We start from the raw sequence: 56,915 nt of genomic DNA on the forward strand, positions 1-56,915 counted from the left end.
GCAGTGATGCGTAAATACCTGACCGGGTTATGGGCATGCATGCGTTCTGGAGAAGAATTTAATACGGCCAAGCTTTTTAGCGAAAAACATCTCGCGAAAGCTTGACCGTGAACAGAGTATCTACAGGTTTTGCGTCGATCACAAAAAACCCGGCACATTTGGCCGGGTTTGTTGTTTCTGCATACTGCGCTTACTTCGCGTTTGCCGCCTGCAACGCATGCTGAGCACTGCGCTTGTTCTTGATGCCGTAGCAAACCCACATGAACGCAACCCACACCGGAATCGCATACACCGAGATCTGGATGCCCGGGATCAACAGCATCACGCCGAGGATGAACACCACGAACGCCAGGCAGATGTAGTTCCCGTACGGGTACCACAGGGCCTTGAACAGCGGCGTCTGTTTGGTTTTGTCCATGTGCTGGCGGAACTTGAAGTGCGAGAAGCTGATCATCGCCCAGTTGATCACCAGGGTGGCAACCACCAGCGACATCAGCAGTTCCAGCGCGTTCTGCGGGATCAGGTAGTTCAGCAACACCGCAATCAACGTCACCGCCGCCGACGCGAGGATCGAGCGCACCGGCACGCCGCGCTTGTCGATCTTCGCCAGGGCTTTCGGCGCATCGCCCTGCTCGGCCATGCCCAGCAGCATACGGCTATTGCAGTAGGTACCGCTGTTGTACACCGACAGCGCCGCGGTCAGGACCACGAAGTTGAGGATGTGCGCGGCGGTGTTGCTGCCAAGCATCGAGAACACTTGCACGAACGGGCTGCCGCTGTAGGAATCACCCGACGCGTTAAGGGTCGCCAACAGGCTGTCCCACGGCGTCAGCGACAGCAGAATGACCAGTGCGCCGATGTAGAAAATCAGGATCCGGTAGATCACCTGGTTGATGGCTTTCGGGATCACGGTTTTCGGTTTGTCGGCTTCTGCTGCGGTGAAACCGAGCATTTCCAGGCCGCCGAAGGAGAACATGATGATGGCCATGGCCATTACCAGACCGCTGACGCCATTCGGGAAGAAGCCGCCGTGGGCCCACAGGTTGGTCACCGAGGCTTGCGGGCCGCCATGGCCGCTGACCAGCAGGTAGCTGCCGAGCGCGATCATGCCGACGATCGCCACGACCTTGATGATCGCGAACCAGAACTCCGCCTCGCCAAAGACTTTGACGTTGGCCAGGTTGATCAAATTGATCAGGACGAAGAACCCGGCGGCCGAGACCCAGGTCGGAATATCAGGCGCCCAGTAGTGGATGTATTTGCCGACCGCGGTCAGCTCCGACATGCCCACCAGGATGTACAGGATCCAGCAGTTCCAGCCCGACAGGAAGCCGGCGAAACCGCCCCAGTATTTGTGGGCGAAGTGGCTGAAGGAACCGGCAACCGGCTCTTCGACGATCATTTCGCCGAGCTGGCGCATGATCATGAACGCAATGAAGCCGCAGATGGCGTAGCCGAGGATCATCGACGGGCCGGCGGATTTCAGTACGCCGGCCGAGCCCAGGAACAGCCCGGTGCCAATCGCGCCACCGAGGGCGATCAGTTGAATATGGCGATTTTTCAGGCCGCGTTTCAGCTCGCCTGAATGCGAGTTTTGTCCACTCATGAAAAGGGTCTCACGCAAGGTTTGATGATGTTCGTTAGACGATGCTGCTCAGTTGCGATTTCAAGCAGCGCCGATCAAACCCCAGCGAAGGCAAAAGGAGTTCAGCGTTTTTACAACGGTCATGCGTCACCTGTTTGTTTTTATCTGTGACGAAATCGAACCCGACACGCTTGTGGCGCGGCGGAGTGAACAAGGCGGATAGCCTTGAGGTTTGCGCAGATGCGCAGGAGGTCACAGTTAAAACGCGGCGCATTGTACACCTGTAACCCCCTGCTGCCAGACACCGCTGGATCAGCGTGTCGTTTGCCGGGATTGCCTGTGTCCACCCCGAGGGTCTCGGGCGGCTGCAAAAATAGGGTCAGACCTTTGCGGGTCTTCGACGGGGACGACGGAAAAATCGCCTCTCGGGGAGAAGTGGAACTGGGTCACGGCGTTCATTGCGCCTCCTTCTTGTTATGCACCTGCACGACAGGCATGGACCGCATCTCACCCTTCCCGCGTCGCTGAAACAAGCGGGCCAGAGCGCCTGCAGGATTGGTGACTAGCGTGCTTTCGGCAGGTTTTCCTTACACCCCTTCCGCAAACGTCAACCCAAGGGCTTTGCGGGGCGATTCCGTCAGCTTTTCTTTACAAGCTGTAACGCATATTTTCCAAATCAGATCAATCTGTAGGACGACTGCAAATTGACGGTAGGAATCTTCCTACGGAAAAGGTCGACTTAGTTTTCTGTTTTTTCTCGATAAATCCTTCATCAAAAAACAGAATAAAAAGTTCAAATAAATCTAATTTGATTATTTTTTTGCAATTTAAAAACCTGTGGACTAGGTTTTCAGCGACTTGCCGAAACGCATCGACCGGCAAGTCGGCTCGTTATTCAATGACTGAAAAACGCGCCGCTGTACTTACCGAAAAAGTCTCTAGGAGATTCACAATGCAAGCACTTGAAAAAGACTTGGACACTGAACTGCAACTGGACGATTGGTTTGAAGCACCGACCCATGAAGCCGCCGTTAAAATGATGCAAGCCGATGCGGTCGTTCCGTTCGGCACGGCGATGTGGCCTTTGTAAGACACCCCGGCAGGCATGATCCGGCCGGTTGTGCCTGCCACTTTTTCTCGGTTTGTCAGGGAGGACTACATGGATAAGCAACGCGCCATTTCGCATTTCCTTTACTACCTCGAACACCACCCTGCCCTTGCCGGCATCAACCCGGCGAAGGTTTTGCTCGGCCACACCGCTGATTACGAGGCACTGACCGGCACCATCGCCGAACAGGCCGGTGACAGCCAGCCATTCCGATTCAGCGCCATGCGCCTGGACCTCGAACCTGCCGAAAGGCTGGCCCGGGCGATAGCCGACAGCGATCTGTACATTTTCTTTTACGACTCTTCCACCCTGCCCAATCCACGCCCCGATGGCCCGGAGTTTGTCCGTGCGCTGCAAGGCGTAATGGCTGAGAACTGGAAGAAGTCGCTGCTGTTCAAGGATTACGGCGATTACTTCTACGACACCTTCAGTGTCACGCCGCAGCGTATAGCGGGGCTCAACAGCCACTTGATCCAGCGCATGTCCCATGCCACGACGTTAAGTTTCAAAGATGATCACGGCTCGTGGTTCGAAGCGCCGATGCATAGCATCAAGAAGTGGACCGACATCAACGGTGTCGGCAACTTTGACCTGGCGCCCGGTGAAATTGCCACGCACAGCGAAGCGATAAACGGCCAGGTGAAGTTCATGGGGACTTTTCTCAGCACCATTCCGTTTGCCCGCAAGTACGGGGTGCTGGAGTCACCGCTGGAGTTGTGGATCGAGAACTCGACCATCCGCAAGATCGCCACCGATGTGCCGGGACTGGAACATGACTTCAACAAGTACCTGGAGGCCAATCCGTCGAATCGACGCATCGAAGAACTGGGGATTGGCACCAACGAAGGCGTGAAGGCGCTGTATGCGCGCAATGCCGGGTTTGAGGAGCGCCATTGCGGGCTGCACCTGGGGTTGGGTGGGGGAGCCAAAGGCAGCCATCATCTGGACCTGATCTTCTCCAGCGGCGTGTTGGCGCTGGATGATGAGCCGGTGTTTGATGGGCGGTTTGTCTTCTGACTGATCGTTCCCACGCTCCGCGTGGGAATGCAGCCCGGGACGCTCTGCGTCCCATTGGAACGCGGAGCGTCCCTAGAGGCATTCCCACGCAGAGCGTGGGAACGATCAGCCAGACCAAAAAAAACGCCAACCCGAAGGTTGGCGTTTTTTATGCGGCGCTTACCGATTACTCAGGCTTGCGACGACCAAAGCCCGGACGCTGGCCCGAACCGGCTGGCGCACCACGGCGCTTGCCCGACGGTGCATCCTTGTCGACCAGAACGATGCCTGGACGCTTCTTCGCCGGTGCCTTGGCCGGGCGCTTGGTGTCGGAAGGACGGTCTGCCACTGGCGTACCGCGGCTCGAATCACCACGAGACTCACCACGACCAGCTGGAGCACCGCGATCGCTACGACCACCGGACGGAGCACCACGGCCTTCGCCGCGCTCGGTGCGACCGTTGGCCGGACGTGGCGTGCGTGGACCGCGCTCGCCGTCAGCACGAGGTGCTGCTGGTTTGCGGGCTGGACGCTCGCCTTCGATATGCGGTTCACGAGTATTACGTGGAGTAGCAGCGGTCTGGTTGCCGATGGCTGGACGCAACGAACGCACGCGCTCGGTCTTGCCCATCGGACGCGACGATTTACGCTGCATGCGGTCAAGCTTGTCTTTGCTCTTGGCGTTCATCTGCGGCATGGCCACAGGCGTCAGGCCAACTTCAGCACTCAGAATGTCGACTTCGTACTGGCTCATTTCGCGCCAGCGGCCCATCGGCAGGTCGGAGTTGAGGAACACCGGACCGAAACGCACGCGCTTCAGACGGCTGACCACCAGGCCCTGGGATTCCCACAGACGACGAACTTCGCGGTTGCGACCTTCCATCACCACGCAGTGATACCAGTGGTTGAAACCTTCGCCACCCGGCGCTTGCTTGATGTCGGTGAACTTGGCCGGGCCGTCTTCGAGGACGACGCCTGCTTTCAGACGCTCGATCATTTCGTCATCGACTTCGCCACGCACACGTACCGCGTATTCACGATCCATTTCGTAGGAAGGGTGCATCAGGCGGTTGGCCAGCTCACCGTCGGTGGTGAACATCAGCAGGCCGGTGGTGTTGATGTCCAGACGACCGATGTTGATCCAGCGACCTTCTTTCGGGCGCGGCATCTTGTCGAAAACGGTCGGACGGCCTTCCGGATCAAGGCGGGTGCAGATTTCGCCGTCTGGCTTGTTGTACATGATCACGCGGCGTACCGACTCGGCGGCTTCTTCGCGCTTGATCACCTTGCCATCAATGGTGATGGCGTCGTGCATGTCGACGCGCTGCCCGAGGGTGGCGTCTTTGCCATTGACCTTGATGCGGCCGTGGCTGATCCAGGCTTCCACGTCACGGCGCGAGCCGACGCCGATACGGGCGAGGACTTTCTGCAGTTTCTCGCCTGCTGGGCCGATTTCCTGGTCGTCTTTCTGGTCGTTGATACTCATCTGGGCACCTCCCGGTGTGGTCTGTTCAGGCGGCCCTGAATTGAGCGCCCTGAAGCGATGTAAATCTGTTCACTTGGCGTAGGGATCGCCGAAGGGTCGCGAATCATACGCTCATGGGAGCGTTTGCGCATCAGAGACTAGCTGATGATTGCCTGCTTATTTGCTTTTTCGCCGAACGGCACCGCCGAGTTTGATCAACCGCAGCGAGGCTTCGGCCAGGACGGTGCGTTTGTCGGTCTTGTCGAGTTTCTTCCAGGACTTGATCTCGCGCTTGCTGCGACCGCAGCCGAGGCAGATGTCGTCGGTGAATTTGCAGATGCTGATGCAGGGGTCTTTGGTTGAGCTCATCAAATACTCCAGCCAATACCAATAACCTGTGGGAGCGGGCTTGCTCGCGAATGCGGTGGGTCAGTCGACATCTTTGTTGCCTGACCCACCGCATTCGCGAGCAAGCCCGCTCCCACAGGGATCTCTATTGTTCTCAGGGTTGGCGTCAATCGTCGAACTCGCGGCGTTCGGCCTCGATTGCTTCGGCCAGGGCCCGGGCTTCAGCTTCTTCGTCGCTCAATTCGGGCTCGGGTTTTGGCTGCTCTAGAGCGGCGACAGCAGCCAGGAGTTTCTCGCGCGCTTCGGCGACGCCAAGCACATCATCCTCAAGCTCTTCTTCCGGCTCTTCTAGCTCTTCTTCCAGCCCTTCTTCGACTGTCGCTTCGGGCTCGACCTGAAGTTCAACTTCGATTGCAGGCTCCGGCGTCTCCAGAACCTCTTCGGTCTCGGTCACCTCGCCATCACGCAATATGTCGTCGAAGTCGGTCTTGATCCCCTCCTCCATGGTGTCCAGTTCCAGCAACAGCGTATGGAAACTGGTTTCTTCCTTCGGCTCCTCCGGCTCGGCGCTGGCATCCGCCAGTTCTTGCAAACCGGCCGGCACCGGTGCGTCGTCGAAGTCGAGTAGCGGATCCGGCTCCATCTCTCGCAGCTCCGCCAGCGGCGGCAAATCGTCGAGATTCTTCAGGTTGAAGTGATCGAGAAACGCTTTGGTGGTGGCGAACATCGCCGGTTTGCCGGGCACATCGCGGTAACCGACGATGCGGATCCACTCGCGTTCCAGCAAGGTTTTGACGATGTGCGTGTTGACCGCCACGCCCCGCACGTCTTCGATCTCGCCCCGGGTGATCGGCTGGCGATAGGCGATCAAGGCCATGGTTTCGAGCATCGCGCGGGAGTAACGCTGCGGGCGTTCTTCCCACAAACGGCCAACCCACGGCGAGAACTTTTCGCGGATCTGCAGGCGATACCCGGAGGCCACTTCCTTCAGCTCGAAGGCGCGGCCGTCGCAGGACTTGGCGAGAATCGTCAGGGCTTTCTTGAAAACCGGCGGTTCCGGCCGCTCGCCCTCTTCGAAGAGTTCGAACAGGCGTTCAAGCGATTGCGGTTTTCCCGAGGCCAACAGAAAGGCTTCAAGCAGTGGCGCCAGCTCGCGGGGTTCAGTCAGGTTCATGATTCAACTCGTTATTCGGCTCGGGCTCGCACGTGGATCGCCGCGAACGGCTCATTCTGCACCAGCTCGACCAAAGATTCCTTGACCAGTTCGAGGATCGCCATAAAGGTCACCACCACCCCCAGACGTCCTTCTTCAGCGGTGAACAGCTCGACAAAGGGCACGAAACCGCCGCCCTTGAGCCGTTCCAGTACATCACTCATGCGTTCGCGGGTGGACAGCGCCTCGCGGCTGACCTGGTGGCTTTCGAACATGTCGCCACGGCGCAAGACCTCTGCCATGGACATCAGCAACTCTTCCAGGCTCACGTCCGGCAACAGCTTGCGCGCCCGGGCTTCCGGGGCGTCGAGCTTGGGCACCACCACATCGCGACCTACCCGGCTCAGGCCATCAATGCCTTCGGCGGCAGCCTTGAAGCGTTCGTACTCCTGCAAGCGGCGGATCAGCTCGGCGCGCGGGTCGTCTTCTTCGTCTTCGATGGTTTCGGCACGCGGCAACAGCATCCGCGATTTGATCTCGGCCAGCATCGCGGCCATCACCAGGTACTCGGCGGCCAGCTCCAGGCGCACCGACTGCATCAATTCGACATACCCCATGTACTGGCGGGTGATTTCCGCCACGGGGATGTCGAGGATGTTGATGTTCTGTTTACGGATCAGGTACAGCAGCAAGTCGAGGGGGCCTTCAAAGGCTTCGAGAAACACCTCGAGTGCATCCGGCGGGATGTACAGGTCCAGCGGCATTTCCATGACTGCCTGGCCATAGACCATGGCGAAGGGCAGCTCTTGCTGGGCGCCGGCCTGACTGTCGACAACGGGTTCTACTGCAGACATCTACGCCTCGGCCATGAACGGCGTAGGGTCGCCGCAACCGACACGGATCACTTCCGGTTCGCCGTCGGCGAGGTTGATCACGGTGGATGCCTTGATCCCGCCGAAACCGCCGTCGATGATCAGTTCGACCTGATGCTCAAGCAATTGACGCATTTCGTAAGGATCGGTCATCGGATCGGTGTCGCCAGGCATGATCAGCGTCACGCTCATCAGCGGTTCACCGAGTTCCTCCAGCAGCGCCAGGGCAATCGGATGGCTCGGCACCCGCAGGCCGATGGTGCGTTTTTTCGGGTGCAACAACAGCCGCGGGACTTCGCGGGTGGCGTTGAGAATGAAAGTGTAAGGCCCCGGCAGGTGAGCTTTAAGCAGGCGGAAGGTGCCGGTGTCGATTTTGGCGAACAGCCCCAGTTGCGAGAGGTCGCTGCAGATCAGGGCGAAGTTGTGCTTGTCATCCAGCCCGCGCAAACGGCGCACGCGATCCACGGCATTCTTGTCACCTATCTGGCAACCAATGGCGTAAGACGAGTCTGTGGGATAAATCACCACCCCGCCGTTGCGGATGATCTCGACAGCCTGTTTGATCAGGCGCACTTGCGGGTTTTCCGGATGAATCTGGAAAAATTGACTCACATTCTCTACCTGTTCAGACGGCGGCAATAATTGGGTCATGTTTGAATCGACACCACAGTGGTGGCAGATCCTCCGGTAGCGGGCGGTATTCCCCGATCTCGGACCAGCCTCCAGGGCCATGAAAATCACTGCCGGCGCTGACCAGCAGACCGAACTCGCGGGCGAGAATCGCCAGGCTGCCCACTTGCTCGGCGGGCTGATGGCCATTGACCACTTCAATTGCGTGGCCCCCGGCTTGAATATAGTCAGAAATCAGGCGACGACGCTTGCTGCGAGTGAAATCGTAGTGCCACGGATGCGCCAGGCTGACCCAGGCCTTCGCGGCTCGAAGGGTTTCGACCGTGTCTTCCAGGGTCGGCCAGTGCTGCTTGACGTCGCCCAGCTTGCCGGCGCCCAGCCATTTACGGAACGCTTCGGCGCGATCCTTTACGAAACCTTCACGCACCATCCAGTCGGCGAAGTGCGGACGGGCCGGCGCATTGCCGCTGTCACCCAGCTCCTGCTGAATCGCCCGGGCACCTTCCAGCGCGCCGGGCATGCCTTTCAACGCGAGCTTGCGACTTATTTCTTCGGACCGTAACCAGCGGCCATCGTGCAATTTGGCGATTGCCTCGACCAACGGTGCAGCATTTACATCAAATCCGTAGCCGAGCACATGAATGGTCGCGCCGCCCCAGGTGCAGGACAATTCGACGCCATTGACCAGTTGCATCCCCAGCGCCGTCGCCGTATTGCGGGCCTCATCGAGGCCCTCGAGGGTGTCGTGATCGGTCAAGGCCAGGACTCGCACGCCTTTCTCGAATGCACGCGCAACCAGAACTGCAGGCGCGAGAGCGCCATCGGAGGCGGTGCTATGGCAGTGCAAATCAACATTCACGGGGATGTGTTACCTCAAATCAGCTGGCGCTATCGCGCGCCCATATGTTTGTTATTATGCCGCCACATCCTGCTTCTGGCTGCCACTGTGAAACAATTCATCGATTTCATCCCGCTCCTGCTGTTTTTCATCGTTTTCAAAATTGATCCACGGGTCGTCGACATCGGCGGTCATCAACTGACTGTAGGCGGTATTTACAGCGCCACCGCGATGCTGATCGTCAGTTCCCTGGTGGTTTACGGCGCGCTGTTCATCAAGCAGCGCAAGCTGGAGAAGAGCCAGTGGCTGACCCTCATCGCCTGCCTGGTCTTCGGTAGCCTGACCCTGGCGTTCCACAGCGAGACCTTTCTGAAGTGGAAAGCGCCGGTGGTCAACTGGCTGTTCGCCCTCGCATTCATTGGCAGCCACTTCATCGGCGACCAACTGCTGATCAAGCGCATCATGGGCCACGCGCTGACCCTGCCGGACCAGGTCTGGACGCGCCTGAACATCGCCTGGATCGGCTTTTTCCTGTTTTGCGGTGCCGCCAACCTGTTTGTCGCGTTCACGTTCCAGAGCTACTGGGTCGACTTCAAAGTCTTCGGCAGCCTGGGCATGACGTTGCTGTTCCTGGTCGCCCAAGGCATTTACCTGTCCCGCCACCTGCATGACGCCGATACCACCACGCCAAAAACCGAGGACTGACATGCTTTACGCAATCATTGCCACAGACGTCGCCAACTCCCTGGAAGCCCGCCTGGCCGCACGGCCTGCCCACCTTGAGCGCCTGCAAGTGCTCAAGGGCGAAGGCCGTATCGTACTGGCCGGCCCGCACCCGGCGGTCGACAGTAATGATCCGGGCGCGGCGGGTTTCACCGGCAGCCTGATCGTCGCCGAGTTCGATTCCCTGAGCGCCGCCCAGGCCTGGGCCGATGCGGACCCGTACATCGCCGCCGGCGTCTACGCCAACGTTTCGGTCAAGCCGTTCAAGCAAGTCCTGCCGTAAATCTCCCCGGCGCGGTGAACCTTGTCGGTTCATCGCGCTCTCAACGCTCATTATTCTCGTTCAGCGGCCGACAACCTGCCCAATACTCGTATTGGAATCAGGAGTGGCGATGCGCAAAGGTCCGTTGTGTCTGATGTTGGTGACGTTGTCGATGGTGACCCCTGCCCACGGTGAAGAAAGCGCCGAGGGCGGCAGTTCGACGCCGCTGTCGCTGAGCGCCGGCAGCCAGATCACCGAGTTGCAGCAGCGCTTGAAGGCAAGTGAGCAGCAACGAGAAGAACTGAGCAAACAACTGCAAAATACCGATAGCGAACGCGAAAGCGCTCAGCTGAGCCGGTTGCGCCAAGAGAATCAGCGCCTCAAGCTGCAACTCAAGGAAGCCCAGGCCAGCAACCCGCTGCCACGCCTGCTGACTGATCAGCAGCAATGGTTCGTAATCGGTGGTGGAGTTGCGCTATTGGCCCTGCTCTGCGGTATCTTCGCCAGTGGTGCCACCAGAAAACGTCGGCAATGGCTAAATTGAGTGAGTGATGAGCGAGCTGTTATTAATTGATGATGACCAGGAGCTGTGCGAGCTCCTGAGCAGTTGGCTGAGCCAGGAAGGCTTTCAGGTCCGTGCCTGTCACGACGGCCAGAGTGCTCGCCGTGCGCTGGCCGAAACCTCCCCCGCCGCCGTGGTGCTGGACGTAATGCTGCCGGACGGCAGCGGTCTGGAACTGCTCAAGCAATTGCGCAGCGACCATCCCGACCTGCCGGTGCTGATGCTTTCTGCGCGTGGCGAGCCGCTGGACCGCATCCTCGGCCTGGAACTCGGCGCCGACGATTACCTGGCCAAGCCATGCGACCCACGGGAACTGACAGCCCGTCTGCGCGCCGTGTTGCGCCGCAGTCATCCGGCGGCGGTGTCCAGTCAGCTCGAACTGGGCGACCTGTGCTTCAGCCCGGTGCGCGGCGTGGTCAGCATCGATGAACAGGAATTTACCCTCACCGTCTCCGAAAGCCGTCTGCTTGAAGCCCTGCTCAAGCAACCCGGCGAGCCGCTGGACAAACAGGAACTGGCGCAAATCGCCCTCGGCCGCAAGCTGACCCTGTACGACCGCAGCCTGGACATGCACGTCAGCAACTTGCGCAAAAAGATCGGCCCGCACACCGACGGCCGCCCGCGCATCGTGGCCCTGCGCAGCCGTGGCTATTACTACAGCCTGTAAGTTTTGTCAGGTCAGCGAGAAATCGTCTTTACCCAAGCTTTACGCTCCGCTGACCGCCGCTGACCTTGATCTCCGTAATCTGCACACATCCGGAACGTACCGGGAACGAGACAAGGAGATTCACCATGCGCAAGACTCTTATCGCTCTGATGTTCGCTGCCGCCCTGCCGACCGTTGCCATGGCCATGCCTGAAGGTGCCGGCCCGATGGGTGGTCCGATGGATGGCTCGCGCCACGGCGGTCAGATGCACGGCATGCACGGTAAAGGCCCGTACAGCCAGCTGGACCTGAGCCGCGAACAGCGCGAGCAGATCCGCAAGATCATGGGCGAGCAGATGCATGAGCGTAAGCAAGTGGTCGAGAAGTACCTAGAGAAACTCTCGCCGGCTGACCAGAAAGCCATGAAAGACGAAATGGCCGCCAACCACAAAAAAGCTGAAGCCGATGTCCGTGGCCTGCTGAAACCGGATCAACAGAAGAAATTCGACGAGATCCAGAAGAAGAAGGCTGAGCGCCGCGCCGAATGGGCCGAGTTCAAGGCGTGGAAAGCGCAACAACCGCAAAAAGCGCAATAATGCGTTAATCACGGGCCCAGCGGTTAGCCACCGTTGGGCTGATGCCACTCAGCCTAATGTGGGAGCGGGCTTGCTCGCGAAGACGTCCCTTCAGACACGTTGATGCTGAATGTGCCGACGCTTTCGCGAGCAAGCCCGCTCCCACATGGGCTTTCTTTGTTTGAGGATTTTCCGTGCGCTCATTGTTCTGGCGTATCCTGGCCAGCTTCTGGCTGGCCATCGCTCTGGTTGCAGGGCTTTCCATTCTGCTGGGGCACATGCTCAACCAGGACGCGTGGATTCTCAGTCGCCACCCGGGCCTCAACACCCTGGCCGAACAATGGACGCAAACCTACGAAGCCCAGGGTGAGGAAGCAGCCCAGGACATTCTGGAACAGCGCAAGCGCCAGTATCACATCGACGTTCAGGTGCTCAACGAAAGCGGCGATCCGGTGGTACGCGGCACCTTCCCCCGGCGTGCGGCGGCCTTCGACGCGCGGCAGAACAACGACGATCGCCGCCTGCCGTGGCGTCGTCTGACCGATGAATACACCAGCGCAAATACCGGCGACACCTACCTGCTGATCTACCGCATTCGCCACCCGGAGCTGGACGCGTGGCACCGCGAAAGCCTGCTGTGGCCGTTGAGTGCGCTGGGTATCGCGCTGGTGGTGCTGACCTTGTTCAGTCTGTTCGTGACGTTGTCCATTACTCGCCCACTCAACCGTTTGCGCGGCGCGGTGCATGACCTCGGACAAACCACCTACCAACAAAACAGCCTGGTAAAACTGGCCAACCGACGCGATGAGTTTGGCGTGCTGGCCAACGACTTCAACCGCATGGGTGCGCGCCTGCAAAGTCTGATCGGCAGTCAGCGGCAGTTGCTGCGGGATGTGTCCCATGAACTGCGTTCACCGCTGGCCCGACTGCGCATTGCCTTGGCACTGGCCGAACGTGCCACCCCCGAAGAACGGGAAAAACTCGCGCCACGCTTGACCCGTGAGTGCGATCGACTCGAAGCGCTGATCAGCGAAATCCTGGTGCTGGCGCGGGTCGATGCCGACAACGCCAGCGCTGAAGACGTGGATCTGAACGCGTTGCTCAATACGCTGCAAAAGGATGCGCAATTGAGCTCACCGGAGCAGAACTTACGCCTCGACGCCGAACCGCAGCTGAACCTCAAGGGCTGGCCGACGATGATCGAGCGCGCCGTGGACAACTTGCTGCGCAATGCCCAGCGGTTCAACCCGCAAGGGCAATCAATTGAAATGCAGGCGGTGCGTCAGGGTGAGCGAATTGTGGTTAGCGTGCGTGACCATGGACCGGGTGTAGAGGCTGCACATTTGAGCCAGTTGGGGGAGCCGTTCTATCGGGCGCCAGGGCAAACGGCGGCCGGGCATGGTTTGGGATTGGCCATTGCGCGACGCGCGGCAGAGCGGCATGGCGGTAGTCTGGTGCTGGCCAATCACCCGCAGGGCGGGTTCATTGCCAGCCTTGAATTACCCCTGGTGCCGGGAGCTGTCGTCCAACCTTAAAAGCTTCGCGGGCAAGTCGGATCGCCGCATCGCTCGCTCTTACAGGTTTATGTGTCGTGCCACAGTATTGTGATCGGCATAAACCCTGTAGGAGCGAGCGATGCGGCGATCCGACTTGCCCGCGAAGCATTTGATCTTAAGGTTTAGAGGGCCAGGCGCTGACGAATTCGGCCAGGTCAACCTTCTCCGCCAAGCGTGGTTCTTTCTGCGGTGTGCCCAGATAAAGAAACGCAATCACCTCTTCCCCTTCCGCAAGCCCCAACCCTTGGGCCACATGCGCCGAATAGGCCAGTTCACCGGTACGCCACACCGCGCCTATGCCTTGCGCGTAAGCAGCCAGCAGAATCCCGTGAGCCGCGCATCCCGCCGCCAGCAGTTGCTCGGATTTCGGGTATTTGACGTGGTCCTGCAACCGCGCGATCACCACAACCACCAGGGGCGCGCGCAATGGACCGCTACGCGCCTTGTCCAGCGCCGCCTCGGACACCTCGCTGTCTTGCAGCTTCGCCGCTTCGGCCAGCAACTCGCCCATTTGCTCGCGCGCCGCACCTTCGACTGTCAGGAAGCGCCAAGGCTGCAAATGGCCGTGGTCCGGCGCACGCATCGCGGCAGAAAACAGCACTTCGCGCTGCGTTGCAGTGGGTGCCGGTTCGAGCAGTCGTGGAACGGAAACACGGTTGAGCAAAGCGTCGAGAGCCTGCATCGGCCACCTCCTGGAAAATATGTCCGGCTATTCTAGCTGCAAGTGCGTTGGAGGTGCCGGTTTACATGCCCTGCCCCGCAGGTAGAATGGCGCCCTTCCTACTTTCAACCCGAGCGGACTTCATGGCGTTGCCGACCTTACGTCTCATTGGTTTCATCATCGGCATCTTCCTGATCACGCTGGCCATCGCCATGGTCGTGCCCATGGCCACGCTGGTGATCTTCGATCGCACGAGCGATCTGCCGTCATTCCTCTGGGCGAGCATGATCACCTTTGTCGCCGGCCTCGCGCTGGTCATCCCCGGTCGCCCCGAACACGTACACCTGCGGCCCAGGGACATGTACCTGCTGACCGTCAGCAGTTGGGTGGTGGTGTGCATCTTCGCTGCGCTGCCGTTCCTGCTGACCCAGCGCATCAGCTACACCGACTCGTTCTTCGAAAGCATGTCCGGCATCACCGCCACCGGGGCCACTGTGCTCACCGGCCTGGACACCATGTCCCCCGGCATCCTGATGTGGCGTTCATTGCTGCACTGGATCGGCGGTATCGGCTTTATCGGCATGGCGGTAGCGATTCTGCCACTGCTGCGCATCGGTGGCATGCGGCTGTTTCAGACCGAGTCGTCGGACCGTTCCGAAAAAGTCATGCCCCGTTCGCACATGGTGGCGCGTTTGATCGTAGCAGCCTACGTCGGCATCACCATTTTCGGCAGCCTGGCATTCTGGTGGGCCGGGATGAGCCCGTTCGATGCGATCAACCACGCGATGTCGGCGATTTCCACCGGTGGTTTCTCAACGTCCGACCAGTCTTTGGCCAAGTGGCCGGAGCCTGCAGTGCATTGGGTCGCGATCGTCATCATGATTCTTGGTGCCCTGCCGTTCACCCTGTATGTAGCGACCTTGCGCGGTAACCGCAGGGCCCTTATCAAGGATCAGCAGGTTCAAGGTTTGCTTGGCATGCTACTGGTGACCTGGCTGGTGCTCGGCACCTGGTATTGGTGGACCACCCAGCTGCATTGGCTGGAAGCCCTGCGGCATGTGGCGCTGAACGTGACCTCGGTGGTCACGACTACAGGCTTCGCGTTGGGGGACTATAGCCTCTGGGGCAACTTCTCGCTGATGCTGTTCTTCTATCTGGGCTTTATCGGCGGCTGCTCAGGCTCAACCGCTGGCGGGATCAAGATTTTCCGCTTCCAGGTCGCGTACATCCTGCTCAAGGCCAACCTTAACCAGCTGATTCACCCGCGCGCGGTGATCAAGCAGAAGTACAACGGTCACCGCCTCGACGAAGAGATCGTGCGTTCGATTCTGACTTTTTCATTCTTCTTCGCCATCACTATCTGTGTGATCGCGCTGCTGTTGTCGCTGCTCGGCGTGGACTGGATGACCGCCCTTACCGGCGCGGCCGCCACGGTGTCCGGTGTCGGTCCGGGACTGGGCGAGACGATTGGCCCGGCGGGCAACTTTGCCACCCTGCCGGACGCCGCCAAGTGGATTCTGTCGGTCGGCATGCTGCTGGGCCGACTTGAGATCATCACGGTGTTTGTTCTGTGTATTCCGGCGTTCTGGCGTCACTGACAGGCGCCAGCGCTTCCATCAGCCGCATCCGGTACTCGCCGGGGGTGGCATCGAACCAGCGGCGGAAAGCACGGAAGAAGTTGCTCGGATCGGCGAACCCCAACAGGTAGGCAATTTCCAGCAAGGTCATGCTGGGCTGCGCCAGGTATTGTTCGGCCAGTTCACGTCGCGTGTCGTCCAGCAACGTTTGAAAACTCGTGCCTTCTTCCTGCAAGCGTCGCTGCAAGGTGCGCTGCGACAAATGCAGCGTCTGCGCCACCGTATCGCGCTTGGGTTCGCCCTGGGGCAGCAAACGGCACAGCACCTGCCGCGCCTTGTGGGTCACGCGGCTCTCGGAAAACCGCGCCAGGTATTCGCCAGCAAACCGGTCATGCAACAGCGCCATCGCCTCATTGGCGGTCGGCAGCGGTGCCTCCATGTCAGCGCGCTCAAAGATCAAGGCGTCATAAGGCGCGTTGAACACCAAAGGTGCATGAAAGGCTTGTTTATAGGGTTCGAGATCAACGGGCTGATCGCCCTGCACCAGCACTTTGCGCGGTTGCAGAGTGCGCCCGGTCAACCAGCCACACAGCGCCAGCGCACAGGCCAGCGACGCTTCGGCGCTCTGTCGGGTCGGCGGCAAGTGATCGCCATGCACCGTCAGAATCAGCGCGTAACCTTCATCCAGCAGTCGGAAACTGAGGTCAGCACTTTCGGCAATGATCCGCTGATAACGTACCAGTCGCTGAAAGCCTTCGGCCAGGGTCTGGCTGGACATCAGGGCGTAACCGGCCACATGGAAAGAGGCCGGTCGCACCACCTTGCCCATGTTCAGGCCGATCGCCGGGTTGCCGGACAGCTCGACCGCTCGCTGCCACAGTCGTGTCATGGAATCTTGCGGGAAGCGCGCATCCGGATCGTCCAGTGACGCGTAGTCGAGCCCCAGTTGCTTGAACAGAACCCGGCAATCCAGGCCGTCCATCTCCAGTGCTTTGACAATCCCCATCGCCCAGCTTGCAGAAGTCGTTCGTTCGCTCATGGCGTCTACTTACTACTTTGTGAGCCGTCTACCGCGGCAAATTTGCGAAGGATACTAAAGTGGCGCCTATTGTCACTGGCTGATGCCAATGATCACTCTAGACTCAAATAGGCTACCCGCCGAACAACTTGCAAACAGAACAACAATAACCACAGAGATCGCAGTCGTGGAAAACATCAGACGTTTCAACAGTTTCGCTGAGTTTTACCCGTATTACCTCAGCGAACACAGCAACAGTACGTGTCGACGATTGCATTTTGTCGGTACCAGCCTGGTCATCTTCATCTTGGCGCTGACCATCGGCAAAGGCGCCTGGTTGATGTTGCTGGCCTTGCCGCTCGCGGGTTACAGCTTCGCCTGGATCGGGCATTTCTTTTTCGAGAAGAACCGTCCCGCCACGTTCCAGCATCCTCTTTATAGCCTGCTTGGCGACTTTGTCATGTACCGCGACATGATTCTGGGTCGCGTGCCGTTCTAGGCTCCATTGGCCACAAAAGCGTCCTGCGCAGCCAGTGCGATGCTGGATCCAAGTTCTACACTCAAGACATCCCTTTCGATTAAAACAAGAGGATAGCTGATGAACGCCAATGCACGGTTCACCCACATGCAGGATGGCACGCAAGAAGATTGGGCGATCATCGCTGCCGACTTCAGTGCCTACGCCAGGCAGTTGCCGTCACGGATTGTGGCGCACCTAAAATTGCTGGAGGGTGATTTTGGCGGCTTCCCAGTGGATCGTCTGACCCATTCCTTACAAACCGCCAGCCGTGCCTGGCGCGATGGCCGTGATGAAGAATATGTGGTCTGCGCGCTACTTCATGACATCGGCGACACGCTGGGTTCCTACAACCATCCGGACATTGCCGCGGCGATTCTCAAGCCGTTCGTCAGCGCCGAGAATCTGTGGATGGTGGAGAAACACGGGATATTCCAGGGGTATTACTTCTTCCATCACTTGGGTATGGATCGGCATTTGCGGGAGCAATTCAGCGGGCATCCGCAGTATCAGGCGACTATCGAGTTCTGCGCCAAATATGACGCGGCGGCGTTTGATCCGGCTTACGAGACATTACCGCTGAGTTTCTTTGAGCCGATGATGGAGCGGTTGTTTGCGCATCCGAAGCATTCGATCTACATAGCGGCGATGGCAGAACATTCGCCAGCCTGACAGAACCGGAGTGTCTGGGCGGGCCTCTTCGCGGGCAAGCCTCGCTCCTACAGATTTCGCAGTGTTTAAAAGTTATGGGGTAATCCAGTAGGAGCGAGGCTTGCCCGCGAAGGCGTCGGACCTGCCTACGCCGGCTCTGCAATTTTAATGGCCTTCAACTCCCCCTCCCGCGCCTGGGCATCCGCCAACCGGTACAACTCGATCGACCCGTCCCAATGCTCGATCAACGCCGTGCACGACTCCACCCAATCCCCGCAATTGAGGTAGTCCACCCCCCCGACCTTGCGAATCTCGGCATGGTGAATGTGCCCGCACACCACCCCATGCAACTCGCGTTTGACGCACTCGTGGGCAATGGCTTCTTCAAAATCACTGATGAAGCTGACCGCCGTTTTCACCTTGTGCTTGAGGTAGGCCGACAACGACCAGTAGCCGTAGCCGTAACGGGCGCGCCAATGATTGAGCCAGCGGTTGAGGGTCAGGGTGAACTCGTAGGCCGAGTCGCCGAGAAAGGCCAGCCAGCGGTGATATCGGGTGATCACGTCGAATTGGTCGCCATGAATCACCAGCAGATGCCGGCCATCGGCGGTCACGTGCACCGCTTCGTCCACCAGCTGGATGTTGCCCAGAATCAGCTTCGAATAGCGACGCAGGAATTCGTCGTGATTACCGGTGACGTAAATCACCTCGGTACCGCGCTTGCTCATGGTCAGCAGACGGCGAATCACGTTGGTGTGCGCCTGAGGCCAGTACATGCCGCTGCGCAGTTTCCAGCCGTCGATGATGTCGCCCACCAGGTAGACCTTGTCCGCGTGGTAGCCCTTGAGGAACTGCGACAGATGTTCGGCCTGGCAGTCCCGGGTGCCCAAATGCACATCGGAAATCCACAACGTCCGCACACGTTGCTTACGGCTGGGTTTGGCGAGCTCGGCGCTGGTCATGGGCAACCCTCTGGGCAAGTTTTGGCAAGCTTGCGCCGATCCGGTTAATTGCCCATGACAACCGCGAGTCAATCCTGTGACAGCGTCCGGCCGGTGTAGACTGGCCGCATCTTGCCCGGGAGACCTGCGATGAGACCGATCCTCACGCTTCGCCAATACACCAAAGACCTGATCGTCCACAGCCACGACCACGCGCAATTGGTATTCGGGCTGTCGGGTGCGCTGGACTTCGAGGTCGGCGGGCATGGCAGTCAGGTGATTCAGCAGCGTTTCGTGGTGGTGCCGTCGGGCTTCCATCACGCGTGCGGCAGCAGCAATGGCAGCCGTTGCCTGGTGCTGGATGTGCCGAGCGATCAATGGGTTTCGCAGTCCCTTGGCGATCACGCCGACGCCAGCCGCCGGTTGCTCGACAACGCCGGTCGCCTGCCGCTGGATGCCGGGCAAAGCCAATTGGTGAGTTGGCTGGCGGGCAGCCAGGTCAGTGACCCGTTGATTGCCCAGCAAGGCGCGGTGCTGTTGTTGGCCAGCCTCAATAACGCCAAGCCTGAGGTGGTGGGCGGTCGGCGCCTGCCGTATGCGGCGCTGAATGCGCACATCGATCAGAACGCGGCTTATCCGCTGCAAGTCGCCGATCTGGCACGCGTCGCCGGGCTGTCCAGCGCCCGGTTGCATGCGCGGTTTGTCGCTGAGTGCGGGCAGACGCCGATGGATTACATTCGCAGTCGGCGGCTGCATATTGCGGTGGGGCTGCTGCGCGACTCACCCTTGCCGATCGGCGAGATTGCCAGTCGGGTCGGTTACAGTTCTCAGAGTGCATTTGCCGCGGCGGTGTTGCGCGAGTTTGGTACGAGCCCGGGCAAACTGCGGCGCGAGGCTGGCGACAAAAGTCGATAGTCTGCCGACAGACTCGCTGGGGTGTACGCGGTCAAATAGAGCAGCTGGCCTGTGGCGAGGGGATTTATCCCCGTTCGGCTGCGAAGCAGTCGTAAAACATGAACGCACGGTCTAACTGATACACCGCGTTGTCTGAATTCACGACTGCTTCGCAGCCGAACGGGGATAAATCCCCTCGCCACAGGGCGCTGCTACAGGACGGTGGTGTCTGTCGGCCCGGTTTAATACGTTTATCAAGGAATGCAATGACTCCCCGTACCGCCCTTGGCGCCCTGCATATCGGCGCACTGATGTTTGGCCTGACCGGTGTGTTCGGCAAACTCGCTGCCGCCTCGCCCGCCGTCATCGTTTTCGGCCGGGCTGCATTTGCCGTCCTTGCCTTGGCGGTGTTCGCGCGATTCGCCAGCAACACGCGCTGGCAGAAACTCGAGGCGGTGGACTGGCGCCGTCTGCTGCTCAGCGGTTTGCTGCTGGCCGGGCATTGGGTGAGTTTTTTCATTGCTGTGAAAGTGGCCGGCGTGGCAATCGCGACCCTGGGTTTCGCCAGCTTCCCGGCGTTTACCGTGATCCTCGAAGGGCTGATATTCCGTGAGCGGATTCGCGCCAATGAAATTCTGTTGGTGGTACTGGTGAGTGTCGGGCTGGTGCTGGTCACGCCCGACTTCGATCTGGCGAGTGGCGCCACCACGGGCCTGCTCTGGGCGGTCGGTTCAGGTTTGCTGTTCGCCCTGCTGTCCCTGACCAACCGCGCCAGCTCCGGACGAATCCCGCCGGTGCAGGCTGCGCTGTGTCAGAACGTGGTGGTCGCGCTGTGCCTGCTGCCGGTGGCGGCGCCGCAGTTGAGCGAAGTCCGCGCCATCGACTGGCTGTGGATCGGTTTGCTCGGGGTGTTCTGCACTGGCGTCGCTCACAGCTTGTTTGTCGCCAGCCTGGCGGTGATCAAGGCGCGCACGGCCGCCGTGGTGTTCGCCCTGGAGCCGGTGTACGGCATCACCATGGCCTGGCTGTTGTTCAATGAAAACCCGACGCTGCGCATGCTGATCGGTGGCGCCTTGATCATCGTCGCAATCGTGGTCTCCAGCAGACTGTCCGGCTCAAGCAAAAAGACCGTGGCAGCCGAAGCCGCGTCTCACTGAGTGCGCTCGTTGTGGCCGAGGTCGCGGTCAGGGTCGATCTGATCGCGGACCCGCTGCTTGAGCACCTTGGCCTCCGGGAAACCGCCGTCCGCCTTGCGCTCCCAGATCTGCACATCGTCGCAAAAAATATGGAAAACCCCACCGGTGCCGGGCACCAGCGACACTTTGCCCAGGTCGTCGCCGAAGGTGCTGAGCAGTTCCTGGGCCAGCCAAGCCGCACGCAACAGCCATTGGCATTGCGTGCAATAGGTGATGATGATTTCCGGTTTATGCGTGGTCATGATGGGCAAGACTCCTGAGCCAGAGGGCGCCGCTATAGTAGAGGCTCAGCGGATTCCGGCCAACAGGCTCCGGGCGGTCTGCTTGAGCGGCTCATCGCCTTCCTTCAGTAACTCGTTGAGCAGTTCGATGGCGTTGTCCAGATCGCCGTCATCGATACAGGTCTGGGCTTGTTCCAGTTTGTCGTTGCTGGCCAGGCTTAGGGGTTCAAGTTCCAGCGACGGGCCGGCATCGCTGAATTCGTCGAGAAAGTCGCCTTCCAGAGATTGCGAATCAGGTTCTGCGACCCACTCAAGCTCAGGCTCGTCCAGAGTCGACTCTTCAGGAATCTCGAACACATCGGGCAACACGTGCAGGTTTGAGGTGAACGCAGGCTCTTCAGCCTTTGGTGATTCGTCTGAAGATTTAGCCTTGTCGAAAGGGCTGACCAGGTCCCAGCTGGAATCCATGGACAGGTCATCCAGGTTCAACTGGAACTCGTCGGCAGGTGCCGTTTCTTGCGCGGGAGTGATGACTGCAGCGGCTGCAATCGGAGCCGCATTGTTCAGTTTCGGGTAGCGGGCACGGATGTCCTGAAGCTTTTGTACGTCGAACCCGTCGTCACGCAGGCTTTTTTCCTGTGCGTCATAGGTAGGTACGTCGCCTTGTTTACCCAGGACTTCCAGCAGTTGCACGGCCAGATCCGTGCGCTGGGGCTCCTTGACCAACGCTTCTCGCAACAAACCGACCGCTTCGGAAAAACGGCCATAGGCCAGGTAAATACCGACCCCTTCCAGTACATCGCCTGTTGGCGTTTCTTCACGATCTTCGGGAGCGGATTTGAGTATGGGTTGTTGCACCGACGATTGCGCCGGACGCTCAAGCATCGGCTCCTGTCGCGCAGGTGCAACGGGCGAAGACTCGGGTAATGCCTGAAGCTGCTGTCGTTGACGTCGAACAAACAGCCCCAGCAACACCAAAACAATCAGCGCCAGCAAGCCGATGATCAGCGGCCAATGGCTAGCCTCGGATTCTTCGACAACGACGGGAGCAGGCGCCACAGCTACCGGCGTCTCCGGTGGCGCCTGTTTGACCTCCGCCAGCTGGGTTTGCAGTTCGGTCACCTGTTTTTTCTGGCCAGCGATCTGCTCGTCCTGTGCCTGAAGTTTCGCATTCAGCTCATCGATGGTTTTTTGCAGCTGCTGGTTCTGCAGCACGCTGGCGGCCAATTGTTCGGTAACAGGATCGGGCACAGGCGCGGCAGGTTGAACGACGGCAGGTGCTGGCGCGGACTTCTTCGCCGTGGGTGCCTGCGCAGTGGCCGGTTTGACGCTCGGGAATGGAGAATTTTGTGGGCTGGCGACCGGTTCGTCGTCGGCCGGAACAATCCCCGGTGAACCCGGTGGATCGATCAGCACCGTGTACTCGCGCAGCAAACGCCCGTTGGGCTGATTGAGCTGCAACAGGAAATTCAGAAAGGGTTCATTGACCGGTTTGTTGGAGGTCACCCGGATCAGGCTACGGTTGCCCCGCAGGACCGGCGTGAATTTCAGGTCGTTGAGGAAGAACACCCGATCGACGCCGGCACGGGTGAACTCATCCGCCGTCGCCAGGCTGACCGAGAGCTCGCCCTCCTCCAGCCCACCGACATCCACCAAGGCGATGTCAGCGCGCAACGGCTGATTCAACGAGGAGTGAAGAGTAATCTCGCCCAATCCCAGCGCAGGGGCCAATGCCGAGTAAGTGACAGCACCACCGACCAACAGCAGCTTGGCGCAACACCGCAATACAACGTGCCAACTCTCGAGCATGAGCATCCCTTAGATAACCAGAACCAACCTGTACGCGTTCGCACATCCGGTACGAACACGATATTGCCTAGTAGTTCTTTATAGTCTGCCCAACGGGGTATCTCAAAAAGCTGACGCGCGGTTTTGCCTCAAGATTTTTCCAGGTTGGCCAGAATGTGCCCGTGGACACGCATGCAAATCTTCAAATCCGCCTCGTCGACGCCGTCGAACAGTTCGCGGCGCAGTTGATTGGCAATGGTTTCAATTTGTTCGATCAGAGGACGGGCCGGGGCACAGAGGACGATTTTTTTCGCCCGACGGTCTTCCAGTACCGATTGGCGCTGGACCAGGCCCTGGTTTTCCAGGCTGTCGAGCAACCGGGCCAGGGTCGGCCCTTCGACGCCGACGCTTTGCGCCAGCTCACGTTGGGTCGGTGCTTCTTCGAAGCGCGCCAGGTGCAGTAGCACCAGCCAGCGCGCCTGGGAAAGACCCAGCCCAGCCAGACGACGATCCAGTTCGGCACGCCAGCCGCGGGACATCTGGGCCAGTTGCATGCCAAAACGGTGTTGATCGGTTAACGGCATAAAACACTCATGATTAGACTGAAATAGAGAAAAACTAATTATTAGTCAGCTAAGCATGGGCGTTGGCTTGAGGCAAGGCTTGGTCTGTAGTGAATCGTTACATCACTGTAACAAGTCATTTAAACCTCAAATTCGGATTGCAGTGCCGCCCGAACGCAGTACAGGACACCTTCAGGCACTCTCCCTGCGAACAGCGCGGCAATCTCCGAAACCGGCGGCAACTCGCCCTCACCATCCAGGAAAGCATCCTGGACCTCGCCCATCAATTCTTCAGGCAGGTCCAGCGCTTGCTCCAGCGACAACTGCTGCTTGCCGATCGCTTCGGCGAGCATGGTGTAGACATTCTTTTCCGAGCATTGCAACTGACCGGCGATCTGCAGCGGCGTCATGCCGGCGCGAGCGAGGGTGATCAGCTCGTGGCGCACATCGGCGACGACTTTCGGCGCCTCGACCTGACCGCCCAGCACTTCGAGGAAGGCCTCGCCATAACGTTCGAGCTTGCGCGCGCCAACGCCACTGACCGTGGCCATTTCCGCCAGCGAGGTCGGCTGGCTGCGGAGCATTTCCAGCAGTGTCGAATCGGGGAAGATGACGTACGGCGGCACCCCGTGTTCTTCGGCGAGTTTGCGACGCAAGGCGCGCAAGGCTTCCCACTGTTCGCGCTCTTCGCCGCGAACCAGCTGGCTCGCCTGGCTCTTGCTACTTTTGGCGGTGGTTTGCGGCTTGAGGTCACGGCGCAGTTCCAGGGTCACTTCGCCCTTGAGCAGCGGCCGGCAAGTGTCGCTCAGGCGCAGGCCGCCGTAGCCTTCGAGGTCAATGTCGGCCAGACCACGGGCCACCAGCTGTCGGAACAGGGAGCGCCATTCACTCTCGCCCATTGCCTTGCCGACGCCATACACCGACAGATGTTGATGGCCGAAGCTGCGGACCTTTTCGTTGTCCTTGCCCAGCAGCACGTCCACCAGATGCCCGACGCCATAACGCTGACCGGTGCGATAAATCGCCGAGAGCGCCTGACGGGCCGGCTCGGTGGCGTCCCAGGTCTGCACGCCATCGACGCAGTTGTCGCAATGACCGCACGGCTCAGGCATGTCTTCGTCGAAGTAGGCCAGCAAGGTTTGCCGACGGCAGCGGGTTTCTTCGCAAAGCGAGAGCATGGCGTCGAGCTTGTGCTGCTCCAGACGCTTGTGGCGCTCGTCGCCTTCGGAGTTTTGCAGCATCTGCTTGAGCATCACCACGTCTTGCAGGCCGTAAGCCATCCAGGCATCCGCCGGCAGGCCATCGCGGCCGCCGCGACCGGTTTCCTGGTAGTACGCCTCAAGGGATTTCGGTAAGTCGAGGTGAGCGACAAAGCGCACGTTGGGCTTGTCGATGCCCATGCCGAATGCCACGGTGGCGACCATGATCAGCCCTTCCTCGTTGAGGAAGCGCTTCTGGTGATGGGCCCGGGTGTCGTTGGGCAAACCGGCGTGGTACGGCAGCGCCGGGAAGCCTTGTTCGCTGAGGAACACCGCGACTTCGTCGACTTTCTTGCGCGACAGGCAATAGACAATGCCGGCATCACTGCGCCGCTCGGCAAGGAACGCCAGCAACTGCTTGCGCGGCTGCTCCTTGGGCACGATGCGGTAGAAAATGTTCGGACGGTCGAAGCTCGACAAGAAGCGCTCGGCATTCTGCAAATGCAAACGGTCGACGATTTCTTCGCGGGTACGCTTATCGGCCGTGGCCGTCAGGGCAATGCGCGGAACGTTGGGGAACAGCTCCGCCAACTGGCCCAGTTGCAGGTATTCGCGGCGAAAGTCGTGACCCCATTGGGACACGCAGTGGGCTTCGTCGATGGCGAACAGTGCGATTTCAAGACTTTGCAGGAAGGCCAGCATCCGTGGCTGGACCAGACGCTCGGGCGCCAGATAGAGCATCTTCACTTCGCCGCGCTTGATCCGTGCCGCCAGATCGCGCTGCTGCTCGGCGCTCAACGTGGAGTTCAATGCAGCGGCAGCGACGCCGAGCTCTTCGAGGGTCGCGACCTGGTCGTCCATCAGCGCGATCAGCGGCGACACCACCACCGCCAGGCCTTCGCGCAGCAGCGCCGGGACCTGGAAGCACAAGGATTTGCCACCACCGGTAGGCATCAGCACCAGGGCGTCGCCGCCACTGGCCACGCGCTCAATGATTGCACCCTGGCGGCCACGGAAACTGTCGTAGCCGAAGATGTCCTTGAGGACGCGTTGAGCCTGTTCGAGCATAAAAACTCCAAAAATCACAAAAACATCCCTGCAAGGCTGGTTCAGAACCACGCAGGCTGCACTGACAAATCGTAAGTGCGCATTGCATGACGCTTCACATTCCAGCCGTGACGCCAGCAGGGCATCACAAAACGCGCGAGTATACCCGACGCCTGCCCGCCAAAGGGTGCCGCTGAGAAGACACACGAATGTCGATGCAACACAAAACCTGTGGGAGCGAGCTTGCTCGCGATAGCGGCAGACCAGTCAACATTGATATTGAATGTAACGCCGCCATCGCGAGCAAGCTCGCTCCCACAGGGATTGCGGGGGTGCTTGTACTTGCGAAGGCTTCAAATATCCCGCGCGGCTGGCCTGACTGCTCAAGAAGGCCTAGAATTCCCGCATCTGTTAATTCCCCAAGGTAGCCCTTTAATGTCCTTCGCTGAGCAACTAACCCGCCTGCAAGTCTTCCTCGACGCCGACGAACTGCATGACGAGGCGCTGGACTACGTGGCCGCCCACGGCTACCTCACTGCGCTTTCGATTTGTTCCGAAGAGGTTCCGGATCGTGAATGGATCGACGCCCTCTTCGCCGAAGAGCCGCATTACGCCGACGACACCGAGCGTGAAGCGATCGAATCCACCCTGCTGGCCCTCAAGGCTCACATCGCTCGCCAACTGGCCTCCGATGAAGAGTTCGAGCTGCCTTGCGACCTGGACCTGGGCGAAGAGCCGGATGACTCCGACCTGCGCGGCTGGTGCATCGGTTTCATGGAAGGCGTGTTCCTGCGCGAAGCAGCCTGGTTCGAAACCGCCGAAGACGAAGTCAGCGAAATGCTGCTGCCGATCATGGTCGGTTCGGGTCTGTTCGACGAACAGCCTGAGTTCGAAGACATCGCCAAAGACGCCAACCTGATGGACGACATGATCGTGCAGATCCCGGAAGCCCTGACCGCGCTGTACCTGCTGTGCCAGGCGCCAGACGAAAAACCGGCGATCCTCAAGCCTCGTCACCACTAAGGTTTTGCCTATGGACAACCCCATAGGCAACCGCTCCCTGATGTTGCGCTACGTGCTGCTGGCCATCGGCTGGCTGAGCGTAGCGCTGGGGGTGATCGGGATTTTCCTGCCGGTATTGCCCACCACGCCTTTCCTGCTGTTGGCGGCCGCCTGTTTCGCCCGCAGTTCGCCACGCTTTTATCAGTGGCTGGTGGGACATCCACGGCTCGGCCCGTGGATTCGCGACTACCTCGATGGCAACGGCATCCCGCTCAAGGGCAAGGTCTACGCGATCGGCCTGATGTGGGTGAGCATTCTGTTCTCCTGCTACCTGGTGCCCCTGCCGTGGGCGCGGGGGTTCATGCTGACCAGCGCGGTGCTGGTGACGATCTACATCCTCAAACAGAAAACCCTGCGCAAACCCTGAGCACTCTCATCATCCGATCGTTCCCACGCTCCGCGTGGGAATACATCCAGTGACGCTCTGCGTCACAACGGCAAAGGGACGCAGAGCGTCCCGGGCGGCATTCCCACGCGGAGCGTGGGAACGATCACCAGGTCCGTGTGCTGACCCGACGATTTTGTCCTGCCTCGCTGAAAACACCGCCTAGACTTCAGTCATCTGCACCCGAGCAGCCAGACATGTCCAGTCGCCGGCGTAGTCCAGGAGGGTCAACGCTCCGACTTCGGCTCGGCGGATGGTTGCTGCTGGCCAGTTTTCTGCTGACGGGGCTGGGCAGTGTCTGGGCCGACTGGGACTTTACGCAGATCCTGCAAATCGCCGAAAAGCGCTACGGCCCGCTCGGCCCCGCACAAGGAAGAATCGAGGCCTGGAGTCAAATGCTCAAAAGCGAACTCAACCAACCCGAGCGCGAGCAACTGAACGCGGTCAATCGCTTCTTCAATCAACAACTGAGTTTTCAGGACGACACGCGCATCTGGCGTCAGACCGATTATTGGGCCACCCCGGAAGAATCCTTGATCAAGGGTGCCGCCGACTGCGAAGACTACGCCCTGGCGAAATATTTCAGCCTGCGCCAACTCGGGATTCCCAGCGAAAAGCTGCGCATCACCTACGTCAAAGCCCTGAACCAGAACCAGGCGCACATGGTGCTGACCTTCTACAGCAGCCCTACGGCCGAGCCGCTGGTGCTCGACAACCTGATCGGCGAGATCCGCCCCGCCTCCCAACGCAAAGACCTGTTGCCGGTGTACGCCTTCAACGCCGAAGGCCTGTACTTGCCGGGAGCCAATGGCGGAAAACGCAGCAGCGACTCGAAAAAACTGTCGCGCTGGCAGGACGTGTTGAAAAAGATGCAAGCCGAAGGGTTCGCCGTGGGCGAAGGCTAGCCGCTATCGCAAGGAGCGTTTTATGTCACTGCGCAAACAGTTGTTTATCGCCATTTGCCTGTTCTTGCTGGTGGCCTTCAGTGGCAGTTTTTTTGTCAGCCTGGAAAGCTCTCGCGAACAGATGCTTGGCCAGTTGCGCTCCCACGCCCAGGATGCCGCCACCGCGCTGGGCCTGTCGCTGACCGCGCAAATCGATGACCCGGCGATGACCGAATTGATGGTCAGCTCGATTTTCGACAGCGGCTATTTCCGCAGCATCCGCGTGGTCAATATCGTTGATGCAAAGGTGCTGGTGGAGCGCAGCACAGCGGCGCAAATCGAAGGCGTGCCCGGCTGGTTTGTGAGTCTGGTCAACCTGCTCCCGGAAGGTGGCGATGCGCTAATCATGCGCGACTGGGAACAAGTCGCGCGGGTCGAAGTGCTGAGCAATCCGCAGTTCGCCCTGGCCAAGCTCTGGGACAGCACACTCGGCAGTCTGATCTGGCTGGTGATCTGCGGACTGCTCAGCGCCGTGTTCGGTGGATGGTTGCTACGTCGACAATTGCGCCCGCTCGACAAGATGGTCAGACAAGCCGAAGCCATCAGCAAACGCGAGTTCCTCAGCCTGCCAAAACTGCCACGCACGCCTGAACTGAGGCGCGTGGTGCTGGCCATGAATCAGATGGTCGAAAAGCTCAAGACGCTGTTCTCCGAAGAGGCCACGCGCAGCGAAAAACTGCGCGCCGAGTCCTATCAGGACAGCCTCACGGGCCTGGCCAATCGACGCTTGCTGGATGAACAACTGGCCGACCATTTGTTGGTCTCCGAGCAAAGCAGCGACGGCCATCTGATGATGCTGCGGATCAACGACCTGATCGGCCTCAACCAACGCCTGGGAGGTCAGCGCACCGATGGGCTGATCAGTGCCATCGGCGAATTGCTCAAGCGTCTGACGCAACTGCCGGAACGGCGCACCTGGCTGGCGGCGCGCAATCGTGGTGGCGAATTTAGCCTGCTGACACCGGGCCTGGACAGCACCGAAGCGGCCCGCCTCGCCTCGGAAATCAGCGCCACGCTGGAAAATCTGCGTCTGACCGGCGCCAGCGATTGCATGCCGGTGGCGCACTTGGGTGTGGTTGCCTATCAGCCCGGCGAACCGGCCAGCAACGTCCTGCTGCGCCTCGATCAAGCGCTCGCCCAGGCCCAACAACATCCCGAGCGGCCGTGGGTGCATCTGGCGCGTTCCGATACCGCGACGAACCACACCCAACACGACTGGCGCAGCTGGATCGACGACGCGTTGACCGAGGGCAAAATGCAGCTGTATTTCCAACCCGTGGTGCAATGCGCCGACACCAGCCAGGTGCTGCACCACAAAGTCCTCGCGCGCCTGCTCGACCCGCAAGGCGAGGCCATTGCCGCCGGGCATTTCCTGCCGTGGATCGAGCGCCTCGGCTGGTCGGCACGGTTCGACCTGGCAATGCTCGAAGCCACCCTCGACTACCTCGTCGTCAACCGCTGGCCCCTGGCGCTAAGCCTGTCCGGCAGCACCCTTCGCGACCCGGTGCAACTGCGACACATCATCGACATGCTCGAATCACTGCCCGAACTGGCCCATCTGCTGATACTGGAAATCGACGAACGCCAACTGCCGCCACCGGAAGAATTACAACGCCTGAGCCACAGCCTGCTCGACACCGGTTACCGCATCGGCTTACAGCACTTTGGCGGCAGCTTCAGCCAGATAGGCAACCTGACGCAGCTGGGTTTGGCGTATCTGAAAATCGATGGGGCGTACATCCGCCACATTGATGAGCAAAGTGACAAGCGGCTGTTTATTGATGCGATCTACCGGGCGACCAACAGTATCGATTTGCCGTTGATTGCGGAAATGGTCGAGACCAAAGGAGAGCTGGAGGTGATTCGGGAACTGGGGTTGTTTGGGGTGATGGGGCGGTTGATTGGGCCGCCGGAGCCGATGTGAGGGGTTTGAAAGTTGGAATGACCTGTTTGATGTGTCAGCCCGAAAGACCGCAAGTTTCGGACAATCTTTTCATGTTAAACGGCGATGTTTAAAAGACATCTCCAGAAACTCACTCCGGCTACACATCCTTGCGCCGTTGCCTACGACTGCGCCAGAATCCGCCGGCTTGTGCGCCTAAGGGCCGGGCTCTATTGTTTCCCGGTCGCTGACCAATCAGCGATCGGGTTTAGCGACCCGAACCTTTGTAGGCGCAACAGCGCTCCAAACTCTCTTGCAGATTGTTCATGCCTGCGATTGATGTCATGGCGGCTGTGCGCGGGAGACCTTCGGGTCTGCCGGGCGCCTACACCCGGTTCGCTAACCTGCGTGCAGCCGCCACCCTTACTTGTTTAGCGACAGGTCTTGGTGGCTCCATTTCTTGTAGGAGTTTCACTATGTTCAAGATCACACCCAACCCACCCGAAACCGACGACGTTTCCCCGTACGAAACCACCGATTCCAAAAAGCTCAACGAAGCCGCCGACCGCGCCCTCGATTACTACCTCAAACCGGTCATTCCCAAAGACACCCCGCGCAAGCCCAGCACCATCTATTCCATCGACCCCGACACCAACGACGAAACCCTGCTGGTCAACGCCTGCGAAACCCTGGCGTCGGCGAGTGTGATGCTGAGTAATTTTGCGGGGTTGATGGAGGGGTCGCATCGCAACACGGTGCTGGGGATTCAGCAGGTGGTGATGCTGGGGGAGTTGGCGGTGAATCGGATGCTGGATAATTTTGTTCCGCAGGGTTAGCGAGAATCCTGCAGCGAACATTGATCGTTCCCACGCTCTGCGTGGGAACGCCTCCCCGGACGCTCCGCGTTCGCTTTGGGGACGCAGAGCGTCCCTTGCTGCATTCCCACGCGGAGCGTGGGAACGATCGATTACCAAAAACCAGACAAAAAAACCCGCCATTCCTTCAACAGGAATGGCGGGGTTTCTCGTTTCAGCCTTCAGATCACACCGTATCCACCTTCCAAGAATGGTCATTCAACATGCCGTTGATGATGGTCGCCGTGTCGTGCCCGCCCGCCACCACCCCGCCCGCCCCCGGCGTGACGCCGTAGTGGCTGGCCAGGTTGACGCCGGCCAGGTCGATGGTCTGGTTCGGTGCCGCGCCGGCCATGGCGCTGACGTCGATGCTGGTCAGCACCGAGGCGCCGCTGCCGATGACTTTGAAGTGCAAGTAGTCATCCAGCGACGCGGCGGTGTTGTTTTCGCCTTGCAGCAGTTGCGACAGGTCCAGTTTGTCGGTGCCCGGGGTGAAGTCGGTGACCACATCGTGGCCGCTGTTGCCTTTGAGCCACTGGAAGGTGTCGGCCCCTGCCCCGCCGGTGAGGGTGTTTTTGCCCAGGCCGCCGATCAGGAAGTCGTCGCCGCCACCGCCCTTGAGGATGTCGTCGCCCAAGCCACCGTTGATAACGTTGCTGAGGTTATCGCCCGTGAGCGAGTCGTTGAAGTTGGAGCCGACGAGGTTTTCGATAGCGGTTAAGGTATCGGTTCCGGCGCCGCCGGTGTTTTGCGCGATGGCCTGACTCAGGTCGACCGTGACTCCGGCGGTGGCGTGGGCGTAACTCGCGGTGTCGGTGCCAGTGCCGCCGTCGAGCAGGTCGTTGCCGGTGCCGCTGAACAGCAAATCATTGCCGGCACCGCCGTGCAGCTCGTTGTTACCGTTACCGGCGCTGAGCACGTCGTTGCCGTCACCGGCATTGATGACGTTGTTGCCGGCGCCCGCCACCAGCACATCGTCGCCAGCCGTGCCGGTGAGGGTGTGGCCATCCTGATAGCTGATGGTCACCGCTGCGCTGTCGCTGCCACCATGGCTGTCATTGGCGGTGTAGGTGCCGTGTGCATCCGGGGCGATGTCGTGGCCCCCGGCGTAGTTGAGGGTCATGGTCAGCTGGTAGTTTTCGGCGTTGTTCACGCCGTTGCCGCTGGTGTTGGTGATGTTGGTGACGTGGATCTGATAGGTCCCGTCCGCCGCCGCGGTGAGGGTTTGCCCCTCCGCGAGGGCGATCCACCCGCCGCCGTTGAGCGAGTACTCCATGGCGATGTGACCGCCCGCCAGGTTGTGGTCCAGGTTGAGTGTTTCGCCCTGTTTGAGGTTGACGGTAATTCGGTCCTCATCGTTGGCATTGCCGTTGGTTACCCCGCCCAGGTAACCACTGACCACCAGCACCGCCGTCATGGTCGCCGCGTTCGTCGTAAAGGCATTGCGCACATTCGCCAGGACCTGGTTAGCGGCGTTGTTGCCGGTCGAGGAGAAGCTGATCGCCCCGGTGCCGGTGAAGTCTGCGCCTTTTGAAATCCAGCCGGTGTTGAAGGTGGTGGGTGAAGCCGTCAGCGGATCGCCATTGGCGTCGATGTCGTTGGCCAGCAGCAACTCGCCCGGCACCACGACGCTGCCCGAGAGCACATTGGTGATGATGTGGTCATCGACCGCTACCGGTGCCGCGTTCGGAATGACTTTTACCGTCAGCGTGGAGCTGGCCAGGTCGCCATCGTTGTCGCTGGCGGTGAAGCCGATGTTTTCGGTGATCACCACCGTCGTGGTTTTTTGCGAGGTGTAGGTGTACTCGCCAGTGTCAAGGTTCACCACCAGGGTGCCGCCATTGTTGGTGGCGATGCTGATGGAGTTGTTCACCGTGTTGAACGTGCCGTGGTTGGCGCCGCCACTGAAGTTCAGCGCGCCCTGATTGCTATTGCCTTTAGGATCGTAGGTGTACGTCGTGCCGTCGACCACGAGGGTTTTGATGAAACCGCCATCGGCGCCGAACGTACCGCCCTCCAGCAAGGTGCCCGTGACCGGCGCGCCGACCACCGTGCCCGAGAGCACCGAGTTGAGCTGGTTGAGATCGGTCACCACCACCGCATTGGTGTTGGTGTGCGTGCTGCCGTCATAGGCCAACGGATCGAGGTTGGCGTTGCTCACGCCGCTGCCCAGGCCGATCGCGTAGTTCTTGATGCTGTTGGCATCGAGGAAGGCTTTGAGCGCGGTTTCGTCCGCGGTGCCGATGTCGCCTTCGTTGGGCTTGCCGTCGGAGAAGAAGTAGCCGACGTTCTGCGCCCCGGTCAGTTTGCCCGAGGTGTTGAACGCGGTTTGCATGGTGGCGACAGCCGCGTCGTAGTTGGTGCCACCGCCGGCAGTCAGGCCGGAGATGATCGACTTGGCGGTCGCTACATCAACCCAGATCGATGTCTTGTCGGTGGCGTTGCTGCTGAAGGTGACGATCTGCACTTTCACATCGCCCAGGTCGTCGTATTTGTCGAGCAAGGCACTGATCGCCTGCTTGGCCAGCGCCAACCGCGACAGCCCGGGTACGCCCGAAGCGTCGGCCATACTGCCGGAGACGTCGATCACCAACAGCAGATTGGAATCGATCTCGACCGCGGCGACCGAACGATCGGCAGCGACCGCTTTGGGCACGTCATCGACGATGTTCACCACGATGGTGCTGGTGGTGCTGTTACCGGAGGCATCCGTGGCTTTGTAGGTGAAGCTTTCGCTCAGGGTGTTGGCCCCGTCATTGGCGTTCGGCGACGTTTTCGGTGCCGAAGTCAGGGTGTAGGTATAGGTACCGTTGGGGTTGAGCAGCATTTGCCCGTACGTTCCGGTGGTGCTGCCGACCAGGGTGTAGGTGATGGCGCCACTCGCGCCAGTGACGGAACCCACGAGGGTGCCAGTCGCGGTTTCGCCGGTGTTGCCGGGCTCGCTGCCGGTGACGTTACCGGCGGCCAGATCCAGACCATCCTTGCTCAGGTCCAGCGCTTTCTCGTAGACGGTCACGTCGGTATCGGTGACCGCTTTGATGCAGCTGTTCGACACATCGATGGTGATCGTGGTGGTGCTTTCATCGCCATCGGCATCGCGCACGGTGTAGGTGAACGTGTCCGTGGCGCCCGCACCACTCACAGCGTTTGGGTTGCTGTGATAAACCGCGTTGCCGTTAGCATCCAGGGTCAAGTAGCCGTAGGTGCCGTTGATGTTCGAGCCCAGACCGCCGATGGCCGAGGACGACGTGTCCGAGCCCGCGCGCACGCCGACCACAGCACCACCGGCTGCCGCGCCGTCAGCGCCCTTGATGTCGTTGTCCAGCACGTTGCCGCTGACCGTGCCGCCTTCGACCACGCTCGCCGTGTCCGCTTTGGCGGTTGGCAAGTCATCGACGATGTTGACGTTGATCTGGCCCGACGCGGTGCTGCCGTCGGTGTCCGTCGCCACCACGTTGAAGTTCTCGGTGGTGCTGTTGGCGCCGTTGGCGGTTGGATGGGTTTCGTTATCCGCCAGGGTGTAGCTGTAACTGACCACGCCGGTGGCCGGGTTGTAACCGGTGACGGTCAGCGTGCTGCCGAGCGGTGTAACGACCGATTGCGGGAAGCCTGCCGCCACGCCGCCAGTGACCAGCGCAATGCCGCCCACCGTCAGGGTTTGCAGACCATCCAGCGCGGTCACGGTGAAGGTGCCGCTCTGGGTCAGCGCCGGCGTATTCGGACTGGTGCCGTCGCTGAGGTTTTTCTCGTAGACGGTCAGTTCACCGCCGTACACATTGAGGCCGTTGAGGGTGACCGGGTCGTTGTTGTTATGGACGTTCAGCACCAGGTTGGCGGTGCTGGTATCGCCGTCGGCATCGGTAATGGTGTAGGCGAAGGTTTCGGTGCCGTTGCCGCCGCCGTGCAGGTTTTTGAAGTCGGCATCGTTGGTGTTCAGCGTGTAGGTGTACGTGCCGTTAGCGTTGAGCACCAGCGTGCCGTATGTCCCGGTGAAGGTGCCGGGGGTCACAGGCCCGGCGTTCGGCCCGGTGGCAACGTGGTCCGCGCCCTGAACGTCGTTGGTCAGGACGTTGCCATTGAGCGTCAGCACAGTCTCCGACGCCGTGCCGGTGTTGCTGTCGTTCACGGCTTTTGGCACGTCATCGACGATCTTCACCACGATGGTGCTGGTGGTGCTGTTGCCCAGCGAATCGGTGGCCTGGTAGGTGAAGCTTTCGGTCAGCGCATTCGCACCGTCGTTGGCATGCGGCGTGGTGGTCGCCGGCGACGTCAGGGTGTAGGTGTACGTGCCGTTGGGGTTGAGCTGGAGCTGGCCATAGTTGCCCGTGGCGCTGCCGACCAGCGTGTAGGTGATCGCGCCGGTCGCCCCGGTGACCGAGCCGACCAGTGTGCCCTTGGCAGTTTCGCCAGTGCTGGTGGGGTCGCTGCCGATGACCGTGCCGGCCGCCAGATCTTGCCCGTCCTTGGTCAGGTCCAGGGCTTTTTCGTAGACGGTCACGTCGGTATCGGTGGACGCGACGATGCTGCTGTTGAACACGTCGATGGTGACGGTGGTGGTGCTTTCGTCCCCATCGGCATCGCGCACGGTGTAGGTGAACACGTCGGTCGCGCCCGGGCCGTTCACCGCATTCGGATTGCTGTGGTAGGTTGCGTTGCCGTTGGCATCCAGCGTCAGGTAACCGTAGGTGCCGTTGATGTTGGTGCCCAGGCCACCGATGGCCGAGGTTGATGTGTCCGAGCCTGCACGCACGCCAATCACGGCGCCACTGAGCGCCGGGCCGTCGGCACCGCCGATGTCGTTATCCAGCACGTTGCCCGAGACTGTCGCGCCTTCCGCAACCGAGGCGTAGTCCGCGTGGGCGGTGGGCAGGTCGTCGACGATGTTGACGTTGATCTGGCCCGACGCGGTGCTGCCGTCGGTGTCCGTCGCCACCACGTTGAAGTTCTCGGTGAGGCTGTTGGCGCCATTGGCGGTTGGATGGATTTCGTTGTCCACCAGGGTGTAGCTGTAGCTGATCACGCCGGTCGCAGGGTTGTAGCCCGTGATGGTCAGCGTGCTGCCCAACGGAGTGACGATCGATTGCGGAAAGCCTGCGGCCACACCGCCGCTGACCACGGAGATGCCGCCGACCGTCAGGGTTTGCAGGCCATCGAGGGCGGTCACGGTGAAGGTGCCGCTCTGGGTCAGGGCCGGCGTGTTCGGGCTGGTGCCATCGCTGAGATTTTTCTCGTAGACGGTGAGTTCGCCGCCATTGACATTGAGGCCGTTGAGGGTCACCGGGTCGTCGTTGTTGTGGATGTTCAGCACCAGGTTGGCGGTGCTGGTATCGCCGTCGGCATCGGTGAGGGTGTAGGTGAAGGTTTCCGTACCGTTGCCATTGCCGTGCAACGCTTTGAAGTCGGCGTCGCTGGTGTTCAGGGTGTAGGTGTACGTGCCGTTGGCGTTCAGCACCAGGGTGCCGTAAGTCCCATTGAAGGTGCCGGGGGTGATCGGCCCGGTGCTTGGGCCAGTCGGTACGCGGTCGGCGCCTTGCACATCATTGGTCAGCACGTTGCCGTTGAGGGTCAGCAGGGTTTCCGAAGCGGTGCCGGCGTTGCTGTCGTCCACGCCTTTGGGCAGGTCGTCGACGATGTTCACGTCGAGGTTGCCGTTGGCGGTGGTGCCGTTGTCATCCACAACGATAACGGCGAATTGCTCGGAAAGGCTGTTGGCGCCGTTGGCGGTCGGATGCGCTTCATTATCGGCCAGGGTGTAGCTGTAACTGACGACACCAGTGGCGCTGTTGAACCCGGTGATGGTCAGCGTGCTGCCCAACGGCGTGACGATCGATTGCGGGAAGCCTGCGGAGACGCCGCCGACCACCACGTTGATACCGCCGACGCTAAGGGTTTGCACGCCGTCGAGGGCGGTGATGGTAAAGGTGCCGCTTTGAGTCAGCGCCGGAGTATCGGGGCTGCTGCCGTCGCTGAGGTTTTTCTCGTAGACGACGAGTTCGCCGCCTTCGACGTTGAGGCCGCCAATCGTGACCGGGTCATCGTTGTTGCGGATTTGCAGCACCAGGTTGGCGGTGCTGGTGTCGCCATCGGCATCGGTGAGGGTGTAGGTGAAGGTTTCGGTGCCGCTGCCACCACCGTGCAGTGCTTTGAAATCCGCGTCGCTGATGTTCAGCGTGTAGGTGTAAGTGCCGTTGGGATTGAGCACCAGGGTGCCATATGTCCCGGTGAAGGTGCCGCCAATGATCGGCCCGCTGTTGGGGCCAACGGGAATCCGGTCAGCACCCTGCGAGTCATTGGGCAGCACGCTGCCGGTCAGGGTCAGCAGGGTTTGCGAAGCGGTGCTCGCGTTGCTGTCATCGACCGCTTTGGGCACGTCGTCTTTGATGTTGACGTCCAGCGTGCCGGTGGCGGTATCGCCATTGGAATCACCGGCAACCACGGTGAACTGTTCGCTGAGGTTGTTGGCCCCCTCGCCGGCCGAATGGGTGTCGTTGCCGACCAGGGTGTAGCTGTAACTGACAACGCCAGTGGCCGGGTTGTAACCGGTGACCGTCAGGGTGTTGCCCAGTTGCGTGGTGATCGACTGCGGGAAGCCGGCGGCCACCCCGCCCGTGATCACGTTGATCCCGCCGATGCTCAGGCTGGTCAGCCCGTCCGGCGCCGACACGGTGAAGGTGCCGTTCTGAATCAACGCGCCCGGATTGCTGGCAGAACCGTCGGCGAGATTGGCTTCGTTGAGGGTCAGCTCGCCCCCTGCCACCGACAGGCCCGCGAGGGTGACCGGGTTGTTCGGCAGGACGCCTGTCCCACCTGAACCGGCACCGTTGTCGCCGTTGTCCGGGTCACCGGCCAGCCGTTCCAGCGGAAATTCGGGAATGCCGTTGAAACCCGCGGTGGGGAAGCCAATGACGGGATCGACCCGCCCGCCCACTTCTTCGAGCATGACGAAACTGTGGCCACCGCCCGCCGTCCCACCGGGTGCGCCGGTCGGAGCAGCTCCGGCCGCCGTGGCTTCAGCCGTTTGAGTCGGGTCATCACCGGCAGCGATTGCTTTTTGCAGTTGCTCGACATCGGTCAGTTGCGCCTGAGTCGGCGTCACCGCTTCAGCGGTATCAACATGAGGCGCCTGATGCGCCAGTAGCTGGGAAGTCATTTGCAGGCTGCTGCCACGCCCAAGGGTCAGTTCCTGGCCATTTTGCAGATGCACGGCCACCGCGCCTTCGGCCCCGGTGATCAATTGGTCGCCGACGAACAATCGGTCGCCCTCGATCAACGCGCGTCGAGTGCCGTCGCTCGCCACCGCGAACACCTGACCAATGACTTTACTGACGATACCGATGAGCGTTGCCATGTGCATTTCCTCCGCTGCCAACCGCTGTCGGCACCCTGTTTGTGCGAAGAACGTGCTCATGGTTAAAGCAGGTTTGCCTGGCGGATCGCCTGCGGGGCGCGTTTACCTGAGTAAGCCGATGCCCCGGCGATCTTCTCGCCAAGCGTGTCGCTCGCAGGGGACGTGTCTGATTTCGGTAAAACCCCATTGCAATCAATAACCTTGGGGCGCCAATCACGGTCAAATCGCCCTGCGAGCGGTGCGTAACGATTTTGAACCTAAACAGTGACAAAAAACTGTCACCTCAAAACCGTTCCGCTTCCCTCCCCTCCAGCACTTCTCCGCCCTATGTCGATAAGTGGATGGAACTTTCCTTAAACCCTCGAATGCTCCCAAGAGCTCCTAAATCAAGGGCTTCCAGAGTGAACAATGTGCTGGATTTCGCAGCGCGCATAAGTTTTTTTTGGAATAAGCCATATGAAAAAAATTTCTTAGCTACGCTCTAGAATGTTCTTAGCTTCGTTGTTACAAGCATGAAACGGTTTTGCCTATAAATGCCGTCAAATAATTGGCAGCTTATAAAGAACCATTAGGAATCAGGGAGATGTACCCATGCGCGTTTTAACCCCCCTATGCAGCGCAGTTCTGCTGGCGATGGCCTGCTCATCCCAGGCGCAAGCCATGTCGTTGACCGAGGCGATCCAGAGCACCATCGCCACCCACCCGGAACTGGCGTCGCGGGTGGACAGCCGTCTCTCGGCCGATGAGCAAGTGAAAGTCGCCAAGGGGGGCTTTTATCCATCGGTTGACCTGAACGCCGCCTACGGGCGCGGGTACAGCGATAACACCAATACTCGGGCGTTCGGCAATCACCACACCGAAATCCTCACCTACACCCAGTCGGAGTTGCGTCTGCGGCAGATGCTCTTCGACGGTTTCAACACCGCGAACGAAGTCGAACGCACCAAAGGCGTGGTCAACTCCCGGGCCTATTACGCGCAAGGCACCGCCCAGGATCTGGCATTGCGCACCACCGAGGTCTACCTCGAAGTGCTCAAACGCCGCGAACTGGTGACCCTGGCCACGAACAACCTGCAGGCTCACTTGCGGGTCAACGACCAGATTGGCCTGCGCACCCAGCGTGGCGTCGGCAGCAACGCCGACTCCGACCAATCCGGCGCGCGCCGGGCACTGGCGCAAAACAACCTCGATACCGCCGAGGTCGATCTGGCGGATGCCGAGTCCAATTTCTACGCGGTCACGGGGCGCCTGCCCGATGAACTCGAAGCGCCGCCGTCGATCCGCGGCGAACTGCCCGCCACCCTGCCGGAAGCTCAGCAGAGCATGGTGGAAAACAACCCGTACTTGAAATCCGCCCAGGCTGACGTGCAATCGGCCGAGAGCCAGTACGAAGTCGCCAAGTCGCCGTTCTACCCGCGTTTCGACGCCGAAGCGGCGGTGGGCGCGAACAACAACGTGCAAGGCGATGAAGGCCACGACAACGAATGGCGCGTGGGTGTGGTGATGAACTACAACCTGTTCCGCGGTGGCAGCGACAAGGCGCGCCTGGCCTCCAATGCGCATCAGATCAACCAGGCGATGGACATCCGCAACAACGCCCTGCGCCAACTCAACGAGAACATCCACCTGGCCTGGAACGCCATGGTCAATGCCAAGAAACAAACCCCGACTGCCCGCGAGTACGCCGACACCAGTAAACGCGTGCGCGTGGCGTATCAGGATCAGTTCGGCCTCGGCCAACGCACCCTGCTCGACTTGCTCGACAGTGAAAACGAGCTCTACAACGCCAATCGTCGCTACACCGAAGTGCGCTACACCGAGGAGTATTCGATGTACCGCGTGCTGGCAAACATGGGCCAGTTGCTGAGCAAACAACGGGTGGTATTGCCCGCCGATGCGATCGCCTCCACCGAAGTGAAAAACGAAGCCCGTTTGCCTGAACTGAAGTAGGCCTGTGGAGAGATCAATTTGACCAGCATGGAACCCGGCAACACCGGTGTCGATCCGCGCCTGAGCTTCGATGACCCGCTTCTGGACGGTCTGTTGATCCTCTGCAAACTCCACGGTGCGACGGTCAGTCGCGCCAGCCTGAGTACCGGGCTGCCACTGAACAAGCAGCGCTTGAGCCTGGACCTGCTGCCCCGCGCAGCCGCCCGGGCCAGCCTGCAAGCGCGCGTGTTGCGCCGTGAACTGGCGGACATTTCCGCGCTTAACCTGCCCGTGATGCTGATCCTCAACAACGGCCGCACCGCCATCCTGCGACGCTTCGGCGAGGACGGTCGGTTGCTGATTCTGCCCAGCGAAGCGGACGGCGGTGAACAATGGGTCAGCCGTGAAGAACTGGCCGAGAATTACAGTGGCCAGGCGTTGTTCGCCCGGCCACGCCATGAACTCGAAGACTTGCGCTCGCCGCTGGTGCCACGCGTTGAGGCCTGGTTTCGCGACACCTTGAAGTTGTCGAAATGGCTGTACAGCGATGCGATTCTGGCGAGTTTTCTGATCAACCTGTTAGGGCTGATGGTGCCGCTGTTCGTCATGCAAACCTACGACCGCGTGGTGCCGAACCAGGCCACCTCGACCTTGTGGGTGCTGTCGATCGGCTTGCTGATCGGCACCGGTTTCGAACTGGTGCTGCGGGTTGTCCGCGCACATCTGCTGGACACCGCCGGGAAGAAAACCGATGTGATTCTTTCGGCGACCTTGTTCGAACGCATCACCGGCATGGCGATGAAGGCGCGGCCGGCGACCATTGGCGGGTTCGCCCAGAGCATCCATGACTTCCAGGGCCTGCGCGAATTCCTCACCGCCGTCACCCTGACCAGCCTGATCGACCTGCCCTTTGCCGTGCTGATGCTGGTAGTGATCGGCCTGCTCGGCGGCTGGCTGGTGGTGATTCCCTTATTGGCGTTTCCGATCACGATCATTTTCGCGATGGTGATCCAGGTGCGCCTGCGCGACACCGTGCAGAAAAGTTTGAGCCTCGGCGCCGAACGCCAGGCCCTGCTGATCGAAACCCTCGGCGGCCTGGAAACCCTGAAAGCGTGCAGCGCCGAAAGCGAGCGCCAGCACAAATGGGAAAGCACCCACGGCGCCCTCACCCGCCTCGACAGCCATGCGCGCAACCTCTCGGCGCTGGCCACCAACGGCACGCTGTTCATCCAGCAATTCTCCGGCATGGCGACCATCGTCGCCGGGGTCTACAGCATCATCGCCGGCAACCTCAGCGTCGGCGCACTGGTGGCGACCTACATGCTCGGCAGCCGCGTGCTCGCGCCATTGGGACAAATCGCGGGTTTGATCACCCGCTACCAGCAAGCGCAACTGACCATGAAAAGCACCGATGCGCTGATGACCTTACCGCAAGAGCGCGACGCCAAACAGCGGCCGCTGGAGCGTACGCAACTGCAAGGTGCACTGGACGCCAGCGGTGTGACCTTTCACTACAACGGCCAGAACGCCCCGGCGCTGGCCAACGTCAGTTTCAGCGTCAAACCCGGCGAACGGATCGGCATCATCGGTCGCAGCGGTTCGGGCAAAAGCACCCTGGCGCGATTGGTGATGGGGTTCTATGCGCCGGAAGAAGGGCAACTGCTGCTCGATGGGCTGGACCTGCGGCAACTCGATGTCGCCGACCTGCGCCAACAGATCGGTTACGTCGCCCATGACCTGCCGCTGCTGGCCGGCAGCCTGCGCGACAACCTGACCCTTGGCGCCCGCTACATCAGCGATTCACGGATGCTCGAAGTCGCTGAGCTGACCGGCGTCACCGAGCTGGCGCGTCAGCACCCGCAAGGTTTTGACCGGCCCGTTGGCGAACGCGGCCAGTTGCTGTCCGGCGGTCAACGTCAGGCAGTGCTGCTGGCCCGGGCCTTGTTGCTGGATCCGCCGATCATGCTGCTCGACGAACCCACCAGCGCCATGGACAACAGCAGCGAAGACGTTTTGCGGCAGAAACTCCACGGTTGGGTGCAGGGCAAAACCTTGCTGCTGGTGACCCACCGCACCTCGATGCTCAGCCTGGTGGATCGGCTGCTGGTGCTGGACAACGGGCGGATCGTTGCCGACGGTCCGAAAGAAGCGGTCATCGATGCACTGCGCAAGGGCCGTGTCGGCTCTGCGGCTGTCTAGGAGCTACCCATGGCCCGTTCATCATCAGACAAGTCGCAAGACCGGGGCTATTTCGGCAGTTTCGGCAAAACCGCGGAAAGCGAATTCATGCCGGAAACCGCCGGCGCCTCGTTGCAGGATTCGCCGCGCTGGTCGCGAATCACCGTGTGGCTGGCCGCTGCGCTGCTGATTACAGCGCTGGTCTGGGCCAAGTTTGCGGTACTGCAAGAAGTCACCATGGGCGAAGGCAAGGCGATCCCGTCGAGCAAGGTCCAGGTGATCCAGAACCTTGAGGGCGGCATCGTCACCGAAATTTTCGTGCGCGAAGGGCAAATGGTGAACAAGGGCGACACGCTGCTGCGCCTGGATGACACGCGGTTTCTGTCGAACAAGGGCGAAAGCGAAGCGGATCGTTATGCGTTGACCGCGCAGGTCGAACGTCTGTCGGCCGAAGCGGAAGGCCGGCCGTTCAAGCTGTCGCCTGAAGTGATTGCCAAGGCCCCTCAAGTGGCCGAGGACGAGCGCTCGCTGTACGAACAACGCCAGCGTCGACTGGCCAGTGAGCAACGCACGTTGAGTGAACAACTTCGGCAAAAGACCCAGGAACTGGCGGAATTTCGTTCCAAACAGGGGCAATTCAGTTCGAGCCTGGCGCTGCTGCAACAAGAGATGAACATGTCCGCGCCGCTGGTAGGCACCGGGGCGGTTTCACCGGTGGAAATCCTGCGACTCAAACGCAGCGCGGTGGAAATTCGCGGCTCGCTGAACGCCACGACGCTGGCGATTCCCCGGGCGGAATCGGCGATCAACGAGATCAAAAGCAAGATTGATGAATCGGAACAATCCTTCCGCTCGGACGCGGCGAAAGAACTGAATGAAAAACGCACCGACCTGTCGAAAATCACAGCGTCGAGTATCGCCATCGATGACCGCGTGACCCGCACCACCGTGGTGTCGCCGGTGCACGGAATAATCAAGGTGCTCAAGGTCAACACCATCGGCGGCGTGGTTCAACCGGGCAGCGACATGGTGGAAATCGTCCCCATTGAAGACAACTTGCTGATCGAAGCCAAGGTGCGGCCGCAGGACGTGGCTTTTCTGCATCCGGGGCAGAAAGCGATGGTGAAGTTCAGTGCGTACGACTACACGATTTATGGGGGTTTGACTGCCAAGCTGGAGTTGATTGGTGCGGACACGATTACCGATGACAAGGGCAACAGCTTTTATCTGATTCAGGTGAGGACTGACAAAAACCACTTGGGTGGGGATGTGAAACCGTTGCTGATTATTCCGGGGATGGTGGCGACGGTGGATATCATCACGGGCGAGAAAAGTGTGCTGGATTACCTGTTGAAACCGGTGTTGAAAGCGCGGACAGAGGCGATGCGGGAGCGGTAGTTTTATGCCGGGATTGGTGGTGATTGTGCTGCCGTCTTCGCGGGCAAGCCTCGCTCCTACAGGGTAGTGGTGTGCCGATGTTTTGTGAAAGACATCAATCCTGTAGGAGCGAGGCTTGCCCGCGAAGAGGCCATCACTAACACCGCCTATTTCGGTCCATGATTACGCAAAAAAGTCTCCTCCCCCATCGCCGCAATCTGCCCCTCGATCAACGCCTCGAACGGTTTCAGCAACGGCTCAAAACTGACAGGCGCTTCCAGCACCTGCAACGCCTGCACAATCGCCTCCACCGTAGACAACGCCCCGGGACCCGGTGCCTTGCGCAATCGATAACGGGACACGCCACCGTCAACCAATGCCACCCTCGGCAACGCCGCCAGCAACGGATTGAGGTGCAACAGCTTGCGCGCCTTGCGCCAGGTGCCGTCCGGGACGACCAGCAATAGCGGTTCCTCATTCGCGGTGTACGCCTGCAACGGTTGCGCATCGTCGGCAGGAAACAACAACCGCGCCTGATACCCCGGCTGATTCAACAGCGCCGGCAAATCCTCGAAAACCTCACCCACAATCAACTCGGCATTCTTCAACCCCAACGCCGCCAGCCTAGCGGTATTCAGCGCATGGTTCACCTCGCTCGGATGCTGCAACAGCAGCACCCGGGTGCGGCTGTCGAGGCTCGGGATCAACGGGCACAGGCAATGGGTTTGTGGGCGCAGGCAGCGCGGACAGTGGATTCTGGACATGTTCTCAGGCCTGGTTCAGTTGTGCTTTGAGCAGATCGCGGAAGGTTTGGATCAACGGCTCACGACTGCGGCCACGACGCACGATCATCGAGAACGGGGCCTGATAACCAAAGGTCGCGGGCAGCAACACGCGCAAATCTCCCTTGTCCGCCCAAGCCTGGGCGTAGTGCTCCGGCAGGTAGCCAATGTAGGCGCCGGACAGCACCAGAATCAGCTGGGCCTCCATACTTTCCACGGTGGCGGCGCTGTGTTTGAAACCGTGCCGGGCCAGTTCGGCCTGGCTCCAGTAACCACGGCCCACCATGCGCTGCTGGGTGATGACTTGTTCGGGAATGCGCCGCTCGGTGAAGAGCGGATGACGGCTGCTGCAATACAGCCAGTGTTGCTCGCGATAGAGCGGCATGTAGACCAGACCGCTCATGCGCGTGGAAAACGCGCCGATGGCCAGGTCGAGGCGGTTGTCTTGCACGCCGAGTTGCAATTCGTAAGGGCTCATGACCGACAGATGCAAATGCACGGCCGGGTGTTCCTGACTGTAGGCGCCGATGGCTTCGGCGAAGGGCAAGGCCTTGTCACTGACGGTGGAGTCGATGACGCCCAAGTTCAGCGTGCCGCGCAGCTCACCCTTCAACGCCGCCGCGTACTGTTCGAAACCTTCGAGCTCGCCCAACAGACGCAGGGTTTCTTGATGGAACAGTTCACCCTTGCTGGTCAGGCTGAAACCGCCACGACCGCGATGGCAGAGCACCAGACCAAGGGCGGCTTCGAGCTGGCTCATGTAGGTGCTGATGGCCGAGGTCGAGAGGTTGAGCTCTTGCTGGGCGTTGGCGAACCCCTGATGACGGACCACGCTGACGAAAATGCGCAGGAGTTTCAGGTCGGGTAAAGCGTTGGCCATGGGGGGCTCCTGTTACAAGGATACGCGCGGTGCATCTGTGAAGACTCAACCCATGTGGGAGCGGGCTTGCTCGCGAAAGCGGTGTGTCAGGCAACATTGATATCGACTGACACGACGCCTTCGCGAGCAAGCCCGCTCCCACATGGGTTGTGGTGTTCAGCCTCTAAGTGACAGGCCACAGGGGGTCAGTGCATAGCGAGAAGTCTATCGCCCCCTCCGCCATTAGTTTAGAAAAATCTGAACTAAGTATTTGCCCGTAGCGATTCTTCCCGGCCACTACATTTCGCAGAATCGGCCCCCAACGGTGCCCGTACCTCCCCGGAGCGGCGCAACCGACATAAATAAAACAACGACGATGAGGCCTTACCCGTGGACAAGATTCTTCACCAACCACTGGGCGGCAATGAAATGCCGCGCTTCGGCGGCATCGCCACCATGATGCGACTCCCCCATTTGCCTACCGCTGCCGGCCTGGATGCTGCCTTTGTTGGCGTCCCCTTGGACATCGGCACCTCGCTGCGCCCCGGCACCCGTTTCGGACCTCGCGAAATCCGCGCTGAATCGGTGATGATCCGCCCGTACAACATGGCCACCGGTGCTGCACCGTTCGACTCGCTGTCGGTCGCTGACATCGGTGATGTGGCGATCAACACGTTCAACCTGCTGGACGCCGTGCGGATCATCGAAGAGTCCTACGATGCCATCCTCGAGCACAACGTGATCCCGCTGACCCTAGGCGGCGACCACACCATCACTCTGCCCATCCTGCGTGCGATTCATAAGAAGCACGGCAAGGTCGGCCTGGTGCACATCGACGCTCACGCCGATGTGAACGACCATATGTTCGGTGAGAAAATCGCCCACGGCACCACCTTCCGTCGCGCGGCCGAAGAAGGCCTGATCGACTGCGATCGCGTGGTACAAATCGGTCTGCGCGCTCAGGGTTACACCTCCGAAGACTTCAACTGGAGCCGTAAACAGGGCTTCCGCGTGGTTCAGGCTGAAGAGTGCTGGCACAAATCCCTGGCCCCATTGATGGCTGAAGTTCGCGAGAAAGTCGGCGGTGGTCCGGTGTACCTGAGTTTCGACATCGACGGCATCGATCCAGCGTGGGCGCCAGGCACCGGCACCCCGGAAATCGGTGGTCTGACGACCATTCAGGCGATTGAGATCATTCGCGGCTGCCAAGGCCTCGACCTGATCGGCTGCGATCTGGTAGAAGTCTCGCCCGCTTACGACACCACCGGCAACACCTCGCTGCTGGCCGCCAACTTGCTGTACGAAATGCTCTGCGTACTGCCTGGCGTGGCCCACCGCTGAGGATCGGTCATGAACGAACGTGATCAGGTATTGAAAGCTGCCGCCGATCTGGTGACAGCCTTTGCCCGTAACGATCGCGAAGCCTACTTCGGCGCGTTCAGCGCCGATGCCAGCTTCGTGTTCTACACCCTCGAGCAGCCCCTGCTGTCGCGCGATGCCTACCAGGCGTTGTGGGACACCTGGCGCGCCGAGGATGGCTTCGAGGTGCTTGCGTGCACTTCAAGCAACGCCTTCGTCAGCCTGCAAGGTGACGTGGCGATTTTCATCCATGACGTGGCCACCGAGCTGCGCATGCAAGGGGAGCAACACTTCAGCCAGGAGCGCGAGACGATTGTTTTCAAGAAACAAGCGTCTGGCCTAGAACAACAAGGCCTATGGCTGGCCTGCCACGAACATTTGTCCGCGATGCCGGAAGGGCTGCCACCCCCTTAGCCAAACAGGTGACGCTCACACACGATGAGCGCGCCTTTATGATCGGAGCTGATCATGAATAACAACAACAAAGACCAAAGCCTTACGCACATTGAAACCTACGGGGTCGAACAGATCCCGGACAGCGAACGCACCGCAGGCCCGACGGATTTGTTCCGGATGATCTTCGGTGGTTCCAACACTTTTGCCACCGCCGTGCTCGGCAGTTTCCCGGTACTGTTCGGCCTGTCTTTTCAGGCGGGCGTCTGGGCGATTGTGCTGGGCGTGTTGCTGGGCTCGCTGATCCTCGCGCCAATGGGCCTGTTCGGCCCGATCAATGGCACCAACAACGCCGTGTCTTCCGGTGCGCACTTCGGCGTCCACGGGCGGATCGTCGGTTCGTTCCTGTCGCTGTTGACCGCCATCGCCTTCTTCTCGCTCTCGGTGTGGAGTTCGGGTGATGCGCTGATCGGTGGCGCCAAACGCCTGATCGGTTTGCCGGAAACCGACCTGACCCTGGGCCTGGCCTACGGTCTGTTCGCGATTCTGGTGCTGACGGTTTGCATCTATGGCTTCCGTTTCCTGTTGTGGGTCAACAAGATCGCCGTGTGGAGCGCCAGCCTGCTGTTCCTGCTGGGTATTTTCGCTTTTGCCGGGCCTTTCGATGTGAACTACGCCGGCACGGTGAGCATGGGGCAACCGGGTTTCTGGGCAGCCTTCATCGGCGCAGCGCTGGTGGCGATGAGCAACCCGATTTCCTTCGGTGCGTTCCTCGGTGACTGGTCGCGGTACATCCCGCGTGACACCTCCAAGCGCCGGATCATGGCGGCGGTGGTGATCTCGCAGATCGCGACCTTTATCCCGTTCCTGTTCGGCCTCGCCACCGCCACCATCGTAGCGATCAAGGCACCGGACTACATCGCGGCCAACAACTACGTCGGCGGTCTGCTCGCGGTCTCTCCGAGCTGGTTCTTCCTGCCGGTGTGCCTGATCGCGGTGATCGGCGGCATGTCCACCGGCACTACTTCGCTCTATGGCACGGGGCTGGACATGTCCAGCGTGTTCCCTCGGGTGCTGTCGCGGGTCAAGGCGACGTTGCTGATCGGGGTGATGTCGATTGCCTTTATCTTCATCGGGCGCTTTGCGGCGAACCTGGTGCAGAGCGTGTCGACCTTCGCCGTGCTGATCATCACCTGCACCACTCCGTGGATGGTGATCATGATCATCGGTCTGCTGGTGCGTCGCGGCTTCTATTGCCCGGATGATCTGCAAGTGTTCACCCGCGGCGAGAAAGGTGGCCGCTACTGGTTCACCCACGGCTGGAACTGGCGTGGGTTGGGTGCCTGGATCCCGAGTGCACTGGTGGGTTTGTGCTTTGTGAACCTGCCGGGGCAATTCGTTGGCCCGTTGGGTGACCTGGCGGGAGGCATCGACATCAGCCTGCCGGTCACCCTCGGCCTGGCGTCGCTGGTGTACCTGACGCTGCTGAGCCTGTTCCCAGAACCGGCTGCGGTTTTCGGGCCGAATGATGCACGCAGCAAGGGCACGGATTCGCTCGGTAAACCGGCGATGCGACAAGCCGCCTGATTCAACGCATTTACCTGTGGTCAACGCATTACCTGTAGGAGCGAGGCTTGCCCGCGAAGGCGGCGGCACATTCAACATCAATGTTGACTGACACACCGCCTTCGCGGGCAAGCCTCGCTCCTACAAGGAATGGGTATTTCCACAGGAATTGATTTTCGCCTCACCATAAAAAAGACAATCGGAGACACGCCATCATGGCTTTGGATTTATTCGTCGTACTCATCTACGCCGCCGCGATGCTGATACTCGGCTACTACGGCATGCGCAAGGCCAAGACCAACGAAGACTTTTTGGTCGCCGGTCGTAACCTCGGTCCGGGCCTGTACATGGGCACCATGGCCGCTACCGTTCTGGGCGGCGCCTCTACCGTCGGCACCGTGCGCCTGGGCTACGTCCATGGCATCTCCGGTTTCTGGCTCTGCGCGGCCCTCGGTTGCGGGATCGTGGCGCTGAATCTGTTCCTCGCCAAACCGCTGCTGAAACTGAAAATCTACACCGTTACCCAGGTGCTGGAAAAACGCTACAACCCGATGGCCCGCTCCGCGAGCGCGGTGATCATGCTGGCGTATGCGCTGATGATCGGCGTGGTCTCGATCCTGGCCATTGGCACCGTGCTGCAAGTGCTGTTCGACCTGCCGTTCTGGCTGTCGGTATTGGTCGGCGGTGGCGTGGTGGTGATCTATTCGGCGATCGGCGGCATGTGGTCCCTGACCCTGACCGACATCGTCCAGTTCGTCATCAAGACCGTGGGCCTGATGTTCATCCTGTTGCCAATATGCCTGTACCGCGTCGGTGGTTGGGATGAGTTGGTGTTGAAACTGCCGGCAACCGCCTTCAGCTTCACCACGATTGGCTGGGACACCATCATCACCTACTTCATGATCTACTTCTTCGGGATCCTGATCGGCCAGGACATCTGGCAGCGTGTGTTCACCGTCAGAAGCGCCAAAGTGGCTCAGGTCGCCGGTACATTCGCAGGCTTCTACTGCATCCTTTACGGACTGGCCTGCGCCCTGATCGGCATGGCCGCTCATGTGCTGATCCCGGACCTGGACAACGTCAACAACGCCTTCGCCGCCATCGTCAAACTGTCCCTGCCGGACGGTATCCGTGGCCTGGTCATCGCAGCGGCACTGGCCGCCATGATGTCCACCGCCAGCGCTGGCCTGCTCGCCGCCGCCACCACTCTGACCGAAGACCTGCTGCCGAAACTGCGCGGTGGTAAACAGTCGAGCCTGGGCATCAACCGCCTGTTCACCCTGCTGACCGGCATCGCCGTGCTGGGTATCGCGCTGGTGGTGAACGACGTGATCAGCGCCCTGACCCTGGCCTACAACCTGCTGGTGGGCGGCATGCTGATCCCGCTGATCGGTGCAATCTTCTGGAAACGCGCAACTACCGCCGGCGCTATCGCCAGCATGGGCATGGGCTTTGCCACCGCGCTGCTGTTCATGATCAAGGACGGTATGGACGCCAATACCCCGATCTACTACAGCCTCGGTGTGGGTCTGGTGAGCTTCGTCGTGGTCAGCTTGCTGTCCCGTCGCCCGGCAGCGGTGGCGAGCGCCATCTAAGCTTTCCATAACGACTTGATGCTTTCTTCGACGGGTGTGGCGTCGGTTGCCACACCCGTTTTTTTCGTCTGAAGGAAACTGCTTATGAAGATCGTCAACCGCGACCAGTGGTTCGAGGTCAAACAGCTCAGTGACGGCATTCGGCTGATTCATGAGCCTTATATCCGGCCCTTCTACCGCTGCAATCTCTGGCACATTCAGGGGCGCGACAAGGACTTGCTGCTGGACAGCGGTTCCGGGCTCGTGAGCCTGCGCGAACAACTGCCGTGGATCACCGAGCGGCCCTTGGTGGCGGTGGCCAGTCATTGCCATTTCGACCACATCGCGGGACATCACGAATTTCCTGAACGTCTGGTACATCCGGCCGAAGCCGACATCCTGGCGGCACCTGACGGCGAAAACGATTTGAGCCGGGCATTTGTCGGTGACGAGATGTTCGAGGCGCATCCGGATTGTCCGCTGTGCTACGCCGAATACCGGGTCAAAGCCGCACCGGCCACGGGGATGATTGAAGAAGGCGACGTGCTGGATCTGGGCAACCGCGTGCTGCACGTGCTGCACACGCCGGGGCATTCACCGGGTGGCATCAGCCTGTATGAAGCCGCGACCGAGACCCTGTTCAGCGGCGACATCGTCTACGACGGTCCGCTGATCGAAGACGCCTACCACTCCAATCTCGACGACTACGCCCGCAGCCTGCAACGCTTGCGCGCGCTGCCGATCCGCACGGTACACGGCGGGCATTTCGGCAGTTTTTCCGGGGAGCATTTGCGCACGATGATTGACGAGTGGCAGCGCTCACATGCCTGAAGCCTGCTGTACTCAAGCGCAAGGACAACAACAATAACGCCCTCGAAGAACCACCATGAAAAGAGCTGCCGTTCGTGCCGCCGTGCATCGTTTTATCAGCCGCCTGCTGGAGGGTCAGGATGACTTCGACGACAACGCCAACCTGGCGCAGTTGGGATTGGATAAACAGGATATCGAAGAGCTGATCTTCCATCTGGAGGATGAGCTGGGGTTGACGGCGTTTACGGCGGAGGAAGACCGGATGCTCAAGAACGCCAGGACGGCGAATGATTTGAGTCGGTTTTTGATGGAGATCGGGCGGGATTGAGACGGGTTGCCAACTACTCACCAGTTGGCAATCAAGAATAACTTAGTGAACACACCACACTGTGGCGAGGGGATTTATCCCCGTTGGGCTGCAGAGCGGCCCCAAGACCATTCGACCGGGTTGTATCAGGTTGACCGCGTCAGGCTATTTACCGCTGCTTCGCAGCCGAACGGGGCGGTGCGACATTTCGCCAAATTCCCTCGCCACAACAGCCCCCTTGCCACAACAAGCCCGCTCGCCACGGGCCTCGTGTTGGCAGTTACCGGCGGCGCTGCTGGCGTCGACGCTGTTCGTCGTCAGTGCGAATAGGCACAGGTTGCAGAGGCGGTTCAATCAAACCGAGTGCAACACCCAGATCGTGCAGCCAGTTTTGGATTTTCTCTTTCATGGTGCCCCCTTCAGGGTAGTGCCGAGCGACCGGAATTCTGTGGCCCCTTCGCACTGATAATAGTCCGAAGTCCTACGCATTGCTCGCCCAAATCCGCAATGATCTGTTACTGAATTGATCAAAATACCTGACCGATAGTTCAAGCTATCGCCGAAGCCTGAATCGGCGCCGACGGATAGACGCCTGTTGCTGCTCAATCCACGCGTTCAGGTTGGCCCCGACCATGCCCTTGGCGCCACATCAACCACGTCGTCGCGCGGGCAAACGGCTCCGCCAGAGGGTGCACCGCCACGCTTTCGCGCCCGGCAGGCTGGCAAGCTGGCAAGCTGGCAAGCATCGACTCCGACATCAGCGCCACGCCCGAGCCGGCAATCACACACGCCTGCATTCCCGGATAGGATTCGATCTCCATCGCCCGGCCCATGGCCGCGTGGTCATGGGCAAACCAGGCTTCCAGACGCATCCGGTACGAACAGCCCTGACGAAAGGTAAACACCTACCGTCCTTCCACATCCAGGGCGTTACGTACCGGCGGGTGATCAGCCTCGCTGATCAAATGCCGCACTTGCTCAGTGAAGGTCGGATCGACCTGACCGCCGCCGGTCTGATTGGCCGCACCGAACGCAGCCACTTCCAGCCATCAAGGCATTGGCCGTCTAGGTGTGATCTACGGGTTGTACGGTTTGGGCTACATCATCCCCGCCACTTTCCTTTCGCAAATGGCCAGCGCTCAGTTTCATGGCCAATGGCAGGCCGACCTGTTCTGGCCGTGCTTCGGCCTGGCGTCGGCCATTGGGTTGGTGCTGCAATTGGTGATGCAACGTTCCCGGGAACTGCGCCCCACGCCACCCAACACAACACCGGGCTGCTGACGGCGTGCTTCGCCGTGGGTCAGCTCGCCGGACCGTTGCTGGCAGCAATGAGCAGCCAATTCAGTGGTGGTTTGCAGCCAGCGCTGGTACTCGCCGGCAGCGGATTACTCGTGGCCGGCGGGCTGTTGTTGCGTCCGGTCACTGCTGCCCAAGGGCTTTGCGCAAACGACGGCGCACCCACTGCTCAGCGCTGACAAACGTGATACCCAGCAGCACCAGCACCGCACCGATGACGAAGTTCATGCTCAACTCTTCACCCAGCAGCACCACGCCGAACGTGACACCAAACAGCGGCGTCATGAACGAAAACACCGCCAGGTTCGCGGCCAGATAACGGCGCAACAGCCAGAACCACGTCAGATAGCTGAAGAACGACACGACCAATCCCTGGAACAGCACACTCGCCACCGCCACGGTGGTCAGGCTGACGTGGGTCACCTGGCCGCTGAGGATCGCGATCAGCAGCAGCCCGACGAAGCCGACGATCAGTTGATAAAACAGGGTCAGCGTGACGGGGGCCTCCGACAGTCGCGAGGCGCGCACCACCACCGTGGTCGCCCCCCAGGATGCACCGGCCAGCACGCCCAACGCATCGCCTATCAACATGCGGTGATCGAGGTTGTCCCAGGACACGCCACCAGCAAACGCTATGGCGATCCCGACGAAGGCGAGGAAAATCCCCAGCCACTGGATGGGTCTCAAACGTTCGCTCGGCAGCAGCCAGTGCACGCCCAACGCGGTAAAAATCGGCGCGGTGTAAAGGAACACCGACATGTGTGCGGCCGTGGTCAGTTGCAAGCCTTCGGAAATGAAGAAGAACTCCAGGCCAAACAGCGCACCCGCCAGCAAACCACCGCGCCAGGTGCTACTGACCTGGTCCCAGCCGCCCTTCCAGCAGATCAACAATCCGACAAGCAACGCGGAAATACCCGACCGCCCCACCGCTTGCATGACCGGCGCGATGTCGGGCGCCGCCCATTTGATCATCACCTGCTGCACACCCCAGATCAGGCACAACCCGATCATCACTTGCAGGGCAAACCCATCGGCGCTACGCCGGGTGGCGCTCATTGGAAGACCTCGACAACACACAACATGGCAGTGACCTGACAGTAAAAACAAAGCCCCGGCCTGTTTGATGAACAAACAGTACCGAGGCGAAAAATGATGCCGTCGATTATTAACCAGATGGCCAGAAAATGCCGCTTCGGGGGACCTGTAAATGCGTACGACAACAATCAACCGTGGGAGCGAGCCTGCACGCGATGACGTCATCGCAAGCCACTGAGATCACCGCGCTTTGCACGCAGCCCAATACCCAACGCTGCACGCAACACATGTGGCAAAAGCACCCCACGCCATATCCATCAATGCCAACTGTGCCGACCACCCCTTTAACGTCGCCCAGTTGCTCAAATCATAGGTGCCATACGCCACCAATCCCAACAGCGCCCCCAAACGGGCAGCATGCCGCCAGGTATTCGCCGGCAACACCACGAACACCACACAACCGAATACATAGAGAAGATAGAACGCTACTGCCGGGGCTAGCAGTGGTTGGTCGAGCATCAGCGAGCCGAGCAGCGCCCGATACGTGGACGTCATCAGCACGCCGAGCCATAGGCCGTCGAGCACGAGAAACGCGAGCAAGGTGCCCGAGTATGCAAACAGCGCTTTTTTCATAGCCGCCCAACCCCATGTATTTGTCCTACATGGGGCCGGCGCGAGGTCAGCTTAGTTCAATGCGATCCGCATGAATGACGATCTGGCCATTCTTGTACAGTGCACCGATGGCCTTCTTGAAGTTGCCTTTGCTGACACCAAACATGCTGGTGATCACCGTCGGGTCGCTCTTGTCGCTGACCGGCAAGGTGCCGTTGTTGTCACGCAACTTGGCGAGGATCTTCGAGTTGAGGCTGGTGGCCGCTTCTTCGCCTACCGGTTGCAGGCTCAGGCTGATCTTGCCGTCGGCACGGACTTCTTTGATAAAGCCCTTCTCTTCCTTGCCGGCGCGCATGAACTTGAAGATTTCGTTCTTGTGGATCAGGCCCCAGTGCTTGTTGTTGATGATCGCCTTGAAGCCCATGTCGGTCGCTTCGGCCACCAGCAAATCAACTTCCTGGCCAGGGGTGTAGTTGGCCGTGGTCTTGTCGAGGTAGCGGTCCAGGCGCGCCGTCGCGGTGATGCGGCGGGTGTGCTTGTCGAGGTAGACGTGCACCACGACATACTCGCCGGCCGTCATCTGGCGCTTTTCTTCGGAGTACGGCAGCAGCAGATCCTTCGGCAGACCCCAATCCAGGAAAACACCGATGCTGTTGACTTCAACGACTTTCAAACTGGCGAACTCACCGACCTGAACTTTCGGCGTTTCGGTAGTTGCGATGAGTTGGTCATCGCTGTCCAGATAAACAAAAACGTTGAGCCAATCTTCATCTTCGCTGGGAATATCTTTGGGAATATAACGATTAGGCAGGAGGATTTCGCCGTCCGCGCCACCGTCAAGATATAAACCGAAGTTAGTGTGTTTAACCACTTGCAAACTGTTGTAGCGCCCGACTAAAGCCATTTCCAATACCCTCATTGCGTGGGCGGCATTCTACCCGGTTTTGCGGGCGGCGTTTCCGTGGCCAGCCCGGTGACACCAGAAATTCTTCTGAAGGCCTACATTTTCCTGGGTACTGACTCAGGCCTTTGGCCGCTCGTCAGGCCGAACGGGTGATTGTCACCACTGCCAGCTCATCAGAAATCCTTGTTTTTCTACCGCCGTTCTTAGTTAAAACAGCAGCTTAGGGGCATATTTCGAATAATAACTTGTGAGTCATTGCGCCCCTACGATGTGTATTTTGAGGGGATATTTGCCAAGCAATTGTCAAGTATTTCCTGTACGATGCCTGGCCAAGTTAATTTTCTACAGGTTAATGGCCGCCATGCGTGTAAAAGCATCCAACAGCAAAGCAAAGCCAGCTCCAGCCGTTGAAACCAGCGAATCGATCAACAACCAGATTGCTGCGTTCCTCAAGTCCGGCGGCGAGATCCAGCAAATTGCCAAAGGCGTCAGCGGCCAGACGTTCGGCCCGTCCAAGCAGATCACTTTGGGCAAGAAGTAACACTCCCCCAAATATCTGCCGCGTCACCTGGTCCGTAAGCGCTTTGAGCTTCGAAGCGCTTGGACTGGAACCTTCCTCGCAACACTCCGCCAAACCCACCAATATTTCAAAAATCGACGAACGGCCTTCAATGCCGAGCATTCGCCGGTATGCTTGCACACGTCTAGATCAAGCGTTTCAGTAGGTTTTCGTTCCTGCTCCCCGCTGTCATGGAGTGACGCATGCTCAAACCCTCCTGTTTATTGCTCGGCACCCTGCTGTCGTGTTCGGTCGCCAACGCGCAAGTCTTCCAGCGTGAATTGGGCGACTTCGATCTCAAACTCGGCACCACCCCCAGCCGCAGCATGGCCCAGGGGTTGGTCAAACCTTCCAGTACCGGTTCGTTCCACGGTGGCCTCGACCTGAGCCACGACAGCGGTTTTTACGTGGGGCAATGGGCACCGAGCATGGGTTTGACGCCGGGAGCCAAGCTGGAAGTCGACTCCTATTTGGGCTTTAAACAACCTTTCGATAATACCCTCGGCTACGAAGTCGGCATGATCCGTTACAGCTATCCGAAAGTGGACACCCTCGACAGCCAGGAGCTGTTCGGTGGCCTGACTTTTCTCGGCAGCCGCTTCGGTGCCGCGTTCAGCAACGATCCGGACAAACAGAACAGCACCGTCTTCGCCGACCTGGGCGGTAATCAGCCGTTCGGCATCGGGATCAGCATGAAATACACCACCCACCAGCTCAACACGCCGGCGTCCGTCGACGGTGGGTATATCGGCAGTTTCACCGATTGGTCCGTGCAGCTTTCCCGGCCGTTCATGGGCGTCGACCTCGACCTGATCTACAGCGACTCAAGCCTCAGCGGCAGCGACTGCTCCGCCTATTCCGGACACAACAGCCAATGCGACGGGCTGGTCACCCTCAAGGCCGAACGCGCCTTCTATTGATCGGCTGAACTGCCGGGCACATTCTGCGTTCACATAAGAATCCACTCAAGAAGCCAGACCTTCGCAAGGACTCGCCCATGTCGCGCTGGTTGAAGTATCTCGCCGTCATTCTCACCCTCAGTCTCGCCCTTGGCGCCTGTAGCCGCGTGGGCCTGGCCTACCGCAACCTCGACGTGATCATTCCGTGGACCCTCAGCGACTACCTGGACATGAACGGCGAACAGAAAGGCTGGTTCAACGAGCGCCTCAAAGAACACCTGAGCTGGCACTGCACCACGCAACTGCCGGGCTACCTCGACTGGCTGGACCGCTTGCAGGTCATGGTCGAGACCAATCAGGTCACCGATGCCGCGCTGCAAACCCGCACTCAGGAAGCCAAAGCCGCCAT

General features: G+C 60.0%; 51 protein-coding genes and 2 pseudogenes (1 of these 53 running past the window's edge). 31 read left to right on the top strand and 22 right to left on the bottom strand.

The features are described 5' to 3' along the window. Positions 1-190 precede the first annotated feature (190 nt). On the bottom strand, positions 191-1,606 hold the full coding sequence (locus tag EYC95_RS23920; protein WP_131062515.1) for an amino acid permease: 1,416 nt from the start codon (positions 1,604-1,606) through the stop codon (positions 191-193). Positions 1,607-2,537: 931 nt separating this feature from the next. Between EYC95_RS23920 and EYC95_RS30230 the strand changes: the two genes are divergently transcribed. Then, positions 2,538-2,675 (top strand): hypothetical protein, encoded by a 138-nt coding sequence (locus EYC95_RS30230; RefSeq protein WP_165557501.1) that lies wholly within the window; start codon positions 2,538-2,540, stop codon positions 2,673-2,675. Positions 2,676-2,744: 69 nt separating this feature from the next. Then, positions 2,745-3,710 (top strand): leucyl aminopeptidase, encoded by a 966-nt coding sequence (locus EYC95_RS23930; protein WP_131062517.1) that lies wholly within the window; start codon positions 2,745-2,747, stop codon positions 3,708-3,710. Positions 3,711-3,876: 166 nt separating this feature from the next. On the opposite strand, the gene rluB is transcribed toward EYC95_RS23930, so the two are convergent. From rluB to EYC95_RS23965, 6 genes are all read right to left on the bottom strand, one after another. Continuing rightward, the gene (rluB, locus tag EYC95_RS23935) at positions 3,877-5,175 is read right to left on the bottom strand and encodes a 23S rRNA pseudouridine(2605) synthase RluB (protein ID WP_131062518.1); all 1,299 of its coding nucleotides are present in this window, start codon (positions 5,173-5,175) and stop codon (positions 3,877-3,879) included. 156 nt (positions 5,176-5,331) lie between these two features. Then, positions 5,332-5,523, bottom strand: coding sequence for a DUF1289 domain-containing protein (locus EYC95_RS23940; RefSeq protein WP_131062519.1), 192 nt, complete (start codon positions 5,521-5,523; stop codon positions 5,332-5,334). Positions 5,524-5,668: 145 nt separating this feature from the next. Beyond that, positions 5,669-6,676 carry an SMC-Scp complex subunit ScpB gene (scpB, locus tag EYC95_RS23950; RefSeq protein WP_131062520.1) on the bottom strand — a complete coding sequence of 336 codons (1,008 nt, stop codon included), beginning with the start codon at positions 6,674-6,676 and terminating at the stop codon, positions 5,669-5,671. 11 nt (positions 6,677-6,687) lie between these two features. Further along, positions 6,688-7,509: a ScpA family protein gene (locus EYC95_RS23955; protein WP_017337140.1), complete on the bottom strand. Its 822-nt coding sequence runs from the start codon at positions 7,507-7,509 to the stop codon at positions 6,688-6,690. Next, positions 7,510-8,139 carry an L-threonylcarbamoyladenylate synthase gene (locus EYC95_RS23960; protein ID WP_131062521.1) on the bottom strand — a complete coding sequence of 210 codons (630 nt, stop codon included), beginning with the start codon at positions 8,137-8,139 and terminating at the stop codon, positions 7,510-7,512. 13 nt (positions 8,140-8,152) lie between these two features. Then, positions 8,153-9,016, bottom strand: a complete 864-nt coding sequence (locus EYC95_RS23965) for a PHP domain-containing protein (protein WP_131062522.1) — start codon at positions 9,014-9,016, stop codon at positions 8,153-8,155. Positions 9,017-9,103: 87 nt separating this feature from the next. On the opposite strand from EYC95_RS23965, the gene EYC95_RS23970 reads away from it, so the two are divergent. The 6 genes from EYC95_RS23970 to EYC95_RS23995 all read left to right on the top strand — a co-directional run bounded on the left by EYC95_RS23970 (position 9,104) and on the right by EYC95_RS23995 (position 13,298). Next, positions 9,104-9,700 (top strand): septation protein A, encoded by a 597-nt coding sequence (locus EYC95_RS23970; RefSeq protein WP_131062523.1) that lies wholly within the window; start codon positions 9,104-9,106, stop codon positions 9,698-9,700. Position 9,701: 1 nt separating this feature from the next. Beyond that, positions 9,702-10,001 (top strand): YciI family protein, encoded by a 300-nt coding sequence (locus EYC95_RS23975; RefSeq protein WP_008156126.1) that lies wholly within the window; start codon positions 9,702-9,704, stop codon positions 9,999-10,001. A gap of 109 nt (positions 10,002-10,110) precedes the next feature. Then, positions 10,111-10,524, top strand: coding sequence for a translation initiation factor 2 (locus EYC95_RS23980; RefSeq protein ID WP_131062524.1), 414 nt, complete (start codon positions 10,111-10,113; stop codon positions 10,522-10,524). Between the two features lie 7 nt (positions 10,525-10,531). Continuing rightward, positions 10,532-11,209, top strand: a complete 678-nt coding sequence (locus tag EYC95_RS23985; RefSeq protein WP_131062525.1) for a response regulator transcription factor — start codon at positions 10,532-10,534, stop codon at positions 11,207-11,209. 125 nt (positions 11,210-11,334) lie between these two features. Further along, the gene (locus EYC95_RS23990; protein ID WP_131062526.1) at positions 11,335-11,784 is read left to right on the top strand and encodes a Spy/CpxP family protein refolding chaperone; all 450 of its coding nucleotides are present in this window, start codon (positions 11,335-11,337) and stop codon (positions 11,782-11,784) included. A gap of 173 nt (positions 11,785-11,957) precedes the next feature. Beyond that, a complete protein-coding gene (locus tag EYC95_RS23995; RefSeq protein ID WP_131062527.1) occupies positions 11,958-13,298 on the top strand; it encodes a HAMP domain-containing sensor histidine kinase in 1,341 nt (446 codons plus the stop codon). Positions 13,299-13,434: 136 nt separating this feature from the next. On the opposite strand, the gene EYC95_RS24000 is transcribed toward EYC95_RS23995, so the two are convergent. Next, positions 13,435-14,001: a nitroreductase family protein gene (locus EYC95_RS24000; protein ID WP_131062528.1), complete on the bottom strand. Its 567-nt coding sequence runs from the start codon at positions 13,999-14,001 to the stop codon at positions 13,435-13,437. Between the two features lie 122 nt (positions 14,002-14,123). Between EYC95_RS24000 and EYC95_RS24005 the strand changes: the two genes are divergently transcribed. After that, positions 14,124-15,578 carry a TrkH family potassium uptake protein gene (locus EYC95_RS24005; RefSeq protein WP_131062529.1) on the top strand — a complete coding sequence of 485 codons (1,455 nt, stop codon included), beginning with the start codon at positions 14,124-14,126 and terminating at the stop codon, positions 15,576-15,578. On the opposite strand, the gene EYC95_RS24010 is transcribed toward EYC95_RS24005, so the two are convergent. After that, positions 15,535-16,596 (bottom strand): AraC family transcriptional regulator, encoded by a 1,062-nt coding sequence (locus EYC95_RS24010; protein ID WP_131062530.1) that lies wholly within the window; start codon positions 16,594-16,596, stop codon positions 15,535-15,537. The two genes, EYC95_RS24005 and EYC95_RS24010, sit on opposite strands and share 44 nt — an antisense overlap. Before the next feature lie 166 nt (positions 16,597-16,762). Between EYC95_RS24010 and EYC95_RS24015 the strand changes: the two genes are divergently transcribed. Next, positions 16,763-17,074, top strand: coding sequence for an Mpo1-like protein (locus tag EYC95_RS24015; RefSeq protein WP_131062531.1), 312 nt, complete (start codon positions 16,763-16,765; stop codon positions 17,072-17,074). Positions 17,075-17,173: 99 nt separating this feature from the next. Continuing rightward, positions 17,174-17,764 (top strand): HD domain-containing protein, encoded by a 591-nt coding sequence (locus EYC95_RS24020; RefSeq protein WP_131062532.1) that lies wholly within the window; start codon positions 17,174-17,176, stop codon positions 17,762-17,764. A 125-nt stretch (positions 17,765-17,889) separates the two neighbouring features. Here the strand turns inward: EYC95_RS24020 and EYC95_RS24025 are convergent, their stop codons facing one another. After that, entirely contained in the window at positions 17,890-18,705 is an 816-nt protein-coding gene (locus tag EYC95_RS24025; protein WP_131062533.1) for a UDP-2,3-diacylglucosamine diphosphatase, read from the bottom strand. Positions 18,706-18,834: 129 nt separating this feature from the next. Between EYC95_RS24025 and EYC95_RS24030 the strand changes: the two genes are divergently transcribed. Further along, positions 18,835-19,599 carry an AraC family transcriptional regulator gene (locus EYC95_RS24030; RefSeq protein ID WP_131062534.1) on the top strand — a complete coding sequence of 255 codons (765 nt, stop codon included), beginning with the start codon at positions 18,835-18,837 and terminating at the stop codon, positions 19,597-19,599. 245 nt (positions 19,600-19,844) lie between these two features. Then, the gene (locus tag EYC95_RS24035; RefSeq protein WP_131062535.1) at positions 19,845-20,735 is read left to right on the top strand and encodes a DMT family transporter; all 891 of its coding nucleotides are present in this window, start codon (positions 19,845-19,847) and stop codon (positions 20,733-20,735) included. Here EYC95_RS24035 and EYC95_RS24040 read toward each other — a convergent pair. The 4 genes from EYC95_RS24040 to recQ all read right to left on the bottom strand — a co-directional run bounded on the left by EYC95_RS24040 (position 20,729) and on the right by recQ (position 25,613). Further along, on the bottom strand, positions 20,729-21,016 hold the full coding sequence (locus EYC95_RS24040) for a SelT/SelW/SelH family protein (RefSeq protein ID WP_131062536.1): 288 nt from the start codon (positions 21,014-21,016) through the stop codon (positions 20,729-20,731). The genes EYC95_RS24035 and EYC95_RS24040 overlap by 7 nt on opposite strands. A 45-nt stretch (positions 21,017-21,061) precedes the next feature. After that, positions 21,062-22,804, bottom strand: coding sequence for a FimV/HubP family polar landmark protein (locus EYC95_RS24045; RefSeq protein WP_131062537.1), 1,743 nt, complete (start codon positions 22,802-22,804; stop codon positions 21,062-21,064). A gap of 128 nt (positions 22,805-22,932) precedes the next feature. Continuing rightward, positions 22,933-23,367, bottom strand: coding sequence for a MarR family transcriptional regulator (locus tag EYC95_RS24050; RefSeq protein WP_131062538.1), 435 nt, complete (start codon positions 23,365-23,367; stop codon positions 22,933-22,935). Positions 23,368-23,486: 119 nt separating this feature from the next. Further along, complete coding sequence (gene recQ / locus EYC95_RS24055; RefSeq protein WP_131062539.1) at positions 23,487-25,613, bottom strand: DNA helicase RecQ; 2,127 nt, start codon at positions 25,611-25,613, stop codon at positions 23,487-23,489. 414 nt (positions 25,614-26,027) lie between these two features. Here recQ and EYC95_RS24065 point away from each other — a divergent pair, with 414 nt between their 5' ends. The 5 genes from EYC95_RS24065 (at position 26,028) to EYC95_RS24085 (ending at position 30,701) form a co-directional block, all read left to right on the top strand. Then, on the top strand, positions 26,028-26,615 hold the full coding sequence (locus EYC95_RS24065; RefSeq protein WP_010461974.1) for a YecA family protein: 588 nt from the start codon (positions 26,028-26,030) through the stop codon (positions 26,613-26,615). Between the two features lie 10 nt (positions 26,616-26,625). Then, on the top strand, positions 26,626-27,021 hold the full coding sequence (locus EYC95_RS24070) for a YbaN family protein (protein ID WP_131062540.1): 396 nt from the start codon (positions 26,626-26,628) through the stop codon (positions 27,019-27,021). A 215-nt stretch (positions 27,022-27,236) separates the two neighbouring features. After that, complete coding sequence (gene lapG / locus EYC95_RS24075; protein WP_131062541.1) at positions 27,237-27,944, top strand: cysteine protease LapG; 708 nt, start codon at positions 27,237-27,239, stop codon at positions 27,942-27,944. A 22-nt stretch (positions 27,945-27,966) separates the two neighbouring features. Beyond that, positions 27,967-29,907, top strand: a complete 1,941-nt coding sequence (gene lapD, locus EYC95_RS24080; RefSeq protein ID WP_131062542.1) for a cyclic di-GMP receptor LapD — start codon at positions 27,967-27,969, stop codon at positions 29,905-29,907. Between the two features lie 434 nt (positions 29,908-30,341). After that, on the top strand, positions 30,342-30,701 hold the full coding sequence (locus EYC95_RS24085) for a DUF6124 family protein (protein WP_131062543.1): 360 nt from the start codon (positions 30,342-30,344) through the stop codon (positions 30,699-30,701). Between the two features lie 205 nt (positions 30,702-30,906). Here EYC95_RS24085 and EYC95_RS24090 read toward each other — a convergent pair whose 3' ends face one another. Beyond that, the gene (locus EYC95_RS24090) at positions 30,907-38,067 is read right to left on the bottom strand and encodes a retention module-containing protein (protein WP_131062544.1); all 7,161 of its coding nucleotides are present in this window, start codon (positions 38,065-38,067) and stop codon (positions 30,907-30,909) included. Between the two features lie 591 nt (positions 38,068-38,658). Between EYC95_RS24090 and EYC95_RS24095 the strand changes: the two genes are divergently transcribed. From EYC95_RS24095 to EYC95_RS24105, 3 genes are read left to right on the top strand one after another with little or no spacing between them, the layout of a single operon-like run. Continuing rightward, positions 38,659-40,017 (top strand): TolC family outer membrane protein, encoded by a 1,359-nt coding sequence (locus tag EYC95_RS24095; protein WP_131062545.1) that lies wholly within the window; start codon positions 38,659-38,661, stop codon positions 40,015-40,017. Between the two features lie 18 nt (positions 40,018-40,035). After that, positions 40,036-42,195 (top strand): type I secretion system permease/ATPase, encoded by a 2,160-nt coding sequence (locus EYC95_RS24100; protein ID WP_131062546.1) that lies wholly within the window; start codon positions 40,036-40,038, stop codon positions 42,193-42,195. A 9-nt stretch (positions 42,196-42,204) separates the two neighbouring features. Then, positions 42,205-43,572 carry an HlyD family type I secretion periplasmic adaptor subunit gene (locus tag EYC95_RS24105; protein ID WP_131062547.1) on the top strand — a complete coding sequence of 456 codons (1,368 nt, stop codon included), beginning with the start codon at positions 42,205-42,207 and terminating at the stop codon, positions 43,570-43,572. A 146-nt stretch (positions 43,573-43,718) separates the two neighbouring features. On the opposite strand, the gene EYC95_RS24110 is transcribed toward EYC95_RS24105, so the two are convergent. Next, a complete protein-coding gene (locus EYC95_RS24110; protein ID WP_131062548.1) occupies positions 43,719-44,315 on the bottom strand; it encodes a tRNA-uridine aminocarboxypropyltransferase in 597 nt (198 codons plus the stop codon). Between the two features lie 4 nt (positions 44,316-44,319). After that, complete coding sequence (locus EYC95_RS24115) at positions 44,320-45,213, bottom strand: LysR family transcriptional regulator (RefSeq protein WP_007945995.1); 894 nt, start codon at positions 45,211-45,213, stop codon at positions 44,320-44,322. A 369-nt stretch (positions 45,214-45,582) separates the two neighbouring features. On the opposite strand from EYC95_RS24115, the gene speB reads away from it, so the two are divergent. From speB to EYC95_RS24150, 6 genes are all read left to right on the top strand, one after another. Then, positions 45,583-46,533 carry an agmatinase gene (gene speB, locus EYC95_RS24125; RefSeq protein WP_131062549.1) on the top strand — a complete coding sequence of 317 codons (951 nt, stop codon included), beginning with the start codon at positions 45,583-45,585 and terminating at the stop codon, positions 46,531-46,533. 9 nt (positions 46,534-46,542) lie between these two features. Continuing rightward, positions 46,543-46,965, top strand: coding sequence for a nuclear transport factor 2 family protein (locus EYC95_RS24130; protein WP_131062550.1), 423 nt, complete (start codon positions 46,543-46,545; stop codon positions 46,963-46,965). 54 nt (positions 46,966-47,019) lie between these two features. Further along, positions 47,020-48,531 (top strand): cytosine permease, encoded by a 1,512-nt coding sequence (locus EYC95_RS24135; RefSeq protein WP_131062551.1) that lies wholly within the window; start codon positions 47,020-47,022, stop codon positions 48,529-48,531. Positions 48,532-48,725: 194 nt separating this feature from the next. Then, entirely contained in the window at positions 48,726-50,105 is a 1,380-nt protein-coding gene (locus tag EYC95_RS24140) for a sodium:solute symporter (protein ID WP_131062552.1), read from the top strand. 84 nt (positions 50,106-50,189) lie between these two features. After that, positions 50,190-50,915 carry an MBL fold metallo-hydrolase gene (locus tag EYC95_RS24145; protein WP_131062553.1) on the top strand — a complete coding sequence of 242 codons (726 nt, stop codon included), beginning with the start codon at positions 50,190-50,192 and terminating at the stop codon, positions 50,913-50,915. A 55-nt stretch (positions 50,916-50,970) separates the two neighbouring features. After that, positions 50,971-51,222 (top strand): acyl carrier protein, encoded by a 252-nt coding sequence (locus tag EYC95_RS24150; protein ID WP_131062554.1) that lies wholly within the window; start codon positions 50,971-50,973, stop codon positions 51,220-51,222. A gap of 259 nt (positions 51,223-51,481) precedes the next feature. Here the strand turns inward: EYC95_RS24150 and EYC95_RS30750 are convergent, their stop codons facing one another. Beyond that, positions 51,482-51,610, bottom strand: coding sequence for a PA1414 family protein (locus tag EYC95_RS30750; protein ID WP_007914492.1), 129 nt, complete (start codon positions 51,608-51,610; stop codon positions 51,482-51,484). Positions 51,611-51,749: 139 nt separating this feature from the next. After that, positions 51,750-52,166 (bottom strand): annotated as a pseudogene (locus tag EYC95_RS24155) (LysR substrate-binding domain-containing protein); the annotation flags it as partial. Positions 52,167-52,221: 55 nt separating this feature from the next. Here EYC95_RS24155 and EYC95_RS24160 point away from each other — a divergent pair. Beyond that, positions 52,222-52,676, top strand: a pseudogene (locus tag EYC95_RS24160) (YbfB/YjiJ family MFS transporter); the annotation flags it as partial. Here EYC95_RS24160 and EYC95_RS24165 read toward each other — a convergent pair. The 3 genes from EYC95_RS24165 to EYC95_RS24175 form a co-directional block, all read right to left on the bottom strand. Beyond that, positions 52,621-53,553 carry a DMT family transporter gene (locus EYC95_RS24165; protein ID WP_131062555.1) on the bottom strand — a complete coding sequence of 311 codons (933 nt, stop codon included), beginning with the start codon at positions 53,551-53,553 and terminating at the stop codon, positions 52,621-52,623. The pseudogene EYC95_RS24160 and the gene EYC95_RS24165 sit on opposite strands and share 56 nt — an antisense overlap. Before the next feature lie 219 nt (positions 53,554-53,772). Then, on the bottom strand, positions 53,773-54,165 hold the full coding sequence (locus EYC95_RS24170) for a DUF2177 family protein (RefSeq protein ID WP_131062556.1): 393 nt from the start codon (positions 54,163-54,165) through the stop codon (positions 53,773-53,775). 46 nt (positions 54,166-54,211) lie between these two features. Beyond that, positions 54,212-55,048 (bottom strand): S1 RNA-binding domain-containing protein, encoded by an 837-nt coding sequence (locus tag EYC95_RS24175; RefSeq protein WP_131062557.1) that lies wholly within the window; start codon positions 55,046-55,048, stop codon positions 54,212-54,214. 352 nt (positions 55,049-55,400) lie between these two features. Between EYC95_RS24175 and EYC95_RS24180 the strand changes: the two genes are divergently transcribed. The 3 genes from EYC95_RS24180 to EYC95_RS24190 all read left to right on the top strand — a co-directional run. Further along, positions 55,401-55,589 (top strand): hypothetical protein, encoded by a 189-nt coding sequence (locus EYC95_RS24180; protein WP_017337097.1) that lies wholly within the window; start codon positions 55,401-55,403, stop codon positions 55,587-55,589. Positions 55,590-55,810: 221 nt separating this feature from the next. After that, a complete protein-coding gene (locus EYC95_RS24185; protein WP_131062558.1) occupies positions 55,811-56,527 on the top strand; it encodes a TorF family putative porin in 717 nt (238 codons plus the stop codon). Positions 56,528-56,604: 77 nt separating this feature from the next. Further along, positions 56,605-56,915: the beginning of a DUF6279 family lipoprotein gene (locus tag EYC95_RS24190; RefSeq protein ID WP_131062559.1), read on the top strand. The gene runs 559 nt beyond the window's last position; only the first 311 of its 870 coding nucleotides appear in the window; its start codon is at positions 56,605-56,607; its stop codon lies off the right edge, out of view.

Origin of the sequence: Pseudomonas sp. BGI-2 (assembly GCF_004310295.1) — a bacterium.
Classification (GTDB): Bacteria; Pseudomonadota; Gammaproteobacteria; order Pseudomonadales; family Pseudomonadaceae; genus Aquipseudomonas.

What these genes read in the sequence shown, in the direction of transcription:
- EYC95_RS23920 (WP_131062515.1), bottom strand. Translation starts at nt 1,606, where the DNA reads ATGAGTGGACAAAACTCGCATTCAGGCGAGCTGAAACGCGGCCTGAAA.
- EYC95_RS30230 (WP_165557501.1), top strand. Translation starts at nt 2,538, where the DNA reads ATGCAAGCACTTGAAAAAGACTTGGACACTGAACTGCAACTGGACGAT.
- EYC95_RS23930 (WP_131062517.1), top strand. Translation starts at nt 2,745, where the DNA reads ATGGATAAGCAACGCGCCATTTCGCATTTCCTTTACTACCTCGAACAC.
- rluB (WP_131062518.1), bottom strand. Translation starts at nt 5,175, where the DNA reads ATGAGTATCAACGACCAGAAAGACGACCAGGAAATCGGCCCAGCAGGC.
- EYC95_RS23940 (WP_131062519.1), bottom strand. Translation starts at nt 5,523, where the DNA reads ATGAGCTCAACCAAAGACCCCTGCATCAGCATCTGCAAATTCACCGAC.
- scpB (WP_131062520.1), bottom strand. Translation starts at nt 6,676, where the DNA reads ATGAACCTGACTGAACCCCGCGAGCTGGCGCCACTGCTTGAAGCCTTT.
- EYC95_RS23955 (WP_017337140.1), bottom strand. Translation starts at nt 7,509, where the DNA reads ATGTCTGCAGTAGAACCCGTTGTCGACAGTCAGGCCGGCGCCCAGCAA.
- EYC95_RS23975 (WP_008156126.1), top strand. Translation starts at nt 9,702, where the DNA reads ATGCTTTACGCAATCATTGCCACAGACGTCGCCAACTCCCTGGAAGCC.
- EYC95_RS23980 (WP_131062524.1), top strand. Translation starts at nt 10,111, where the DNA reads ATGCGCAAAGGTCCGTTGTGTCTGATGTTGGTGACGTTGTCGATGGTG.
- EYC95_RS23985 (WP_131062525.1), top strand. Translation starts at nt 10,532, where the DNA reads ATGAGCGAGCTGTTATTAATTGATGATGACCAGGAGCTGTGCGAGCTC.
- EYC95_RS23990 (WP_131062526.1), top strand. Translation starts at nt 11,335, where the DNA reads ATGCGCAAGACTCTTATCGCTCTGATGTTCGCTGCCGCCCTGCCGACC.
- EYC95_RS24000 (WP_131062528.1), bottom strand. Translation starts at nt 14,001, where the DNA reads ATGCAGGCTCTCGACGCTTTGCTCAACCGTGTTTCCGTTCCACGACTG.
- EYC95_RS24005 (WP_131062529.1), top strand. Translation starts at nt 14,124, where the DNA reads ATGGCGTTGCCGACCTTACGTCTCATTGGTTTCATCATCGGCATCTTC.
- EYC95_RS24010 (WP_131062530.1), bottom strand. Translation starts at nt 16,596, where the DNA reads ATGAGCGAACGAACGACTTCTGCAAGCTGGGCGATGGGGATTGTCAAA.
- EYC95_RS24020 (WP_131062532.1), top strand. Translation starts at nt 17,174, where the DNA reads ATGAACGCCAATGCACGGTTCACCCACATGCAGGATGGCACGCAAGAA.
- EYC95_RS24025 (WP_131062533.1), bottom strand. Translation starts at nt 18,705, where the DNA reads ATGACCAGCGCCGAGCTCGCCAAACCCAGCCGTAAGCAACGTGTGCGG.
- EYC95_RS24030 (WP_131062534.1), top strand. Translation starts at nt 18,835, where the DNA reads ATGAGACCGATCCTCACGCTTCGCCAATACACCAAAGACCTGATCGTC.
- EYC95_RS24035 (WP_131062535.1), top strand. Translation starts at nt 19,845, where the DNA reads ATGACTCCCCGTACCGCCCTTGGCGCCCTGCATATCGGCGCACTGATG.
- EYC95_RS24040 (WP_131062536.1), bottom strand. Translation starts at nt 21,016, where the DNA reads ATGACCACGCATAAACCGGAAATCATCATCACCTATTGCACGCAATGC.
- EYC95_RS24045 (WP_131062537.1), bottom strand. Translation starts at nt 22,804, where the DNA reads ATGCTCGAGAGTTGGCACGTTGTATTGCGGTGTTGCGCCAAGCTGCTG.
- EYC95_RS24050 (WP_131062538.1), bottom strand. Translation starts at nt 23,367, where the DNA reads ATGCCGTTAACCGATCAACACCGTTTTGGCATGCAACTGGCCCAGATG.
- recQ (WP_131062539.1), bottom strand. Translation starts at nt 25,613, where the DNA reads ATGCTCGAACAGGCTCAACGCGTCCTCAAGGACATCTTCGGCTACGAC.
- EYC95_RS24065 (WP_010461974.1), top strand. Translation starts at nt 26,028, where the DNA reads ATGTCCTTCGCTGAGCAACTAACCCGCCTGCAAGTCTTCCTCGACGCC.
- EYC95_RS24070 (WP_131062540.1), top strand. Translation starts at nt 26,626, where the DNA reads ATGGACAACCCCATAGGCAACCGCTCCCTGATGTTGCGCTACGTGCTG.
- lapG (WP_131062541.1), top strand. Translation starts at nt 27,237, where the DNA reads ATGTCCAGTCGCCGGCGTAGTCCAGGAGGGTCAACGCTCCGACTTCGG.
- lapD (WP_131062542.1), top strand. Translation starts at nt 27,967, where the DNA reads ATGTCACTGCGCAAACAGTTGTTTATCGCCATTTGCCTGTTCTTGCTG.
- EYC95_RS24085 (WP_131062543.1), top strand. Translation starts at nt 30,342, where the DNA reads ATGTTCAAGATCACACCCAACCCACCCGAAACCGACGACGTTTCCCCG.
- EYC95_RS24090 (WP_131062544.1), bottom strand. Translation starts at nt 38,067, where the DNA reads ATGGCAACGCTCATCGGTATCGTCAGTAAAGTCATTGGTCAGGTGTTC.
- EYC95_RS24095 (WP_131062545.1), top strand. Translation starts at nt 38,659, where the DNA reads ATGCGCGTTTTAACCCCCCTATGCAGCGCAGTTCTGCTGGCGATGGCC.
- EYC95_RS24105 (WP_131062547.1), top strand. Translation starts at nt 42,205, where the DNA reads ATGGCCCGTTCATCATCAGACAAGTCGCAAGACCGGGGCTATTTCGGC.
- EYC95_RS24110 (WP_131062548.1), bottom strand. Translation starts at nt 44,315, where the DNA reads ATGTCCAGAATCCACTGTCCGCGCTGCCTGCGCCCACAAACCCATTGC.
- EYC95_RS24115 (WP_007945995.1), bottom strand. Translation starts at nt 45,213, where the DNA reads ATGGCCAACGCTTTACCCGACCTGAAACTCCTGCGCATTTTCGTCAGC.
- EYC95_RS24130 (WP_131062550.1), top strand. Translation starts at nt 46,543, where the DNA reads ATGAACGAACGTGATCAGGTATTGAAAGCTGCCGCCGATCTGGTGACA.
- EYC95_RS24135 (WP_131062551.1), top strand. Translation starts at nt 47,020, where the DNA reads ATGAATAACAACAACAAAGACCAAAGCCTTACGCACATTGAAACCTAC.
- EYC95_RS24140 (WP_131062552.1), top strand. Translation starts at nt 48,726, where the DNA reads ATGGCTTTGGATTTATTCGTCGTACTCATCTACGCCGCCGCGATGCTG.
- EYC95_RS24145 (WP_131062553.1), top strand. Translation starts at nt 50,190, where the DNA reads ATGAAGATCGTCAACCGCGACCAGTGGTTCGAGGTCAAACAGCTCAGT.
- EYC95_RS24150 (WP_131062554.1), top strand. Translation starts at nt 50,971, where the DNA reads ATGAAAAGAGCTGCCGTTCGTGCCGCCGTGCATCGTTTTATCAGCCGC.
- EYC95_RS30750 (WP_007914492.1), bottom strand. Translation starts at nt 51,610, where the DNA reads ATGAAAGAGAAAATCCAAAACTGGCTGCACGATCTGGGTGTTGCACTC.
- EYC95_RS24165 (WP_131062555.1), bottom strand. Translation starts at nt 53,553, where the DNA reads ATGAGCGCCACCCGGCGTAGCGCCGATGGGTTTGCCCTGCAAGTGATG.
- EYC95_RS24170 (WP_131062556.1), bottom strand. Translation starts at nt 54,165, where the DNA reads ATGAAAAAAGCGCTGTTTGCATACTCGGGCACCTTGCTCGCGTTTCTC.
- EYC95_RS24175 (WP_131062557.1), bottom strand. Translation starts at nt 55,048, where the DNA reads ATGGCTTTAGTCGGGCGCTACAACAGTTTGCAAGTGGTTAAACACACT.
- EYC95_RS24180 (WP_017337097.1), top strand. Translation starts at nt 55,401, where the DNA reads ATGGCCGCCATGCGTGTAAAAGCATCCAACAGCAAAGCAAAGCCAGCT.
- EYC95_RS24185 (WP_131062558.1), top strand. Translation starts at nt 55,811, where the DNA reads ATGCTCAAACCCTCCTGTTTATTGCTCGGCACCCTGCTGTCGTGTTCG.